We start from the raw sequence: 57,671 nt of genomic DNA, 5'->3' as shown, positions 1-57,671 counted from the left end.
TTGCAAGCTGCTTCATCTTACCAAACAGACCTTTTTTAGGCAACTGCAGCACTTCTGTCGTACATTCCGTGGCAGACACTCCCAGTTCTTCACACGCGCGAGCCGTAGCTTCTTCCAAAGTATTCGCCGTAGCAATTGCTTCCCGTACCATATTTGACCTCCTCATAAAGAGATTTTTTGACTATTCTGTTACATCAAGTCTTTGTCGGTAACTTCTACGTACTCTTCGCCGTACTTCTCCGCATCCCGCCTTCTCGCTTCAGCCAGACGTTTCCGATTCAGCTCTTTTTCACTAAGAAGCATTTTCTCGGTATCCGGATCAAGAGGTTCGTTAGGATCAACTTTTATCTTTTTACGCTGAGCACGCTCCAGTTTTTTCTTTTCTGCTTCTGCTTGCATTTTCTCTTCAAATTCTTTTTTGTATTTTTCAGGGCTATAGATTTTATAAAGTATAACAGTCTGAACACCGGACAGAATATTCGACAAAATCCAGTAAAAACCTACTCCAACCGGAACAGAAAATGCAATCCATACCGAGAATAGAGGCATCACATACATCATAATCTTCATGGCGCCCATACCGGAAGCCTGCTGATTGGCGGCAGGGTTCATCTTCATGGAAACCATGGAAACGAGGAACGCCGTTACACCGGAAAGGATGGGAATCAGCAAAAACCAGTTCCATGCCCATGTGGGAACCACGCTCAAGTCAATACCAAACAAACTGTAATCAAAATTTTGAATTTTACTGACCACATCTGCTGCCAAACCATTGACTAAAGCTGGATCATTAATATGGGTCAGAATATCCAATTCAGGACGTCCCGTGTTAGAGATACCACTCGCGGCTAGTAATTCTGTCGCTTTAGCAATGGCATCGGAACCAATGTGCAGGATATGGGTCAAAGGACGATAAATAACGTCAATCAAACCAAACAAAATGATAAACGGAAGGAGCATGGGAAGACATCCGCTCATAGGATTGTACCCATGAGTTTCGTAGAGCTTCATCATCTCTTCCTGCTGCTTTTCCTTATTCTTTTCGTATTTTTTCTGAATTTCCTGAATTTTCGGCTGGAACACCGACATTTTTGCCGTCGCTTTTTGTTGTTTGACAGACAGTGGGAACATCAGTGCCTTTACCAAAATGGTAAATAGTATCAAAACGATTCCGTAATTTTGAATCACAGAATACAACAGCCACATAATCCATCCCAGTGGTACGCCGATGATATTCGTCAACCAGTTCATGAATACTGTTTCCCTTCTTTTTATGTTCTTTTATATGAGGCTGCAAAAGCCTATTTATCTTTTCTATGGGTAAACAATGAAAATGTTTCCGGCACAGGGTCAATCCCTCCTTTGAATAAGGGATTGCACCTCAAAATTCTCTTGACCATCAGATAGCTTCCCTTTACGGCTCCAAACCGTTCAACGGCCTGTATCGCATAAGATGAACAGGTAGGGTAGTACCGACAGCACGGCCCCTTCCATTTAGAAAGATACTTTTGATAAAAATATATAAGCTTCAGCAAATTTTTTTTCATTTTTGCATGTTTTTTAGGCAGCCCTTTAATGCCGCCGCAACTTGATAGGATTTTGCCTTTAAAATTCTGTCTCTGGCAACCATGACATAATCACAGTTATTTTGAAGTTTTGGCAAAACAGAAATAAAAGCCACCCGTAAAATTCTTCTGGCGCGGTTTCTCTGTACCGCATTTCCCAATTTTTTCGAAGTTGTTATTCCATAACGAATTCCAGCAGATCGGTTTTTTATCTTATAAAATATAAAATAGGGAGTTGCTTTACTTTTTCCTTGATAATAAGCCCGCTTAAATTCCTTATTTAACGTAAGTGTCCGGGGAGATTTTTCGTCATTCATTCAAACCCTGCCATAAAAAGAAAAACAAGTGGAACTGCACGCAGCTTGCGCGGGCAGTTCCGTCTTCAAAAATCAAGTACAATAAAATTAACTGGATTATAAATTAGTGGCTGAGTCTGGCTCTGCCTTTTGCACGTCTTCTCGCCAAAACTTTACGGCCGTTTGAGGTGCTCATTCTTTTCCGAAAACCATGCACTTTTTTTCTCTGAAGTTTTTTGGGCTGGTATGTTCTTTTCATCCTTATACCTCCTTTTGAACAAACAGTAACAGTTTTGCCTTTTCTCTGCCGTTAGATGAAGTCATCACTCAATAATCAGCGCCGCAGATTGAAAACCAACGGCAAACAAAATACAGAGAAATAAGCGAAAACCCTCAATATAGTAGTATAAAGGATAAAAGGCTTTATTGTCAACTCTTTTTTAAAATTTTGCTAAAAATAGACGATATTGAAAAAAATATTTTTTCACCACTTAATGTGGAAAACTTGCGGAAAAGTTTTATCTGTGTTATAATTGTTTTCAAAAGGTTTGTCCCTTTTTCTTTTTTTCACTGTTGTTTTCATTATTTCAACTGTATATTTCTCATTTATTTTTTGTATAATATCGAGTTTTTTAATTTTTTGCACTTTTCTTCCCTTCACAGCTTTCAACAGGGAAGTTTTTGATCATTTTGGAGAGGAGTTTCAACATGCAATCATTTTCCGAGGTGTTGAATCTTGTGAAGAGTTACTTTCAGGAGAAGGTAAAAAATAATGATTTAACGGAGACAGCATATAAATGCTGGATTGAAAATATTGAGCCTGTTCGTTTAGAAAACAATACAGCAGTGTTGTTTGTCCCTCATTCTTTCCAGCGCAAAATTTTGATGGAACAGTATCAGTCCCGCATCGAGGAAGGTTTTGAGGCTGTACTTGGATTTAAAGTCAATATTGAAATACTGACAGATACCGATATTCAGGTCGAGGCTCCTATCGAGCCTATTGCTCCTGTTCCAACAAAAGAACCTGCTGTCGACATGCCCTTGGAGGCTTCTGCGTCTTCGATTTCAGTATCAGACAAGGAAATAAAGGAAGAATTTCTTACCGGTGAATATGAATATACTTTTGACAATTTTATTGTCGGCAGCAAAAATGAATTTGCCTATACCGCCTGCAAATCGGTAGCGATAAATCCCAATTCCAATGTAAAACCATACAATCCTCTCTTTATTTATGGACCAAGCGGTTTGGGCAAAACTCATCTTCTCATGGCTATCAAATACGAAGTTAAAAAGCAGAATCCGAATATGAATATCATCTACACCAATAGTGAAACCTTTACAAATGACTTAGTTTACGCCTTGGGAAAGAAAACAATTAAAGAATTTCATCAGAAATACCGCCACGCGGATTTCTTTTTGATCGACGATATTCAATTTTTGTCGGGAAAAGACCGTTCTCAAGAAGAATTTTTCCATACCTTCAACGACCTATATCAGTACGGAAAACAAATTGTTATCACGTCCGACCGACCGCCAAAGGATATTAATATTATCGAAGACCGCTTAAAATCCAGATTTGAATGGGGCCTTCTAGCGGATATTTCGCCTCCAGACCTGGAAACCAGAATTGCTATTATTAAAAGAAAAGCAGAGCTTTTGCAGATTGACATTCCAGACGACATCGTCAACTACATTGCCACCAAACTCAAAAGCAATATCCGTCAGCTGGAGGGTGCGGTGAAAAAAATGAAGGTGTATCGCCTTCTCACCGGGTCTGAACCCAATTTGAGTGTGGCGCAGAATGTTATTAACGAGATTCTAAACGATAATCAACCCCTTCCCATCACAGTAGAAAAAATTATTGAAGAAGTGGGACGAACTTATAATGTTTCTCCGGAAGATATTCGTTCTAATAAGCGCAGCGGTCCCATTTCAATGGCCCGGCAAGTGGCAATTTACATTGTCCGCGAGATTACCCAAACATCAATGAAACAAATTGGCCAAGAATTCGGTAATCGGGATCACACCACCATTGTCTACACCCTTAAAAAAGTGCAGGAATTGATGAAAAATAATCCCCATGACAAGGGAATTATCGAAGATCTTATCAAAAACATCAGAGATAAGTAATTTCCACTTTTTCTTTTCACATTACAAGGTGGAAAAAATGTGAAGAATAGCATCTAAGAGTTTTTCTATTTTTTCTCCACTTCTTCGTTCTTTTTTCTTCACCGATTTTGACTTTTTATTTTTCAAACAATTTTTATTCACTCTTTTAAAGGTCTTTCCATAATCGGAAATAGGATAAATACTAAAGAAAAAGCCCTTTGTACCGCCTTTGAGCAGTATTATCCACTTTTACCCTACCCCTACTATTACTACTATATATTTATTATATTATTTATTATATAGATCTATCGTTCAAATTCCCTTATTATTTAGCCTGCAAGTTCAGCACATAAAACCTGCAAACGCTGTGTGCCTGATTACTGATTGTATAAAACAAGTCATGGAGGTATCATATGAAATTTACTTGTGATAAGGTAACGCTCTGTGAAGCGGTCAACAACGTCTCACCAGCTGTTTCCGGCAAATCAACAATGATGGCTTTGGAATGTGTCCTTCTCAAATGCCATGACAACATCCTTTCAGTAATTGGATACAACCTGGAATTGGGCATTACCAAGGATATTGAGGTTCAAACCTTCCAAGATGGAGAAGTAATTTTAAATGCACGGCTTTTTTCCGATATCATCAATAAGATGCCAAATGTAGATCTTACATTAACTACAGATGATAAATTGCTCACTATCATCAAAGGCGGTGGGGCCCAGTTTACCATACTCGGAATGAGCGCTGACGAATATCCAGAAATTCCTCCAGTCTCTCAAGATCACGCCTTTTCTATTGATGGAAACGTGCTGCGGAGCATGATCTCTCAAACGCTTTTTGCCGTTTCTCAGGACAGTGCCACTCCGGTACTTACGGGAACTTTATTTGAAGTAAAAGATGGAATTCTCTATCTGGTTTCTGTGGACGGGTGCCGCTTGGCGGTGAGGAAAGAAAATGTTGAGTGCAGGGACAGTATTCGTTTTATCGTCCCAGGTAAAACCCTGTCAGAAGTGCTGAAACTAACCGGAAAGTATTTAAGCGATGAAGATGAACTCCCCATCCAGCTCAATATCGGAAGCAAGCATATTATCTTTGAATGCAAGGGTTATCGTGTAATTTCCCGGCTGCTGGAAGGAGAATTCATTGATTATAACGCGGCAATTCCCAAGGAATCTAAAACAAATCTTGTGGTATCTACCCGGGAATTTCTAGAAAGCATCAATCGTGCCTCCATTATTATCAACGATAAGGTGAAAAACCCCATAAAAGCGGTTTTTGAAAATAACAGCGTGAATGTTTCCTGTGAAACCTCCATGGGTAAAGTCAGCGATACTTTTGCATTGGAAATGACAGGGGAAAGAGTAAAAATCGGATTTAACAATAAATATATGACGGATGCGCTAAAGGCCAGCGAGTTAGATCAGGTGAGAATAGAAATCAATAGCGCATTTTCGCCCATCAAGCTTCTTCCTATGGAGGGAGATCACTTCATATTCCTGGTCATGCCTATGAGGCTCAAAGATGAGAACTGAAGAAATTAAAATTTCTACCGCTTTTATTAAACTGGATCAGTTTTTGAAATTCTGCGGACTAGCCGAAACAGGGGGACATGCCAAGGAAATTGTTGCCGAGGGCGTTGTTTCCGTCAACGGGGAAGTCTGTATGCAAAGAGGAAAAAAATTGGTTCCGGGGGACGTAGTAACCGTGGATGATTACCGTATCGTCGTAAAATAAATTTCCACACCCTGCCTCCGATGACAAAACAAAGGAGGCAGCGTTTTTTATGAGAATTGATCGGATGGAGCTCAGCAATTATAGAAACATCGAGACGGCGCTGATGTATCCGCATCCAAACGTAAATGTCATCTATGGAAAAAATGCGCAGGGAAAGACCAATTTGTTGGAATCTATCTGGCTTTGCAGCGGAAATAAAAGCTTTCGCGGCGCAAAAGAAAGTCAGATAATTCAATTTGATAAACCTGTTTTTCAAATCCAACTGGATTTTTCCGATAGGGAACGGTTACAGCATATCAGTTATATAGCTGGGGAAAAGAGAAAGGTTTTATTAAATGGGGTGCCCCTTAAAACTCTTTCAGAACTGTCTGGAGAATTTTACTGCGTTGTGTTTAATCCGGATGATTTGGATATTGTCAAGGATGGTCCATCCTGTCGCCGCTTGTTTCTTGATACTGCCATCAGTCAGATCAAACCTATTTATGGGAAATATTTGAGTCAATACGAAAGTATTTTGGAACAGCGGAATGTACTGCTTAAGGAGATCCGAAAGCAGAGTTATCCTGAAGACATGCTGGAAATCTGGGATGTGCAGCTATCAAAGCTGGGGACAATTCTATCAATTTTACGGAAGGATTATCTGGAAAAGATAAAAGCTGTTGGGCGGAAAATTTATTCTGGTTTCAGCAGCGGCAATGAACAAATTGGGATGGAATATCGGTCTACAATTTTTCCAGAAAGTACTGAACTGAAGATATATTCCGATGAGTTGATAGAAAAATACCGCAGAATGCTGGAAGAAACCCGGGAGGATGACATTCGGTTGCGGTCAACTACCAAAGGCATCCATCGGGACGATTTTGAAATTGAGATAGATGGGATGTCTGCTAAGCAATTTGGTTCCCAAGGACAGCAGCGGAGTTGTGCCATCACCCTGAAGCTTTCGGAGGCGGCTTTGCTCAAGAATATCACTGGAGAAGACCCGGTGGTGCTGCTGGATGATGTAATGAGCGAACTGGATCAGCAGAGACAGCACTATATTCTCAACAAAGTAAAGGAATTTCAAGTGTTTATTACCTGTTGTGATCTCTTGAGCACCCTCCAATTGGAGGAGGGCAAGATTTTTTACGTGGAAGACGGAAAGTTTATCGAAAAGAGTAAAGACGAATTGTAACGGAGGAATTATGTATTTACATGTTGGAAACGATGTAGTAGTCCACCACCCTGATGTCATCGGAATTTTTGACTTGGAAAACACCTCGGTATCCAAATACACCAAGGAATATCTCCGAATGAAACAACAGGATAACCGGGTCATCGATGTAACCCAGGATATTCCGAAATCATTTGTAATAACCTGTGATAAAAAGGGGCAGGAAAAAGTATATCTCTCGCTGTTGGCGCCTCGAACTCTCAAAAAGCGCTGGGAAGAAATTGAATAGACCACTTCGTGTGAATAGATAAGACCGAAAGAAAATGGAGGATCGGATCGTGAACAATACACCTCTCAATGAGAACTATGATGAAAGTCAAATTCAGGTGCTGGAAGGACTGGAGGCCGTCAGGAAAAGGCCGGGTATGTACATCGGTTCCACAGGGCCTAACGGACTGCACCACTTGGTCTACGAAATTGTCGACAATGCCATCGACGAGGCGCTGGCGGGTTACTGTACTGAAATCGTAGTAGATATTCTGGAAGGGGATATTATCCGGGTCGTGGACAACGGCCGGGGTATTCCCACAGGCATCCATCCCAAAGAGGGTATTTCTGCGGCGACAGTGGTTTATACCATTCTCCACGCGGGAGGCAAATTTGGCGGCGGCGGATATAAGGTATCCGGCGGATTGCACGGCGTCGGCGCGTCAGTGGTTAACGCGTTGAGCGAGAGCCTCGATTTGACTGTTGAAAACGGCGAGCATATTTTTTTCCAGCATTTTGAGCGCGGTCACTACAAAGAAGAGCTCAAAATTATCGGGGATACCAAGAAAACTGGGACGACTGTGGTATTCAAACCTGATCCGGAGATTTTTAAGGACACCACCTATGATTATGATACTCTGCTGACCAGGCTTCGGGAGCAGGCTTTCCTGAATGCGGGAATCAAAATAATTCTCACCGATTACAGAGATCCGGAAAATATCGTGGAGGAGATCCTTCACTATGAAGGTGGAATCAAGAGTTTTGTTGAGCATCTCAACAAAACGAAAAATCCTATCCACGAAGAGCCCATCTTTCTCAGTAAAGAGGAAAATGGAGCTATGGCGGAAGTGGCCCTCCAATATAACGACAGCTATTACGAAGTGATCAAATCCTTTGCAAACAATATTCACACTACGGAGGGCGGTACCCATGAGACCGGATTCAAAAACGCTCTTACCCGTGTGTTTAACGACTATGGTAGAAGGCATAAGCTGTTAAAGGACAGCGACCAAAACTTAAGCGGCGACGACGTGAGGGAAGGTCTGACTGCTATTGTCAGCGTCAAGCTCACAGACTGTGAGTTTGAGGGGCAGACCAAAGGAAAATTAGGCAATACTGAGGCCCGGCCATTGGTTGATGGTTTGGTCTTTGAAGGGCTGAATACCTACTTTGAAGAAAACCCTTCAATTGCCAAAGCAATCTTTGAAAAGTCCATCAATGCCCAGCGAGCTAGGGAAGCGGCTCGAAAAGCCCGGGATCTGACGAGAAGAAAATCAGTACTGGAATCCGGAGGGTTGCCCGGTAAACTTGCGGACTGCACCTCCAGGGACAATACCATGACCGAAATCTACATCGTCGAGGGTGACTCGGCAGGCGGTTCGGCAAAATCCGGCCGTGACCGCTCCTTCCAGGCTATTCTTCCCTTGTGGGGCAAGATGCTCAACGTGGAAAAGGCCCGCCTCGACAAGGTCTACGGCAACGAAAAGCTTATGCCGGTGGTGACAGCTTTGGGCTGCGGCATCGGGGAGGATTTAGACCTCAAAAAAATCCGGTACGGCAAGGTCATTATCATGGCCGATGCCGACGTGGACGGCGCCCACATTCGCACGCTGCTGCTCACCTTCTTTTTCCGCTATATGCGGCCTTTGGTGGAGCAGGGACACATCTATTTTGCCCAGCCGCCGCTCTTCAAGGTGTTCCGCGGCAAAAAGATCCGCTACGCCTTTACCGAGGAGGAACGGGACGAATACAGCCGGGAGCTGGCCGGGGAAAACAACGCGAAGGTAGAGGTTCAGCGGTACAAAGGCCTCGGTGAGATGAACCCGGAGCAGCTTTGGGAGACGACCATGGACCCCGCCAACCGGACCCTCATCAAGGTGGAGCTGGAGGACGCTGTCAAGGCGGACGAAACCTTTACCATCCTTATGGGCGACAAAGTGGAGCCCCGCCGGGAATTCATTGAGAAGAACGCCAAATACGTCAAAAACCTGGACGTATAATAAGACAGCTTGAAAGATCGGAGTACGACTATGTCTCAACAAAACGGAAAATTACAGGAAGATATGGTTTCAGAAGAGGTAGAAACCAAGGCCTCGGAAGTATCGACTGAAGAAAAAACGGCGGCAGAAGCTCTGGAATCAAATGATGGAGAAGCTGTCAGAGAAGAAAAAGTGGTGACGGCTCAAGGGCTGGACGCCGAGCAGTACGATGTTTCAAAACCTTGGATCGACGGAGAGAAGGTGGAGGAAGAGGATGAACTCCACGGCATTGAGATCAAATACGATCTAGCGGGAGAAGAGGTCAAAAAAGCGCTGAAGGTTTTCCAGAAAAAGACGATTTTCAAGAAAAACCTAATTTACACAGCGGTTTTGGTTATCCTGTTCATTCTTTATCTGCAAATGCTGTTCAAGGACCCCACTAGCATGGTGGCAAAAATCTTGGCGCCCCTCTGTGTGGTGGTCATCGCTTTTATCTGGTATCTGCCGGCACGGCACATCAAAGCGACCGCCCAGGCGGTGGAACTGAATAACGATACCTTTCGAATCGAGATTTGCAGTGAGGGGATTCTCTTAAACGAAAAAAATGGACAGTATTTGATTTCCTACAACAAGCCCACCACCAAATGTATCGAACTGAAGGATATTTTTGTCATCTGCGTCAGCCAGAAGCAGGTTTTTGCTATCCCGAAACGCTGTGTTCCCGCCAATCAGTTGGACGAGGTGAAACGGCTCCTTAAAGAAGGGCTGCGGGACAAATACGAAGTCATTGACCAGTAAAAGTGGTTTTCCTGTGAAAAATACGGACATTGACAGGGATGTCCTCTGATTAGGAGGAAAAAGTTTTGGCAAACGATGAATTAAATCTGGACGGAACCAAGATCATAGCCGTCGATATCGACAAGGAGATGCGGAAATCCTATCTCGATTACTCCATGTCGGTGATCGTCAGGCGCGCGCTGCCGGACGTCCGGGACGGACTGAAACCAGTTCACCGCCGTATTTTATATACCATGTACGAAAACGGTTTGACACCGGAAAAAGCCTACAGAAAATCCGTTGACACCGTCGGTTCGGTGCTGGCGAAATACCATCCTCACGGCGACGCGGCGGTTTACGACGCCATGGTGCGATTGGCACAGGATTTTTCCATGCGGTATCCACTGGTGGATGGGCAGGGAAACTTCGGCTCCATCGACGGTGACCCGCCTGCCGCCTACCGTTACACCGAGGCGAAAATGAGCAAGATGTCGGTAAATATGCTCAGCGATATCGAAAAAGAGACGGTGGATTGGCAGCCGAACTTTGATGACCGCATCCCTGAACCGACGGTATTGCCGTCCCGTTTCCCGAACCTTCTGGTCAACGGTTCCACCGGTATTGCCGTCGGTATGGCGACAAATATTCCTCCACACAACCTTGGGGAAGTGGTAGATGCGATCCTGGCCTTGATTAAAAATCCTGATCTGACTTTTGAAGAGATCATGGAATACATCAAAGGGCCGGATTTCCCCACAGGCGGTATTATTATGGGCCGCAGCGGCATCCGTTCTGCTTATTCCACCGGACGGGGAAAGATTACGTTACGGGCCCGGGCGGAAATTGAGGAGGACGAACGGGGCAGAAGCAGCATCGTCGTCACCGAGATTCCCTATATGATCAACAAGACCCGCATCATCGAGGGAATCGCGAACCTCATTAAAGAAAAGCGCATCGACGGCATTTCCTACATCCGGGACGAATCCGACCGGACGGGTATGCGGATCGTTTTCGAACTGAAGCGGGACGCCAACCCCCAGGTAGTGCTGAACCAACTCTATCGGTTCTCTTCTCTGCAGGAGACGGTGGGCGTCATTATGATTGCGCTGGTTAACAAGCAGCCGAAGGTACTGACCCTGAAAGAAATGCTCCACCACTACATCGAGTTCCAGGGGCAGGTCATTACCCGGCGGACCCAGTACGATCTAAAAAAGGCCCAGGAAAGGGCCCATATTTTAGAGGGCCTCAAAATTGCCCTCGACTTTATCGATGAGGTTATTGCCATTTTGCGGTCTTGTAAGACGATACCGGAAGGCAAGCAGGCGCTTATTGACCGGTTTAATCTCACTGACGTACAGGCAAGCGCCATCGTCGCAATGCGGCTGGGACAGCTCACCGGATTGGAGCGCTCCAAAATCGAGGAAGAACTCAATGGTCTCTTGGAAAAAATCAAAGAGTACGAGGCAATTCTTGGGGATTACAGCCTTGTTATGGAGATCCTCGAAAAAGAATTGATGGAAATCCGCGCCAAATACGGTGACGAGCGCCGTACCGAGATCCAGGTAGTCAGCGGTGACGTGGACATCGAGGATCTGATTCCTGAAGAGGATTGCGTCATCACCCTGACTCATTTTGGGTACATCAAGCGGCAGCCCAGCGATTCCTATAAAATCCAGAAACGGGGAGGCCGGGGTATTTCGGGTATGAAGCAGCGGGACGAGGACTTTGTAGAAGAGCTGTTTATTGCCTCCAGCCACGACAACATCCTGTTTTTGACCAACAAGGGAAGGATGTTCAAGCTGAAATGCTACGAGATTCCAGAGGGAAGCCGTGTTTCCCGCGGAACCAACATCATCAACCTTTTGGCGCTGGAGCCGGAGGAAAAGGTCACCTCTCTCCTGCGGGTAGAGGATTTTGACCCGGATAAATTTATCGTTATGGTCACCCGGAAGGGCATCATCAAGCGGACCCGGCTGGACGCCTATAAAAATATCCGCAAGAGCGGCTTGATTGCCATCGGCTTAAACGACGATGACGAGCTTGCCTGGGTGCGGCTGACAAACGGGGTCTGTGAACTTTTGATTGCCACGAGAAACGGCATGGCCATCCGGTTTGACGAAAACGACGTCCGCCCTATGTCCAGAACTGCGACCGGCGTCAAGGCTATCCGGCTGAAAGACGGGGATGAAGTGGTCGGCATGGCGCGAGTCCGGGAAGGTGCTACCGTTATGACTGTCACCGATAAGGGGCAGGGCCGCCGCACACCGGTGGAGGATTATCCGCTTCAGAGCCGGCACGGCATGGGAAAAATCAACTACAAGGTAAACGACGTGAAAGGCCATGTATGCGGCATCAAGGTGGTGGACGACGAGGACGATCTGATTATGATCTCCAATGAGGGCGTCATCATCCGCATCGCGGTCAAGGATGTCAATGTGATGTCTCGTTACGCTTCCGGTGTCCGTGTTATGCGGCTGGGTGAAAGCGATAGTGTCGTCACCTTTGCCCGAGCAGAGCATGTGGACGAGGAAACCGAAGCGGTAGAAGCTCCGGATGAAGAGGATGAACTGAACGGAACTGAATCTGAAGAGATGAAAACTGGAGAATCTGTGGAAGAGACCTCGCAAGAATAATAGAACAGGTGGCCCTCTTTACGGAGGAGAGGGATTTGTTTGCTATTTTTAATTCACCAGGATGTTTTTTCTCCTGAAACGCTTTCACAAAAAATATTTTCTGCTGAAACAGGCGCTGTTTATTAAAACAGCGCCTGTTTTTTGTCGTAAAACCCAGTGTCCCGAATATACTGTAATATTGAATTTTACCGAAATGAGACGGAAATCCGGTTTTTCGAACATGAAACGGGCGCAGCAAACTGAAAAAATGAATGAAATTGGGTTTCGGTCCAAACAATTGACGGAGGACGGATATGCATAAAGAATTAATACGAAAATTATTTTCCTGCCTATTAGGAACTATGTTTACCCTGGGATGTTGTTTTTTATTCGAGGCAAAAACCATCCCCACTCAGGGGGCGACTGAGGAAGGAATTCCGCTGCCAATTATTATGTACCACAATGTCCGCAATGAAGGAAACAAAGGATTGGGCGACTATGTGATTACAGATCAGCAGTTGGAAAAAGACCTTGCTTTTCTCAAGGAAAAAGGGTATAATGCAGTCGTAGGTCAAGATCTTGTGGACTATGTGCAGGGCCTCAAAGAACTGCCGGAAAAGCCGGTGTTTCTCACCTTTGACGACGGTTATGAGAGCTTTATCGCCACGGTGTATCCGCTCTTGCAAAAATACGGGATGAAAGCCACGGTAAATATCATAGGGGAATACACCGACCTTTATTCTCAAAGCGTGCCGAAGCATCTGGATTATGCTCACCTGAATTGGTCGGAAGTAGGGGAGTTATATGCTTCGCCTTTGGTGGAGATAGGAAATCACACTTACGATCTCCATGAAGTGAAAGGGGAAGACGGCCGCAAAGGAGCAAATATTAAGAAAGGTGAAGCCTTTGAGGACTATAAAAAAGTTCTTACGGATGATGTGACGAAGCTTCAGGAAAAAATGAGGGAGCACCTTTATCAATCAGCGCGGGTTTTTGCCTATCCTTACGGATTTTACAGTCAAGAGAGCGAAAAAATCCTAAAAGGTCTTGGTTTTGATGTGACGCTGACCTGCGAAGAGGGAATAAACCTCATCACAAAAGACAATGAATGTCTATATGGGCTCAAACGATATAACCGCCCTTACCGCGCCGAAACCGAAGCATTTTTTAAAAACATCGGTATGGAATAATCAATAGTTTGCCATATGGATATGGCAGCAATAACTTAAAGGAGCAGGATTTGGAAAATCTCAGCAATATTTCAACTATACGGGAGATTATGGATCGGTTTGGGTTCCAGTTTTCAAAGTCGCTGGGGCAGAATTTTCTCATTAATCCCGGTATCTGCCCCAAAATCGCCGAAATGGGGGGAGCAGCGGTGGAAACCGGCGTGCTGGAAATCGGCACCGGATTTGGCGTCCTCACCCATGAACTGGCTAAACGGGCCAAAAAAGTGGTGGCTGTTGAGCTTGATTCCCGGCTGCTCCCGGTTTTGGATTACACTCTGTCGGAACATAAAAACGTAAAGGTCATCAACCAGGATATCTTGAAAGTAGACCTCCATAAGCTGATAGAAGAAGAGTTTCAGGGAATGGATGTTTACGTTTGCGCAAATCTCCCGTATTACATTACATCTCCGGTGATTATGGCGCTTTTAGAGCAAAGCCTTCCGATTAAAGCGGTGACGGTGATGGTACAGAAAGAAGCAGCGGTACGGCTGTGCGCCAATCTTCCCTCCCGGGATTGCGGTGCAGTGACGGTGGCAGTGCGGTACTACAGTGAGCCCAGACAGCTTTTTACGGTGAGCCGAGGGAGCTTTATGCCGGCTCCCAACGTAGATTCCGCCGTCATCCGGCTCGATGTGAAGAAGGACAAGCCTTTGAGCGGTGATGCGGAACGTCGGCTTTTCGCCGTGGTGAAGGGCGCTTTTTCTCAAAGAAGGAAAATGCTGTGCAATACGATTTCCTCGTCTTTAAGTGTTTCCAAGGAACAGGTGTCAAAGGCGCTGAAAGACGCAGATATAAAAGAAACGGCACGGGCGGAAGAATTGAGTCTCGACGACTTTATTCAGTTTTCCAACTGTCTCTATCAAACGACGGAAGAAGGGTTCTGACAATGAACGAAATGATCTGCAAAGGTGCTTCAAACGATTACGACGATATTATTGATTTTGGAAATCTGGTGTTTCGGCTGGATTTTAAATCGCTACTCCCGAAATTGTATGACGGTCATCCAGAAAAGGCACAGTGCCACCATTTGGCTAAAGAAGGCGGAAAAATCAAAGCGATGGTGGGTAATTTCCCATTATCGCTCCAAGCGGCAGGCAAGTCTTTAAAAGCATACGGTATCGGAACAGTATCGGTGCATCCCTACAGCCGGGGAAAAGGTTATATGAAAATACTGATGAAAAATGCCGTAGAGGAAGCGAAACAAAACGGTGGGGATTTTATGGTACTTTCCGGCCAGCGGCAGCGGTATGAACATTTTGGATTTACCCGCTGCGGAGTCCAACTGCAATTTGACTATAATCAAAGTAATAAAAGGCATCTGAAAGATTATTCAGCGAAGGGTATTGAGCTTATTTCGCTGAAAGAAAAACCGGAATATGTAAAGCCTTGTCTGGACATTTATCGGCAGCAGGGAGTGTTTGCCGGACGGACAACAGAGGATTTTGTAGAAGTGGCGTCGAGCTGGGACGCGATTCCCTATGGGATTTTCGCGAAAGGTGAGCTTATCGGCTACTGCTGCTTCATTCCGGCAAGTGGAACGGTGGAGGAAATAGTTCTTTCTGACGCTGCTAAGACAGTGCCGGTGGTGTTGAAGCTGCTGGAACTGGTGGAAAACGACCTGGTTGTCTTAATGGCGCCAAGCCAGGCAGACTGCATCCGGGAGATGTACGGCACCTGTGAGCGTTCTCAAATTCTCAACAATGCCTGTATCAATGTTTTGAATTACCCCAACGTCATCGAAGCATTTCTGACGCTCAAAGGCCAGATTGAGGGAATCATCGACGGGAGTTATGTGATCGATGTTCATGAAGTGGGACGTTATCAAATCAAGGTGGAGAACGGAGTGGTGACTGTCTGTGAAACATCGGAACAATGGGATTTGTCGCTTGACCATATCGCGATGATGTGCCGGCTGTTCGATCCTATGACAGCGTATCTGCCGGGGGCGGAGATGTCGGCAGTCGAAAAAAGCTGGTTTCCCATTCCGGTCTATTTTCCTCATATGGACAATGTATAATACTTTAAATATGCGAAACAATAGGAAAAGCAGAGCATTGGCGCAAGGATGGCCGATGCTCCCCTGTTTTTCTTTGCGTTCTGCATAAAAAAGAGGAGAAAAGAGTGCCTTTTGCCGTAAAAACAGTGAGATTTCCATGTTTTTGCAAAAAATAGTTGACAAACTTTGACTCCTGTGATAAAATAAAATCCGTTCCTTGTGAAAAGGAATCAAAATGTAGATGGCGGTATAGCTCAGTTGGCTAGAGCATTCGGTTCATACCCGAAAGGTCGTGGGTTCAAATCCAACTGCCGCTACCATACGGCCCGTTGGTCAAGCGGTTAAGACACCGCCCTTTCACGGCGGTATCACGAGTTCGATTCTCGTACGGGTCACCACAAAACGGTTTCATCAACTGATGAAACCGTTTTTTGCTGTCTTTTTTTGTAAATAGAAATTTTATCCCAAAAAATCCCATAATTATGCAAACAAAAAAGAAAAATTCTGCTATAATAATCACATAGGCAAACTGAAAAGTAAAACACGGTTTTTTGATGGGTTGGAATAATCAATTTTGCCGAATAGAATTACGAATTCGAGTAGGGAGAGTGTGCAATGGATAAATTCGAGACCTTCCGGGAGCAGTATCCGGAATTCGTCTATAAAGACTTTTCGGTTGAGGAAAGCGAAAAGAAAATAAAGGTACAGTATCATTTTTTTATAACCGGACTTTCTGAATTCCATCCAGAGTGGGTATTTCCCAAAGAAGAAAGGCAGAATATTTCAGCCGAGAATCCGGTAGTGCAAAACCTTCTTTTTTCTATCGGACTAGTAGAACTCATCAGTTACTGGAAAATTACCTGTTCGCCCCGGGTGATAGTGAAAGCGGGAAAACTTTCACAGGAGCAGGTCTGCTGGTGGAAAAAACAGTATTATAACGGACTGGGGGAGTTTTTCTACAAAAATGGCGTCGAGACGGATTTAGAATCGTTTATGACCATTGTATCGGAAGGAAAAGCATATTTGAAGGCGGAGGGCCCACGCCAGCTGGAGGGGAGCCTCATTCCCATTGGCGGAGGAAAGGATTCCATTGTGACGCTGGAGCTGCTCAAAGGGGAAAGGGAAAAAAATCGCTGTTACATCATCAACCCCCGCGGAGCGACGATCAAAAGCGCTGAGACAGCGGGATATGATAAGAATCAAATCGTTTCAGTTTCCCGGACGCTGGACCACAATATGTTGGAACTGAACAAGCAGGGCTTCTTAAACGGACACACTCCTTTTTCGGCGCTGGTGGCGTTTTCTTCCGTGCTGTCAGCTTATATGACCGGGCGGAAATATGTGGTTTTATCCAACGAATCCAGCGCCAACGAAAGCACGGTCGCTGGAACCGACGTGAACCATCAGTATTCCAAAAGCTTTCAGTTTGAACAGGATTTTCATAATTACGAGGCCAAATACATTGGAAGCGGCGTGTATTATTTCAGTTTATTGCGCCCTTGGAGCGAATTTCAGATCGCAGAATATTTTTCTCGACTCAAGGCATACCATTCCATTTTCCGCAGCTGCAACGCTGGGAGCAAACAGGACATTTGGTGCGGCAGCTGTTCCAAGTGCCTTTTTGTCTTTTTGATTTTATCACCATTTTTGACGGAAGAGGAGCTTTGCAGCATCTTTGGACGGAATCTTTTAGAGGACGAAAATATGCTGCCCATTCTCGATCAGCTCATCGGAGTAGAGGCGGAAAAGCCCTTTGAATGTGTGGGGAGCCGGGAAGAAATCAACGTGGCTCTTTCTATGACCGTTGGACGGCAGCTAAAAGAAGGCAGAAAGCTGCCGCTGCTGCTTGCTCACTACATAGAGACCGGACTATATGGGCATTATAAAGACAGATTAAACCCTTATGAAGGTTATTATAACGAGGAAAATTTGGTGCCCAACCGGTTCGGGACGCTTTTAAAACAGGCGCTCAATGAGGAGGAATTGCGATGATGAAGGAGATTTACCAGCAGTTAAAGGGCAAAAAAATATTGATTTTGGGTTTTGGCCGAGAAGGGAAGGCCGCTTACCGCTTTATTCGCAAGGAATTGCCTCAGCAGGTATTGACCATTGCCGACCGGCGCGAAATCGACACCCGGGGGGTGGAACGCGCTATTGTCATCATGGGGCAGAAATATCAGGAGGATTTGCACAAGTACGACTTGATTCTCAAGAGTCCGGGTATTGTGCTGGAAGACCAAAGCCCGGATGTGATTAAACGGGTCACTTCCCAGACAGAGCTGTTTTTGTGCGCCTTCTCGAATCAGGTTATCGGCATCACTGGGACTAAGGGAAAGAGTACCACAGCGACGCTGACCTATCATATTTTGAAAGCAGCCCATCCAAACTGTCTGCTCATGGGGAACATCGGCATCCCAGCCTTTGACCTCTGCGACCAAATCAATGAGGACACTCTGATCGTCTACGAACTTTCCTGCCACCAGCTGGAATACATCCACGTTTCCCCCCATGTGGCGGTGCTGCTGAACCTCTTTGAAGAGCATTTAGATCATTATGGAACCTATGAGAACTATATTTACGCCAAGGAGAATATTTGCCGTTATCAAAAGGCAAACGACGTGTTTATCTGCGACATGCTTCACGCAGACGATGTAACTCCGCTGGCGCCGAAGCTTATCACTATATCGTCAGATAATCGGGAGGCCGCCCTTTTTGTGAAAGACGGGGTCATCCGCTACGAAGGGCATGAACTGATGGTACAGCCAGAGGACAGCAAACTGGTCGGAAAGCACAATTTATATAACATTGGGGTCGCTTATGCAATCTGCCATCTGTACGGGGTTTCCGATGAGCAGTTTATGGGGGCTCTCAAGACCTATGAACCGCTGCCCCATCGCCTTCAAAATGTGGGCACTTATGACGGTATCACCTTTTACGACGATTCTATCTCTACCATTGGGGAGACGACCATTCAAGGGATGAAGAGCCTGCCAAATGTTGGGACAATTTTGTTGGGCGGCATGGACAGGGGCGTGGATTACACAGAACTTGCCCAGTACCTGCTCATCTCAAAGGTGAAGAACATCATTTTGATGCCGGACACCGATAAGCGGATTCAGCAGCTTTTGTCGGTGTTCTCTAAGGGCACTTTCAACGAGAAAAACATTTTGCTGGCGGATACTTTAAAAGATGCGGTGACCTTGGCTAAGAAGGTGACTGACAAAGGAGAGATCTGCCTTTTATCGCCGGCTGCAGCCAGCTATGGCTTTTTTAAAAACTTCGAGGAACGGGGAGAATACTTTCAGAGATACGTCAAAGGGGAGGAATAAAATAGGAAAGTGCGGCGGTGTTTACCGGCGCACTTTTTTGTCGGGAACAAAAAATATTTTCTGCATAGGGCAGAGCAATAACACCCATACTAAAGACAAGCTATAGAAAGGCAGGTTGGCAGCATCTTGACAGGAAGTAAAAAAAACAGTACAATATAAGGGACTATTTGTTCGGATTTTGATCGGAATCAGATTGATCAATGAAGCGAAAAGCCCCTGGCAGCTCATGAGAAGCGAATACGGACGGGTTTTAGGGTTCGTTTCCACTGTCCTACGGCGCTGCTTCGAAAATTACATAGCAAAACGGGTTTGAATGAAGCCTGAAGGGAAGCCGATGAGCGGCCAATTCCCTTTGGGCTTGGATGTCCTGCCATGAAATGGCCGTAAGAGGACTTTTCTTCTCATTTCCTTCCTCTGTTTTGCAATTATGAAAAAGGAAGGTAGTAATGTGACCAACAATAATCAAAACAATGACACAAAAATTATCGACGCAACTCTATCCACTGGAGCGGCTCCTGCGGGAGGCGCCAAAAAGTCCCGATCCTCCGGTTCCCGCCGGTATAACAAAGGCGCGAAAGCTTCCAGCAAGCCGAAAACGGCAGAAGAAGCGGCTAAAAAGGAACTGACTGCGGATAACAAGCCGAAAGCGCCTAATAAGGGCGGTAAAAAACAGACACCTAAGAACGAAAAAAAACAACCGGCTACAAAGGCTGACAACAAAGAGAATAAACGGAATCCTAACGAGAAGTCCGGCAGTCGCCGCCCAAGAGGAGGCTCCAAATCCAAAAAGCCAGCTTTGAAAATCATTCCCTTGGGAGGTCTCCATGAAATTGGGAAAAATATGACCGCCTATGAATACGGCGATGATATTTTTATTGTCGACTGTGGTATGGCGTTTCCCGACGCCGACATGTTGGGCGTGGATATCGTCATCCCCGATTTCACTTATTTAGAGAAAAACGTGGAAAAAATCCGCGGCGTAGTCATTACTCACGGACACGAGGACCATATCGGTTCCATCCCTTATTTTCTAAAGAAAATCAATGTACCTATTTACGGCGGGAGGCTCGCCTTGGGACTCATTGAGGGAAAACTAAAGGAGCACGGCCTGTTGGGTAAAGCGAAGCTCAATCCAGTAACTCCGGGCAGTATTGTCAAGATGGGCTGTATGTCTGTGGAATTTATTCACGTCAATCACTCCATCCCGGATGCCATGGCGGTAGCCATTACCACTCCGGTTGGCGTTGTCGTCCAGACTGGAGACTTTAAAATTGACTACACTCCTATTGAGGGCGGTATGATCGACATCGCCCGGTTTGCAGAACTGGGTAAAAAAGGCGTTCTCTGCCTGTTGTCTGACTCTACCAACGCCGAACGTCCTGGCTTCGCCGAAAGTGAGCGCAATGTAGGATACGCTTTTGAGAACCTCTTTCATCAGGCGGGCAACAAGCGGATTATTATCGCGTCCTTCGCCTCCAATATTCACCGCATCCAGCAGATCATTGACAATGCGGCGAGAAGCGGAAGAAAAGTGGCGGTATCCGGGCGGAGCATGGTCAACGTAGTGGCGAAAGCCATCGAGCTGGGGTATTTGAATGTCCCGAAGGACATCATGATCGATATCGATAATATTGGGCGCTATCCCAAGAACAAACTGGTGCTTGTCACTACCGGAAGCCAGGGCGAGCCCATGTCGGCTCTGTCCCGGATGGCTGCGGGAGATCACCGCAAGGTGAGCGTCACCAGCGAAGACTTTATTATCATTTCCGCACACCCGATTCCCGGAAATGAAAAGCACGTCACCCGCGTTATCAACGATTTGATGCGATTGGGCGCCGAAGTCATCTATAAATCCATGTACGACGTACATGTGTCCGGCCACGCCTGTCAGGCGGAGCTCAAAATGATGCTGTCCATCGTCAAGCCTAAGTTTTTCATCCCCGTCCACGGCGAGTACAAACATTTAAAACAGCACATGTCGCTGGCGCAGGAGTTGGGGATTGCCCCTGACCATATGCTCATCAGCGACCTGGGGCAGGTCATTGAGCTGGACGGCGAAAACATGAAGGTCAACGGCTCCGTCGAAGCGGGTCACGTTTTCGTGGACGGTTACGGCGTCGGAGACGTGGGTTCTATCGTCCTCCGGGATAGGAAACATTTGGCACAGGATGGACTTATTATCGTCGTCGTCACCATTGAAAGCGAGTCCGGCACTGTTGTGGCTGGCCCAGACATCGTTTCCCGAGGATTTGTGTATGTACGGGAATCTGAACAGCTAATGGAGGATGCGCGGCACTTGGTGCGAAAGGCGCTGGACGACTGCCAGGAACGCAACGTTCGGGAGTGGAGTGCATTGAAGGTAGTGGTCAAAGACCAGCTTTCGTCCTTTATTTATAAAAAGACGAAACGGGATCCGATGATCCTTCCTATTATTATGGAAATATAACATTAAGAATAGATATAATATATTTTTACTATAAGTATAATATATATCTCGTTTATGCGGATTATTTTATCGGAAAGGCCAGGGCTTTGCTATGAAAGACAAAAAGAGTTGGGGCATCAGAGGGTATCTATTTCTCTTGATGGCCGTTACCCTTGTTCTTACAGGGGCTCTTTGGATGATCAACCCCATCCTGTTTTTTATCGTATTGCCGTTGGTGTTGGCGATAGACGGCTTAGTGGTTTGGCAGGTACACAACGTTTATCAAAAAGTCTATAAAATGATGGATGGTGTTGTAGGCCAGCTGGACACCAGCCAGCGAAACTATCTGCATAATTTTCCCCTCCCGGTCGTCATCGCCACAGAGGGGCGGGAAATTATCTGGTATAGCCCGTCCTTCAGTGAAAAAATTCTTCTAAAAGACGACTTGTATGGAACAGACGTGGATTTGATAACCACAGAACCTCTGCTTGACTTCTGTACTGCAGAAGGCAAACTCATTTCTTATGAAAACCGCTGGTATCGAGTTTTGGGAGTTGAGAAAGAGGAAAATGACGTCAAGCTCTATACCCTCTATTTTCTGGACGTCACCCAAGTCCAACAGGAGGCGACTCTTTACCGGCTGACACGGCCTTCGGTCATGCTTATCATGCTGGACAATTACGGTGAAATCATGCAACAGGCCAAGGAAAGTGAAAAATCGAGAATTTTAGGGGAAATCGACACAACGCTGGAAGAATTTATCAGCAATATGACCAGCAGTTTTATTAAGCGGTATGACGGGGATAAATTTTTGGTGGTTGCCGAGGAACAGCATCTGGAGAAAATGATCGAGACTCGATTCGGCATTCTGGATGAAATCCGCAAGATTCAAACGGCGGGTAATTTGCCGGTTACCCTTTCCATCGGCATCGGCAGAGGCGAAGAAACTCTATCCCAGAGTGAAGTTTCCGCGCGGCAGGCCCTAGACATGGCCCTGGGGCGCGGCGGAGACCAAGCAGTCATTAAAAATAAAACCCTTTACGAGTTTTACGGCGGCGTTTCAAAAGGGGTGGAAAAACGGACCAAGGTCAAAACCCGCATTGTGGCCAATGCTCTCTCGGAGCTGATTGCGACGGCGGACCGGGTGCTGGTCATGGGACATAAATTCGGGGATCTGGATTGCGTCGGGGCGGCTGTGGGCATGGCTTACGCCATCCGCAGCATCGGGAAAAATGCCGACGTGGTAATCGACAGAAACAAGAATTTGGCGAAAATTCTCATCGACATGCTGAGCCAGCAAGAGTGCTCCGACATGTTCATCGATCCGGCGGAGGCCCAGTTCCGAATTACCCCCAACACCCTGCTCATCATCTGTGACACTCACACCGAGAACCTTTTAGAATCGGAAGAGGTATACCGCCGCTGCAAAACGGTAGTAGTCATCGATCATCACCGCAAAATGGTAAACCACATTGAAAACGCGGTGATTTTTTATCACGAACCCTACGCTTCCTCCGCATCCGAGATGGTGGCGGAGTTGATTCAGTACATGGGGGATAACTGCCGGATTAATTCGGTGGTCGCTCAGGCGCTTTTGTCTGGAATTATGCTGGACACCCGCAATTTCGTTCTAAAAACCGGCGTCCGCACTTTTGAGGCGGCGGCCTATCTCAAGCGCATCGGCGCGGACACTGTCATTGTGCGGAAACTGTTCGCCAGCACCATGGACTCTTACCAGCGGAAGACCCGCATCGTGGCGGCCGCCCAGATTTATAAGGGATGCGCCGTGGCGGAGAGCGATTATTCGTCCGATGATATGCGAGTGGTTGCGCCTCAGGCCGCGGATGAGCTTTTGGGAATTGACGGGGTGGACGGTTCCTTCGTCCTGTATGAGATCGATGGGGTCATCAACATTTCCGCCCGGTCGATGGGTGCTATCAACGTTCAGGTGATTATGGAAAAACTGGGCGGCGGCGGCCATCATACCATGGCGGGCGCTCAAATCAAAGGCCTGGAAATAGAAAAAGTAAAACAGATGCTGTTAGAGAGCATCGATCAGTATTTTCAAGAGAAATCGTAAGACAAAGGAGTAATGGACATGAAAGTAATTCTGTTGCAGGATGTCAAGGGCAGCGGCAAAAAAGGCGATCTTGTCAATGTGGCCGACGGATACGCGAGAAATTTTTTGTTGGCCAAGGGACTGGCTATGGAAGCAACCGCAGGCGCCATCAACAATAAAAAAACCCAGGATGCGGCAAAGGCACATCACGCACAGATGGAGCTGGATAACGCCAAAGCGGAGAAGGAGCGGCTGGACGGTCAAACCGTCCACGTGACCGCCAAGGCCGGAAACGGCGGCAAACTCTTTGGTGCGGTGACTGCTAAAGAAATCGCGTCGTCTTTGAAGCAGGAATATAAATTGGAAGTGGATAAGAAAAAAATCACCTTGTCCAGTGAAATCAAGGCCTTCGGCACCTTCAGCTTCGATGTAAAGTTACATAACGGGGTTGTTGCGGCTATGAAGGTCCAAGTTTCCGAACAGTAATTCAAAGCGTCCTTAACCCATAAGGACGCTTTATTTTCCTAAAAAGCGACGGACAAAAGGGGTGCCCACCATGGATCAAAGCTTAAACGAATACGGTCAAAACCTCCCCTATAACCTGGAGGCAGAGCAGTCAATACTGGGAAGCGTTCTCATCGACCCGGAGCTGCTAACCGAAATCATGAATAAGATCATGTCGCCGGCGGTGTTTTACACCTCTCAGCATCAGGAAATTTATTCCCTGATGATTAAGATGTTCAGTGAATCCAAACCAATCGACTTTGTCACTTTTTTAGACGAGGCGAAACGGGCGGATATTTTCGACAGCGATCAAAACGCCAAAACTTATCTGCTTCATTTGATGGAGCTGGTGCCTACAACGGCAAACTTGGGTCATTACTGCGACATTGTGGTAGAGAAATTTTACCTGCGTAACCTTTTGTCTGCGGCGACCGATATCGCGTCCTCCGTTCGGGAAGGGGAGGGCTCGGCCACTCAGCTTCTCGACTCTGCGGAGCAGAAGATTTACGACATTCGGCAAGGACGGCAGGTTTCAGAGCTCAAGCCCATCAGCGAAGTGATCATCGGGGTGTACGACGAAATTTACCAGATGCACGCCAAGCACGATACCCGCTTTACTGGACTTCCCACCGGTTTCACCGGTTTAGACGTGTTGATTTCGGGCCTCAATAAGTCCGATCTTATTTTGGTTGCGGGGCGCCCCGGTATGGGTAAATCCGCTTTTGCGCTGAATATTGCTGCGAATGTGGGACTTAAGACGGGAACCGACGTGGCGGTTTTTTCACTGGAAATGTCCAACCCCCAGCTGGTCTCTCGTATGCTCTGCTCCGATTCAATGATTGTCAGTGACAAGCTGCGCACTGGTCATCTTGAGGCGGAGGAGTGGTCCCGGCTGGCGGTTTCTGCCCAAAAGCTCAGCGGCACTTCGATTTATTTGGACGACACCGCGGGTATGACGGTGGCCCAGATGAAGGCCAAGCTTCGGCGGCTGAAAAACCTGGGACTTGTCATCATCGACTATTTGCAGCTAATGACCACCGGGTCCCGCATCGACAACCGGGTACAGGAAATCTCTCAGATTACGAGGGGTCTCAAGGTGATGGCAAAGGAATTGAATGTTCCGGTTATCTGCCTGTCCCAGCTATCACGGTCGGTAGAACAGCGGCAGGGTCACAGACCCATGCTTTCGGACCTTCGAGAGTCCGGTTCTATCGAGCAGGATGCCGACATCGTTTTGTTTTTGTTCCGTGAGGAATATTATGCGGAGGAAGAGGACGACTCCAATAAAAACACTGCAACCTGCATCGTCGCCAAAAACCGGCACGGTTCCACCGGAGACGTGACCATCGGTTGGCAGGGTGAGTACACCAGGTTCAGCAATGTGGAGCTGTATCGTGATGAGCAATAACAAAAAGTGCTTAGAAGATAAGTTTTTGACGGAACATTTGCAGGGAAAGCGGGTCGTCGTCGGTTTTTCCGGCGGCGCGGACTCGGTTTCCCTGCTTTATCGTCTTGTGGAACTCCGGGAGGATTTGAGCCTTACGTTGGAGGCGGTTCACTTAAACCACTGCCTTCGGGGGGAAGAAAGTTTAAGGGACGAGAACTTTGTACGGGATTTCTGCCAACAATATGGGGTTTCGCTCCAGGTAAAACAGGTTGATGTGGCAAAATTGGCAGCCGAGACCGGCCTCTCCGTCGAAACCTGCGGCCGGGAAGAGCGGTATCGGTTTTTTGAAGAGGCCGCGGGGACGGACGGCATGATAGCCACCGCCCACACCCTCTCCGACAACATGGAGACAGTGGTTTTTCACATGATTCGGGGGACAGCGCTCAAGGGCCTCTGCGGCATACCAGCTGCGCGGGGCAATATTGTCCGGCCGCTTTTACAGTGTACGCGGGAGAGCGTGGAGGATTATTGCCGGCGGAAAGAGCTTTCGTTTGTAACCGACAGCAGCAATTTGTCCACTGACTATCTGCGGAATAAAATCCGCGCTGAAATTATCCCCAAGTTTTTTGAAATCAATCCATCAGCGGACCGAAGCTTTGCCAGAATGGTAACGGCGTTGCAAATGGACGAGGAATATCTGGACAGAATTGTCCGTGGCCTGTGGGATCAGATGCAGGGGGATGGCTTTTTATGGCTGGAACCTATTGCCGGGAAGCCGGCTGTGATTTTATCTCGGATTGCCGCCAAAATTTTAGAGTATTTTGGCTTCCCACTGGAGTATCAAAATGTCGACAGAGTCGCCGGATTGCTCCACACCGGGGAGGGCCGCCAGGAAATGGGGCGGAATGTTTACCTGAGGGCAAAAGAGAGCAGACTATTTCTCGAGGAGGCTGCGCGGGAAACTGCATTTTTTCGGCTAGAAACAGAACTTCCGAAAGCGGGAGGAACGTCCAAAATCACTGTCGCATACACTGAAGTTTCAGGGAATTTTTCGGTTTGTCGGAACAGAACACTGAAATTACAGGTTTTGGGCCGGGAAGACGCAGCACATTTGGAAAAAATTTATAAAAACTTATTAATTTTTGCCCTGGATTATGATACAATAATTGGTAAGTTGGTTTTCAGGCAGAAGTTGAGCGGCGACCGGCTCAAAACCCCGAAAAGCAATGGCACCAAAACGGTCAAGAAGTTTTTCAACGAAAAAAAAGTGCCTGTAGCCGACCGACGGAGGGCCTTAGTCGTCTGCGATGACGCAGAGATTCTCGCTGTGGAGTTTCTGGGAGTAGGTAAACGGGCGGCTGTGACAGAGGATACCAAGCGGGTGCTGCTGATAACTGAAATGCGGTAGTGTCCCGCCGGAATACACGAAGGAGACAAACCATGGAAAATGCAATCCAACAGGTACTGCTCACCGAAGAGCAGATTGCAGACAAAGTAAAGGAACTGGGTTCCCAGATCAGCCGGGATTACGCCGGAAAAAACCTGATGATGGTCAGCGTACTCAAGGGATCTGTCGTTTTTATGGCGGATCTGATGCGGGCGATTACCGTGCCCTGCCAAATTGATTTTATGTGCGTGTCCAGTTATGGTTCTGGTACTGAAAGCAGTGGCGTCGTCAAGATTATCAAGGACCTGGACATAAACCTCCACGGCTTGGATCTTCTTATTGTGGAGGACATTTTAGACAGCGGAAAAACCCTTCACTATATCACTAAAATGCTTTCCGACAGGGGGACGGCGTCTATCCGGATCGCGACCCTGCTGGATAAACCGGAGCGCAGGGCGGCTCCTTTGACCCCGGATTACTGCTGTTTTACTGTGCCCGATGAATTTGTTGTGGGCTACGGCCTCGACTATGATGAAAAGTTCAGAAACTTGCCGTATATCGGCGTTTTAAAGCCAGAAGTCTATACGAAATGATAAACTATTCGTATTTATATAAAAATAATATACCGAAAGGAGTGGTTTGATTGCAGAAAAAACGAGGCGGATCCATCGTTTTAATGATTGCAGTCATCGCTGTTTTGCTGATCGGTTCTTCTTATATCATGCGGATGATGATGCCCCAACAAAAACAGTACACATATTCTGAAATCTTATATTACTTTGAGGATCAAAAGGTAAAAAAATACGATTTGGATTTAGGCAGCGGCGAACTGACCATGACGGTCAACGAAAACGGCACCGATAAGCAAATCGTTTACCTGGTGCCCAGCCCCCAGTTCTTTGTCCAGACGGTTCAGCCATATATTGAAGCCTATAACGACGAGCACCCCGATGCCAAAATGAACTACGACTGGCAGCGAGCCACGGATAACAGCTGGCTTTGGAGCATGGTGCCTTACCTGGTGCTGATCATCGGCATGGGCGCGCTGTGGTTTTTCATGTTTAAGCAGGCCAACGGCGGGGGCAAGATGAGTCAGTTCGGAAAAGCCAACATGAAAAATCCCGTCCAGATGGGTAAAAAGACCACCTTCGCCGAAGTGGCGGGAGCGGACGAAGAAAAAGAAGAACTGGCGGAAATCGTCGAGTTTTTGAAATATCCCAAAAAGTTTAACGAGCTGGGTGCGAGAATTCCAAAGGGCGTGCTGCTCATCGGCCCTCCTGGCACCGGTAAAACCCTGTTGGCCCGGGCTGTGGCAGGAGAAGCGGGCGTACCGTTTTTCTCTATCTCTGGTTCCGACTTTGTCGAGATGTTCGTTGGCGTCGGCGCTTCCCGTGTGCGGGACTTGTTTGAACAGGCGAAGAAAAATGCCCCGTCGATTATCTTTATCGACGAGATCGACGCCGTCGGTCGACAGCGCGGCGCGGGCTTGGGCGGCGGCCACGACGAAAGAGAGCAGACCTTAAACCAGCTGCTGGTGGAAATGGACGGCTTTGGCTCCAACGAGGGCATTATCGTCATCGCGGCCACCAATAGGCGGGATATTCTCGACCCGGCGCTGCTCCGCCCGGGGCGTTTTGATCGGCAGATCGTGGTCAATTACCCCGACGTGAAAGGCCGTGAAGAAATCCTCAAGGTCCATTCGAGAAACAAGCCCTTGGGCTTTGACGTGGACCTTTCGGTTATCGCCAAGACGACTGCCGGATTCACCGGCGCGGACTTGGAAAACCTGATGAACGAGGCGGCACTGCTGGCGGCTCGGAAGGGCAAAAAGGCCATCACCGAGCAGGACATCGAGGAGGCGACCATCAAGGTGGTTGCGGGCCCCGAAAAGCGCTCCAAGGTGATCTCCGACCGGGAAAAACGCCTGACAGCCTTCCACGAGGCTGGCCACGCGGTGACTACTTTTTACAGTGAGACCCAAGATCCAGTCCATGAGGTTTCCATCATTCCCCGCGGCATGGCGGGGGGGTATACCCTTTCCTTGCCGGAACACGACAAAAGCTATATGCAGCGCAAGGAAATGAAAGAGGAAATCGTCACCCTGCTGGCCGGCCGTGTGGCTGAAAAACTGGTGCTGGACGATATCTCTACCGGCGCTTCCAACGATATTGAACGAGCGACCAAGATTGCCAGGAGCATGGTTACCCGTTACGGGTTTAGCGAGAAGCTTGGCCCCATTGTCTACGGGCAGGATGAGAGCGAAGTGTTCCTGGGCAGGGACTTCAACCATACCAGAAACTACTCAGAGAATGTTGCGGCCGAAATCGACAGCGAAATCCGGGAAATCATCGATACCGGGTATCAGCAGGCAGAGGATATTTTGAATGCCCATATGGCAGAACTTCACAAAGTGGCCCATTACCTCATCGAGAATGAAAAAATCGACGCAGCTACCTTTGATAAGCTGATGAAGGGTGAACTGGATTACACGCCGAAGAATCCGCTGGACGACGAGCCGAAACCGGAACATTTGGATGGCACTATTTCCTCCAGTCCGGAACCAAGCGGAATATAAAAACACAGGAAAAAAAGAGGCTCAGACTTCTGAGCCTCTTTTTTGGCAAAGTTATGGCTGGGGCGGCACTTCCGAACCGGTTACCGGCGTGCGGGGACGGAACAGGTTTTCAAAGAAGTTAGGCCGCTGAGCTTCGCCCCGATGGAAGTATCGGACACCATCGATATGGATGGCGCGGATACGGTAATAATCGTAGGTGGCGATGGGGCGGCAGTTGGCATTCATGTCATGGGCGGCAATCCAGATGTTGTCTGGATTTGGTTCCCCGCGTATGGATGTGACGATAACCGTGTGACCGAATTCCTCGCCGTTTAAATCCATTTGAATGACATCGCCGGGCTGGACTTCCTCTAAGGGAACCTCGTGGCCGAAGGGGCCGGGGCCTTTGTTGGTAGTGAGAAAATTGTAGAGATAGACGACCCCCGTCCAGGCGGGCGCACGGTCGTCGATGCTCAGATAATACCAGCCGTAAGTAGGTGTGAAATTCATGACTCCGTTGGCGGCGTAGAGCGCTTGGGAGACAAAGTTTGTGCAGTCTCCACCGATTTGGTCAAAGGAATAGTAATTGGGGTTTCGCCGGTATGCCCAATAGTTGGCATAGGCGACCGCTTGATCCCGGTAGTACGGGACCTCCACTAAATCATATGAAGTTGCCATAGGCTTCCTCGCTTTCCGATACAGGGTAAGATAGTCCTGACAGGGCATTATATGCAGTCCGGCGGAAAAGCGTTTGTAAAAATAGGGTTTCAATAAAGAAGGTGTGTATCCTGGACGGAAAAGAACTGCTCCAGAAAAACCGTGAGCTCATTTCCTATTTGTTTTTCGGCGTGCTGACAACGCTGGTCAACTACGTTTCGTATCTCTTGTTTGCCCCGCTGTTTGGAACCACGACGGTGCCAACGGTGATCGCATGGATTTTGTCGGTGATATTTGCCTATGTGACCAATCGGATTTTTGTTTTCCGGTCTAAGGTTCGGGGATGGAAGGCGTTATCCTTTGAAATGGTTTCGTTTTTTGGGGCTCGGGCACTGTCCGGCGTGCTGGACGTGGGATTCATGTGGCTATTTGCTGATTATCTGGGCTTCAACGACAAGTGGATGAAGCTTGTTTCCAATGTATTTGTCATTATTTTCAATTATGCGGCCAGCAAGCTAGTGATTTTTCGAAAAAAGGAGAATGGGGCTATAAAATAACTGCTGCTGCCATCATGCGGCGAATTTTACGATAAATGGGGTCTAAATCGGACAGGGGCAGGGGATTTTCACCTTTACCTATTTCGATCGTAAATCCCGGCCGGCGGAATTCTTTGATAAACCAATCCTTGAGGCCGCCGTGGGAGTAAAGACCCGCGTTTTCCACCAGCTCGTAGCCGCTGAGTTTGGATAGGGTCTGAGCAATTTCCTCTCCCAATGGGACGGGGATACTATCATATTCGTAAAAAATTTCTTCTCCTTGGGAATGAAAGGCATATAGTCTGCTGATATTATGTTTGCGGACATATTTTACGATGGCTCTGCTTTCCGGTTCTGAAAGAGCGCGTTTTCCACCGTACCGTCTAGGTGAAGGACTGCAGAAGCCCGCCTCTCGTTCCAGCTTCTGGAGGATAGGGAAGCCTGCGTCAAAGTTGTGGTTTAAGTCTACGCCGCGGGCGTTGGCCTGCCAGGTCAGGTCGCTCTTATTCATGATTTTTTTGACGCAGTTTTTACGCCACCTAGCGCTTTCGGGGCCGTTTAAGGCGATCTCGACACCGTCCGGGTTGAGGGCGGGGACAATTACAAGCCCCCGCTTTTGGAGAGCGAGGGAAAAGTCGATTTCCTCCAAAGGACCTCCCGACTGGACAGAGGAAAGCAAGTCGTCCAAAAACAGGAGCAACAGCGAGGCGGTGAGCCACTCCTGACCGTGGGTGCCCCCGACGAAGATAGCGGCTTCTTTTTCCACGTTTCCAACCGAAAGAGCGTAAATGTCCCGTTTGAGGACACTTTTCCCAATGGAGTGCAGATGAAGCTGCGGGTAGGTTTCACACATTTTTGCAATTGTTCGTAACATTTGGTCATAACTGGGCAGAAAATCGTGTTTCACATGGTTTCCTCCTTGTGGTTTGATAGAATTTGGTTTATGAAAGGAAGTAATAAAATGGAAAATAAAAGTTTTACCGAGACAAAGGTTTCTTCGGAAGTTATTTTTGAAGGGCATATCGTAAAATTGGAACGGGATGTGGTGACTCTTCCCAACGGCAAGGAAACCACCCGGGAAGTCATCCGTCATAAAGGAGCGGCCTGCGTTGTTCCGCTGATGGACGATTATAAGGTCGTGGTCGTACGACAGTTCCGTTACCCCTTCGGTAAGGTGTTGACAGAAATACCTGCAGGCAAGATGGACGAAGGGGAAGAACCGCATGAGTGCGCTTTGCGTGAACTCAAAGAAGAAACCGGCATTATTCCCGAAAAGCTGGTTTACATTGGAGATCTTTACCCTTCTCCGGCCTACGATGATGAAGTGATTCATATGTACATTGCCATGGACCTCAAATTTGTCGAGCCCAAGTTGGATGCCGACGAGTTTCTTGAGGTTGTACAGATGCCTTATCAGGATTTAAAGCGAGATGTGATTATCGGCGAAATCTGCGATGCCAAAACGCAGGCAGCTTTCCTGAAAACAGATTATATGCTGTTCCACCAAAAGAAGAAATAGCGAAGAAGCGTTACTGTTGTACATTTTCTATTTCAATAACGGGCTGCGGCTTTTAGAGCATAAAATTATCCACATTTTTTTGAAAACATTGTGGATAACTGAGTAAGTCATAAAGCGGATTTAAAATTGGACACTGAGTGTGAAGAACGGTTTGATGGATGTATGGTTTGCATGTCTGTATCCATAAAGAATTATATGGCAAAAAAAAGTAAAAAATAATCAAAAGAATGTTTTTAGAAAAAAGAATGCCTATAATGGATAAATCGTTATCAAATAGGGTACACTTCCTAAAAAACAGGAGGTGGATGTTCAATGCAGGTAAGAGATGTAATGACTCCGTCAGTCGTCACAGTGTCAAGGGAAGATTCTGCGGAGACGGCGGCAAAAATTATGGGAAGGCACGGTATCGGTGCTGTACCCGTAGTGAGCGGCGAAGAGATTTGTGGGATTTTGACCGACCGTGATATTGTACTGCGCTGCATTTCTAACGGAAAGGATCCTAAAAACTGCAAGGCAGAGGAAATCATGACGTCATCGGTTGTTAAGGTGAGTCCCGATGCCCCGGTGGATCAGCTGGCAAAGGAAATGTGTCGTAATCAAATAAGACGGGTGCCGGTGGTGCAGGAGGGGCATCTGATTGGCATGGCCTCCCTCTGTGATTTGTCGAGGAATGCCTGCGACCGAGATGCTGTCCAGGCGTTGTTCGATATTTCGATGCCGTAGATTTTTAGCAGACGCAAAAAGCGAAAACGGAGGACCCGTTTTCGCTTTTTAATGGTACAGCAGGATTGATTTAAGAATCTGTTTGCAGACAATGATTATGAGGGCATCTGATCCTTATTTCATGATTTATTTACATTTTGTTGTTTTTGGGCTTTTTATTTTATGATATATTATATATTAACGCCGTTTTAATGTAAGAATTTACATAGAAGCGAATATGATTTTTTCGCAAAAGGAGATCGATTATTGTGAAGATGCAGGTACTCTATACAGAGAAAAAAGAAGGGAAACAGGGAAATCCAGAAATAGTGGCAGAGCAGATCAGCCGGGACTTTAAATGCAAAGGAGACCGGATCCCCCCCGCGTATCCCTGTGAGAAGGAAAGACTGGTCATTATTATTTTTGAGAGCTACGGGTCCCTCGATAAGAAGCTGATTGCTTTCTGTGAGGATTTAGACAAGACCAGAGCGGAAAATGTAGCCCTTATTTCTCTCAATAAAGACGGTTCTTCTGATACAGGTGAGCTGAAAGCTATCTTTGACAAACATGGTGTAACCATTTCTGGTGTATTAGGCTTAGAGGTCAAAAAAGGTCTGTTTGGTGCTTCTAAAGTCACCGATGAACAGTGCAAAAAAGCAGTCAAATTTGCTGAAGATCAAGTTAATGCGCTATTTGATACAGCGTTGTAATATTTGTATCAGCAAAAAGCCAAGCGTTCCACAGGACGGTTGGCTTTTTTCATTTTAAAAAGTGAAGGCTATACCGCAGATGATTCAAAAAATAAAAACGGACAGCAACAGCTGTCCGTTTTTTAAAGGAATTTAGATTAGTTGTTAATCAGCTTGTCGCTTTCGTCGTTCCAGCTGTAAAGTTTGCGGATTTCTTCGCCTACTTTCTCAGCAGGATGCTCGGAGCCTAGTTTCCGCATCATCTTGAAGTGGACCTGGCCGCCTGCGTCGGACATGTCGAGGAGGAAGTCCTTGGCAAAGGTGCCGTCTTGGATATCGGAGAGGACTTTCTTCATAGCTTTTTTTGTTTCTTCGGTGATGATTTTAGGGCCGGTAATGTAATCGCCGTATTCAGCGGTGTTAGAGATAGAGTAGCGCATTCCAGCGAAGCCAGACTGGTAAATAAGGTCGACGATGAGCTTCATTTCGTGAATGCACTCAAAATAAGCGTTTCTAGGGTCGTAGCCTGCTTCCACTAGAGTCTCGAAGCCAGCCTGCATGAGAGCAACAACGCCGCCGCAGAGGACTGCCTGCTCACCGAACAAGTCGGTTTCAGTCTCGGTGCGGAAGGTGGTTTCCAAAACGCCGGCTCTTGCGCCGCCGATGCCGGCAGCGTAGGCTAAAGCCATGTCCTGAGCGTGGCCGGTGGCATCCTGATGAACGGCGACCAGGCAGGGAACGCCTTTGCCTTCCTGATATTCGCTTCTGACAGTGTGGCCGGGGCCCTTGGGAGCGATCATAGTGACATCAACATCTTTTGGGGCCTTGATAAGGCCATAATGGATGTTAAAGCCGTGGGCAAACATCAACATATCGCCAGACTTGAGGTTGGGCTCGATGTCTTCTTTATACATTTTTGCCTGTTTCTCATCGTTGATGAGGATCATGATGATATCAGCTTTTTTAGCGGCTTCGGCGGCAGTATAGACCTTCATGCCCTGGGCTTCCGCTTTGGCCCAGGATTTTGAGCCTTCGTAGAGGCCGATGATAACATCTACACCGCTTTCGTGCAGGTTCAGCGCATGGGCGTGGCCCTGGCTGCCATAGCCGATAATTGCAACAGTTTTACCCTTGAGCAAATCCAAGTTGCAGTCTTTTGCGTAAAAAATCTTTGCCATAAAAAATGTCCTCCTTAAATTTTCCCTTTCGTCGGGTTAATCTATCGTCAGTTGCTCATTGCCCTTTTCAAGGGCAATGGTTCCCGTGCGAATCACTTCTTTTAAGCCGTATGGACGGCAGAGATCCAAAAGGTTTTCCAGCCGGTCGGTAGTATCGCAGCATTCCAAGGTAATCGAGTTGCGGGTAATGTCGGCGATTTTGGCACCGGCGATTTTTGCAAGCTCGGCGATTTCACCGCGGGTCTGGTTGGTGGAATTCACCTTGATAAGCATAAGCTCCCGGCTAACAATCTCGTCGGGGGTGAAATCTTTCAGCTTGATAACGTCAATGAGTTTGTTGAGCTGCTTGTTGATCTGCTCCACCACGTTTTCCTTGTCGTCTACGACTATGGTGATGCAGGATACGTCGGGCTGGGCTGTGGTGCCGACCGCCAGGCTTTCAATGTTAAAGCCCCGGCGGGCAAATAGGCCGGAAACCCTGGACAGGACGCCGGGATGGTTTTCCACTAAAACGGAAATGGTATGTTTCATCGTGAGCGCCTCCTTTTACAATGTGGATTCCAGCGGATCCACCGTGACTTCCAGCAAAAATTGGCCTTCCGCATTTAAAAGCGCGTCGATGGCTTCGTCGATTTCCCCGTCGGAGTCGATGCGCATGGCGGGGATGCGGTATGCTTCCGCCAGCTTAACAAAATCAGGACTTCCGTCCAGAAAGACGGCCGCCAGATTGTTCTCGTACTGTTTTGCCTGGAGTTCCCGGACCATGCCGAGTCGGTTGTTACACATTACAATGATTTTGACAGGAATCTGGTGCTGGCATAGGGTGGCAAGCTCCATAAAAGACATCTGAAAGGAGCCGTCTCCACAAATAGCGATAACCTCCCGGTCAGGGGAAGCGAGTTTGGCGCCCATGGCCGCGGGGAGCGAATATCCCATGGTTCCCATGCCGCCAGAGGTAAGAAACCGCCCGTCTTTGATAGCAAAGCCGTTAGCGGCCCAAATTTGGTTTTGTCCTACATCAGCCACTAAAACGCTGTTTTGAGCAGCTTTTTCCGAGAGCTTATGAACAAATAATTTGGGATTTACAGCGTTTATACGATCGGATAAGTCACATTCAGCGGTGACACGGACTTCGTTTAGATCATCGATCCAGCGACCAAAGTCAGCTTCCTGCATTTCGTTGCCCAGCTGCTTGAGAATTAGTTTAACGTCGCCCACGACGGGAATTGTGGCCTCAACGTTCTTTCCAATTTCGGCGGGATCAATGTCGATATGGATGACAGTTTTCTTGCTGGAAATGCTGTCCGGATTGGGCACAGAGCGGTCTCCTACCCGGGAACCCACTAGAATCAGCACGTCGGCGTGTCCGATGGCATAATTGGCGGGTTTAACACCGTGCATGCCGATCATACCGTAGTCCAAGGGATAGTCAGGGGGGACGGCACCAATACCCATCATGGTATGTACGATAGGAAGCCGGGTCTTTTTCGAAAAGCTAAGAAGTTCATCTGTCGCCTTAGCGCCGAAGACGCCGCCGCCGGCGCAGATGAGGGGGCGCTTTGCCTTGCGGATCACTTCCGCAGCTTTGCGGATCTGTCCCACGTGGCCTTTGGTGCTGGGTTTATAGGAGCGGATGCTCACGTCTTTGGGATAGGAAAAATCAATCAGTTCCTTTTGGACATCCACAGGAATATCAATGAGGACGGGGCCGGGCCGGCCGGTGCCCGCAATATAGAACGCTTCTTTAAAAATGCGCCCAATTTGGGAAGGGTCCTTGACGAGGTAGCTGTGCTTGATGAAGGGTTCAACAGCGCCGGTAATGTCCACTTCCTGGAAAACGTCACGTCCCAGCAGTTCGGACGAAACCTGTCCAGTGATGATGACAAGGGGTATAGAATCCATGTACGCTGTGGAAATGCCTGTAATCAGATTGGTGGCACCAGGGCCGGAGGTTACGACACAGACGCCGGGTTTCCCGGTCATTCGGGCGTAACCATTGGCTGCGTGCCCCGCATTTTGCTCAGTGCGGACCAGGATATGGCGAATATCCGACTGGCTGAGGGCATCATAAAAGGGACAGATAGCAGCTCCTGGATAACCGAAGACGACCTGTACGCCCTCCCGCTCCAGACATTCAACGATTGCTTGACTCACGCTAATCACGTCTAAAACACCTCCTTATGTTTTATAATGGCAACGTTTTCCGGGAAAAAACACATGATTTCCCGAAAGATTACCTATCATTATATAGCTTATTCGGCCTATTCGTCAAGACAGAAATTGTTTTTTTGCGAATTTACTTATTTAAATTAGTAAAGTAAACAAGTAACACCCTGTTTCCGTATCTGAAGTTGTATAAAAAATAGGGTGTTAGTGGAATCATGTTTATTTTTTGTTACGGAAAATAAAATAAATTTTTTCGATTCCAAAAAAATATTTGTGAAAAAATCCGTTTTTTAATACTCTAAAAACCCAAAGAACAAATATTTTTTTCAAGGCAATATCCAATTTGTTTTCTACAGAATGTTGAAAACTATGTGGAAATGGTGGAATAATTATTTGGTTTCATGGGAATCATGGTGGAAAAGTAAAGATTTTTTCCACGAATCTCCGTCGAATAGTGTCGGAATTTCCCACACAGGAAACTGTCACATTCCTATTTTTACGGCATTTCCGTCAGTTTTTTAATGTGGAAAAAACGTCTTTACTTTTTTGTGAAACTTTGCTATGATGGTAATCGTCTTCCTTAGGGATTCAGTGGAATTGCAAAAACTTTGCAAAATCCCTGCTTGGTGGTTGACAAATGGATTTGTTTTGTAATATAATTATCGTTGTGGCATTATGAGGTGTCGAAATGAGAATTGATTTAAGGCAGCTCTTTGACATTGTCGGAGAACGCAAAACGTTTGATCTTTCCCTGGACTTTTCCGATGAGGAATACAATGGGGAACACCCTTTTCAGATGCCGGTGAAAGTTTCCGGGCAAATTGAAAACAAAGCTCAAGTGGTAAGGCTTTTTTTCAGTGTGAAATTTGTACTGAACCTTCACTGTGACCGCTGTATGGGAGAATTTGAACGGGCGTATGATTTTTCTTTTCAGCATGTGTTGGTGAGAAAACTCAATACCGATAATGACGAGTATGTTGTTTGCGAGGACAGCCAGCTGGATCTTGACGAGCTGGTGCGCGCCGACTTATTTCTGGAACTTCCCAGCAAAGTGCTTTGCACAGAAGACTGTAAAGGGCTCTGTGGGCAGTGCGGCAGGAATTTGAATTTTGACAGCTGCGAATGCGAAAAAAAATCAATTGACCCGAGGCTTGAAGTTTTGGGAAAATTGCTGGAATAGGAACTACATCGTTCCTGATTGCTCAATGTTAAGGAGGTGCTAAACATGGCAGTACCAAAGAGAAAAGTATCGAAAGCCAGAAGAGACAAAAGACGCTCCAACGTTTGGAAGCTCGACATGCCTGCTTTCTCCAAATGCACACAGTGCGGCGAACTGAAAGCACCGCATAAAGTTTGCGGAAACTGCGGCTATTACAAAGGCGTAGAGGTCATCAAAAAAGAAGCGTAAGCTTTGACCTGCAGATGGTTTTTGATTTAAATAGTGCATATGCTGCCCGATAAGCTTTCGCTTTATCGGGCGATTTTTTTCTGGATGTATGGGAGAGACTAGTAATAAACTAGGAAAGGGTGCAGAAGCCTTCGGGCGCACGGTGGGGAATTCTATGAGCGTTGTCATTTCAGGTATTGAGAAACACAGTCCGGCGGCCAAGGCGGACATTCATCCGGGAGACCGGCTGATCTCCATTAATGGAAATCAGATCATTGATGTGCTGGACTATCGATTTTACATGATGGAGAAAAAGCTCAAGCTAGAGCTCAGTAGCGGCGGCCGGGAAAAGACTGTTGTGATCCGCAAGAAGGACGAGTACGACGATTTGGGGCTTTTGTTTGACACCTATTTGATGGACAAGCAGCGTTCCTGCCGGAACCAATGCGTTTTCTGCTTTATCGACCAGATGCCTCCCGGTATGCGGGAGACCCTTTATTTCAAAGACGACGACGCGAGGATGTCTTTTCTCTATGGGAATTACATCACTTTGACCAATCTCTCAGAGCACGACATTGAGCGAACCATTAAAATGAAAATTTCCCCCATCAACGTCTCAGTGCACACGACAAATCCCGAACTGCGATGTAAAATGATGCACAACCGGTTCGCCGGAGATGCTTTAAAGACACTGTGGCGGTTTGCTGAGGCGGGGATTTCTCTCAACACTCAGCTGGTGCTCTGTCCCGGCCTCAACGATGGGCCGGAGCTGATTCAGAGCTTCAACGACCTAAAGACGCTGGGGAAAAGTCTCCTGACGGTGTCTTGTGTGCCGGTGGGCCTGACGAAATTCCGGGACGGGCTGTTTCCTTTGCGGCCTTACACCAGGGAGGAGGCGGGGAAGACAATCGACCTCATCGACCGGTTTGGAGACGAGCAGTTTGAAAAGACCGGCGATAGGCTTTTCTACGCGGCCGACGAATTTTACATTAAGGCCGAGCGGTCCATTCCCGACGCCACGTTCTACGGGGATTTCAATCAGCTGGAAAATGGCGTCGGCGTCATCGCCCTTCAGCGGCAGCAATTTGTGGAAGCCATGGAGGAGTTTGAGGCAGACGGCAGAGAACGCAACCTGACAGTGGCTACAGGTGTAGCCGCGGCCCCCTTTATCCAGAAATTGGTTGACGAGGCCCGGAAAAAATGGCATAATCTAAATTGTAAGGTGATTGCGGTGGAAAACCGCTTTTTTGGAGAAAATATTACTGTCGCGGGTCTGATCACCGGAAAAGACCTGATGGAACAGGTTAAAGGCGAAGCCGTTGGAGACAGAATTCTGATTCCCACGGAAATGCTCCGGTATCAGGGGGATTTGTTTCTCGACGACGTTTCCATTGAAGAAGCGGAAGAAGCCTTGGGGCTGCCTCTTGTACCTGTGGAGGCCGATGGCTATGAAGTGCTGAGAAATCTCCTCGGCGAAGAGTGTTGAGGGGAATGGGATAGATAAGGAAGGGCATTTTTACTTGCCCTTATGGAAAGGATACGGATTTTTAATATGGCAAAACCAATTGTCGCCATTGTAGGGCGGCCCAACGTGGGGAAATCCACTTTGTTCAATAAACTCATCGGCCAGCGGCTATCTATTGTGGAGGATACGCCCGGCGTGACCAGAGATCGGATTTACGCCCAGTGCGAATGGCTGAATCACGAATTCATGCTGGTGGACACCGGTGGTATCGAGCCTTATTCCGAAGACGTTATTTTGTCCCAGATGCGGCGGCAGGCAGAAGTAGCCATCGAGAGCGCCAGCGTCATTATACTAGTGACCGACGTGCGATCCGGTGTGACCGCAACCGACCAGGAAGTGGCAACCATGCTATTAAAGAGCGGAAAGCCCATCATTCTCTGTGTCAACAAGGTAGACAGCATTGGCGATACTCCGGCGGAAGTCTATGAGTTTTACAATTTGGGGTTGGGCGATCCCATACCGGTTTCTTCCACACACGGACACGGCACCGGCGACTTGCTGGACGAGGTTTTAAAACATCTGCCCGAAGGGGAGGAAGAGGACTACGGCGACGACGTCATCAAGGTGGCGGTCATCGGCAAGCCCAATGTTGGAAAATCCTCCCTCATCAACAAAATTGCCGGGGAAGAGCGGGTCATTGTCTCCAACATCGCCGGCACCACCCGTGACGCAGTGGACACGGTGGTGGAAAACGAAAGCGGTAAGTTTGTCTTTATCGACACTGCGGGGATCAGGAGAAAATCCAAGGTTTTTGAAAACATCGAGCGTTACAGCGTACTTCGCGCCTATATGGCGGTGGACCGGGCCGATGTCTGTGTCATTGTCATCGACGCGACTGAAGGCTTTACTGAACAGGACAGCAAGGTGGCAGGCTACGCCCATGAGCAGGGCAAGGGCTGTATCGTCGCCGTCAACAAGTGGGACGCTGTGGAAGACAAGACCGACAAGACCATGAAGGAGTTTTCTGACAAACTCAGAGTGGATTTCAGCTTCATGTCCTATGTGCCGTTTTTGTTTATTTCTGCATTGACGGGACAAAGGGTGAATAAACTATATGAGATGATCAAGGAAGTGGCAGAGAAAAACGCCATCCGGGTGACTACTGGTTCCTTAAACGACCTGCTGGCCTACGCTACTGCACGGGTGCAGCCTCCGTCTGATAAGGGACGGCGGCTAAAGATTTACTACATTACTCAGGCGTCTACCAAGCCACCTACATTCGTGGCGTTTGTCAACCGGAAGGAACTTTTCCACTTTTCCTATCAGCGGTATCTGGAAAACCAGATCCGGGAGACCTTTGATTTGCAGGGAACACCCATCCGCTTTATCGTCAGGGAGCGGGACAGAAACGATACCTAATTTGGAGAATACGAGACAGAAAGGATCATCGTTATGGTACTTTTTCGGCTGATACTGTCGGTTGTTCTGGCGGGGGTGCTGGCCTACTTGGTGGGGAGCATCAATTTTGCCATCATTGTATCCAAGCTGTTCGCCCAAAAGGATATCCGCGACTATGGCAGCGGCAACGCCGGTATGACAAACGTTTTGAGGACTTTTGGAAAGCTGCCGGCCGTCATCACGACTGTGGGCGATTTCTGCAAGGGAATCATCGCCGTGTTGCTAGGACATCTGATTATCCATTACGTCGGCGGGGCAACGGACGTGTTCTATGCCGACTATCTGATGGCGCTTTTGGCACTTTTGGGCCATTGTTTCCCAGTTTTCTACGGATTTAAGGGCGGTAAGGGTATATTGGTGTCGGCGGGCATCATTCTTATTTTGGATCCCATTGTCTTTTTAGTGGTGCTGGCGGTATTCGGAATTGTCGTAGCAATCAGCAAGATTGTTTCGCTGGCGTCTATCAGTGCAGCGGTGGTCTTTCCTATCGCTACACTTGTGCAAGGTCTAATTATCCGGTCCGACGTGGTCTGGTTCGACACTCTGTCGGCCCTTCTTATCGGCGGAATCGTGGTTTTTATGCACCGTTCCAATATTAAACGGCTGTTAAACGGCACTGAAAATAAGTTTGGAAAGAAAAAACAATGACAATCCGTGCGGTGGGGAATTCCCTGCCGCATCTTTGTCTTTTGGAAGGAGAGCCGCAGAGAGCGGCAGGAGGAAAGAGTATGGCAAAGATTACCATTATGGGAACTGGAGGCTTCGGTGTTGCGTTGGCGGTCATGAGCCACCGGTTTGGTCACACAGTCACCTTGTGGGGAAAGTTTCCCGAGGAAATTAATCAAATACGCAGCTGGGGGGAGCATAAAAAACTGTTGCCTGGGGTGGCTGTCCACAGCGGTATCCATTTAACCAGCGATTTGGAAGAAGGAAGGGGCGCCGATGTGGTGATTCTAGCAGTGCCGTCCTTCGCCATCCGGGAGACAGCTAGAGCAGCCCAAAGCATATTGGGGGAGAATACGGTGGTAGCGAGCGTGGCGAAAGGCCTGGAAAGCGGCAGCCAAAAACGTTTGTCCCAGGTCATCGAGGAAGAAATATCTGACCATTCCATCGTCATTTTGTCCGGTCCGTCCCACGCGGAGGAAATCGCACGGGGGGTTCCGACCACAATCGTGGCGGCATCCAAATGCCGGGAAAGCGCTGAGTACATTCAGGACACTCTCAGCAACAAAACGCTGCGCATCTATGTCAGCGATGACGTAATTGGCGTGGAATTGGGCGGGGCGCTCAAAAACATTATCGCAGTCTGTGCCGGAATCTGCGACGGGCTACAGCTGGGGGATAACGCCAAAGCGGCGCTGATGACCAGGGGCATCGCTGAGATCGCTCGTCTGGGAACCACTATGGGAGCGGACGCAGAGACTTTTTCCGGCCTTGCCGGCATCGGGGATCTGATCGTCACCTGTACCAGTATGCATTCTAGAAACCACCGGACCGGCATCCTCATTGGACAGGGGCTGACACCAGACGAGGCTATCGAAAGGGTGGGAATGACGGTAGAGGGCTGCATCGCCACCAAATCTGCCTATGAATTGGCTCGGGAGAAGCATGTTTCCATGCCAATTGTAGAGCAACTTTATGATGTATTGTATCGAAATAAGGACATTAAGCAGGCCATCTCGGATTTGATGGGGCGGCCCAAACGGCATGAAAACGAAAAAATTTGGCTCCAAGGTGGAAACGAACCGGCATAATCAAAAATTAGAACTGGGCAGCATAAAAGCTGTCCGGTTCTTTCCTTTTTCTAAAGAAATTTGTCATTCAACCTCTTTTCTTTCTATTCCGGTTCCAGTATAATAAAATTGGTTTTACCAAAATATGGGGAAAGGAGGGGGCAATATAAAAATTTATCAGCCGGTGGCAGTGGTTGGTTTCAGTTTTGGCGGCGCACTGCTCATTATGTCCCTTCTCCCTTTTGGTTACACTGTATTTGCCATTATACTGGCGGGGATGGTTTTCGCCGGGTTTCTTATTTTTTGTTTACTTCGTGGTTTTAACCTTAACCGGGCAGTTATGTGCGTCGCGTTATTTATGGTGCTTATAGGAGCGTTGGTCAATACGGCACAAAGAGTTTATTGGGCCCATGAATCGGCTAAGTTTCCTATGACTTCCGTAAAAGTGACGGGAACGGTAGAAGAGACTTTTTCCAGCAACGGACAAACCCGGAGCTATCTCGTAAAAACCGAAAAAATCGGCGTCGGGGGGATGTCACAAAAAATGAAGATTTTGCTGTACGGAACCGCTGATGCCGATTTCCACGTGGGGGAACGAATTGCCTGCAGCGTCACCGGTTTTCGCAATATACCCAGCCGCTCACAATTAGGAAGAGGAGCCCAGGTGACAGGATGGATGGCGGCAGGAACTCAGATGCTTCTCACAGAGGCGCCTCCCGACGAGCAATGGATGGAAGATTTGGTCTTCCGCCTCAAGGTCAATATTAAGCGGGCGGTGCCTTCTCCCTACGACTCGATTTTGATCGCCATGCTGCTGGGGGATTCCAGCCAAATGGATGCGGGGCTCTATGACAGTTTTAATTTGACGGGGATTTCTCATATTTTATGTGTTTCCGGCCTACATATCACCCTGATCGGCGCATTGATTACCGGGCTGTTTCAGCTTGTCTTTGGAAAACGGTTTTTTTCCGACATTATGGGCCTTTCGGCAATGATTTTTTTCGTTATCCTGACGGGCGGAAAGGTATCAGCAGTCAGGGCTCTTGTTATGGCAGCGACTTTGATGCTCACCCGGCATATTGTACGGGATTACAGCCCCATCAACACCTTGGGTGGCGTGGTTTTATTTTTTTGTATATTAGATCCATCCATTGTCTATCACGGAGGATTTCTAATGTCCGTCGTTTCGGTATGTGCCCTTTGTGCAGTGTCTCCCTGTTGGACCAAGGCGGTGCTACAAAAATTTTGCATCCAAAACGGATTGCTTCAGTATTTCGTGTCAATCCTCTGCTCATCAAGTGCAGTGGCAGTTTTTCTGATTCCTATAATGATGCTGTTCAACGGATACACTTCACTGCTGTCGCCCATTGCGAACCTTCTCGTTTTGCCTATGGTACCCTGCGTCATGATTCTGGGAGCGGTCTCCGCCATCGCGGGCGGGGCAGTCGGCGCATTTACTGGTCAGATGGGCGGTGTGTTGCTGAAAGTTATGGTTTCCTTTACCGAGATGCTTGGAAAAGCACCTTTTGCCATCCTTCCGTTAAACCTTCCCTATGTGTCCATCTGGCTTTTTGGCACTGCTCTGCTGATTCTCATATTGATGGCTGCGAAAAGGCTTCGAAAAAACAAAAAATGGATTGCGGGGGTCAGCGTGGCGCTTCTGACAATTGGAATGGCGACTCACTTTATTAGCAGTCACAATACACTCCAGATTACAGCCCTCAAAAGCGGTGGTTCTGGCAGCATCGTCGTGTCCCAAAACGGGAAGGCACTCGTTATTGGATGCGGCGGCGCAGTGGCGCAGAAAACGGTGTATTACATGCGCTCTATCGGAATTTATGACTTTGAGATGCTCGTTATACCCCAAAACAAAGCCCGGTATGCAGGCGGTGTTGCAAGACTTGTGAAGCTTTCGGAACCGGTGGTGATTTTGGCACCAGAAGAGGGGAACTATCTTTCCGCCGCTTATGATTTGCCCCACAGCAATTTAATGACATTATCCGCCTCCAATTGGGAGGTGCTGGACGGAATTTCACTGAAAGTGGGAGAAGGGGAAACGCCTCGAATGGTTCTCAGTGGCAACGGACAGGAATTTTTTATCGACGCAGACGGAGCGCTTGGTGTTTTGCAGGACGGTAAGGAATGGCTTTTGGAAAGAGGACAAAAAGGCGACACATTGGAGCCAAAATATGATATAATAACAGCAGAGTCCATTGAAAAGTTGGAACAGGCTAATTTTGAGTCAGTGGACCGGGGAGAAACCGTGGTGGTGCGGGTAGCCAAAAATGGGAAGATGACTATAAGGGGGAAATAAAATGCCGTTTTTGTCCGATATTGAGCTGGGAAAGTGCATTCGTGAAAATCAAATCGAGCCGGTGTATTTCCTCTACGGAAAGGAGACCTTTCTATCGCAGGGGTATCTCAAAAAACTCATTGGCAAGGCAGTCCCGAAGGGGACAGAAAGTTTTAATCTTCAGCTGTTTGACGGGGCAGCATTGGATATGGTATCCCTCCGTGTAGAAACAGAGGCCCTTCCGCTGATGGCCCAGAGAAAATGCGTCGTTTTAAAAAATCCTAATATTGAAAAGCTGACCAAAGCGGATTTTGAAGAATTGATGGAGATGGTGCAGGATCCGAATCCTACGACAGTGTTTATTATCTTTGTTAACGCCTATGACTTAAATCCCAAGAAGAGCGCCAAGGTACGCAAGTTGGGAGAAGCGGCGGCCAAAAGTGGCGTGACGGTGGATTTTTGTCCCAAAACGGGGAGTGAACTTATAAAGATAATCAAACAGCGGGCCGCTAAAGCAGGCTCCACCATTGAATCGCCGGCAGCTTCCTATCTCGTCGAGCGATGCGGCACTTCCTTAGAACAACTGACAGTAGAAATTGACAAGCTAACAGCCTACAGGCCACAGACTGAAATCACGAAAAAGGATATTGAGACCGTAGCGGGAATCAGCTTGGAGGCATCCGTGTTCGATTTGTCCAAGGCGATGATGCAAAATAACTTTAATAGGGCGTTTGCCATTTTGGATGAGCTGTTTTTATGCCGGCAGGAGCCGTTGGCAATTCTGGCGGTGCTCAACATGACATTTGTTGATCTGTACCGGGCGAAAACGGCAACCCTTGCTTCTAAATCGGTGCAGGATGTCTGCGAAATATTTGCCTATAAGGGGAAAGAATTTAGGATGCGCAACGCTTTTCGGGACGTACCTCGGTACTCAGTGAAAACACTGAGGAGCTGCCTGGAGATTTTGGCTGAAGCGGACATTGGACTCAAAACCAGCCGGACAGATGGTCGCATAGCGGTCGAAAAGGTCCTCTCTTCTATCTTACAGGTAATAAATGTACAGCGGTCGTGATGAAAAGGCGGGAACAGATTGATTATATGCAAACAGCCGGTGATCGTCGAAGGAAAGTATGATAAAATCAAGCTTTCTGCTCTGATTGACGGGACGATTATCGAGACAAACGGCTTTACGATATTTAAGGATAAGGACAAATTGGAGATGCTGCGGGTATTGGCCCAAAAAACGGGTCTTATCATTCTCACGGATTCCGACGCGGCAGGATTCAAGATCCGTAATTATATTCGCTCCGCTATTCCGGAGGGGGAGCTTATCCACGTCTACATCCCCGACGTTTATGGAAAAGAGCGACGCAAAGCAGCGCCCTCCAAAGAGGGGAAGTTGGGAGTGGAGGGAATCGATTTACAGACCCTCCGCCAGTGTTTTGAAAAAGCGGGAGTGACGGCGGAAAAGACAAATGGCCGCAGAGAAGAAATAACCAAAGCGGATCTGTTTTTATGGGGACTGTCGGGAACTGATGGAGCTTGCGCTAAGCGGCAGGAGCTTTTGCAGAAGCTTAATTTCCCCGAGAGGATGAGTACAAAGGCATTGCTCCCAGTATTAAACACTCTTTTTTCAAAAGAAGAGTTCTTGGAAGTGCTCCAGACAATAGAGTAATCCTATAGGAGGGAACCCAGTGGTCTTTTCCAGTATTACCTTTTTGTACATTTTTCTTCCGATCACCCTTTTGGTATATTATTTAGTTCCGGCAAAGGCGAAAAACTGGGTGCTATTTGTATCCGGGCTCGTCTTTTACGCCTGGGGAGAGCCGGTTTATGTTTTTATTATGATTTTGTCCACCCTGATTGATTATACAGCGGGGCGACTGATGGACTTCTGGAATGATGACGAAAAAAGAAGGAAAATTTTGCTGATTTGTTCTGTTGCCATGAATTTGGGGTTGCTGGCAGTTTTTAAATACAGTTCATTTATTATCGACAACATAAACGCTTTGTTTCACGGTGGGATACCGGATCCGCAGCTTCCACTTCCCATCGGTATTTCCTTCTTCACTTTTCAGAGTATGTCGTACACCATTGACCTTTACCGGCGGCAAATCAAGGTACAGAAAAATTTTATTAATTTTGGTGCTTACGTTACCATGTTTCCACAGATTGTGGCTGGGCCCATCGTGCGGTATCAGGATGTGTCTAAGGAACTGGAGAGCCGGAGCATCACGGTGGGGGAGACGGCGGATGGTATTGGATTGTTCACAAGGGGCCTGGCAAAAAAGCTCTTGCTGGCCAACAACATCGGGCTTTTGTGGGCTCAGGTCAGGGAAATGCCTATTGATGCTGTTCCTGCCGCCACAGCGTGGCTCGGAATTTTAGCGTTTGCTTTCCAGATATACTTCGATTTTTCCGGGTATTCTGATATGGCTTGTGGGATAGGCAAAATGCTGGGCTTCCATTTCCCCCAAAATTTCAATCTGCCTTATACTGCCAAATCCATCACTGATTTTTGGCGCAGGTGGCACATTACTTTGAGCACCTGGTTTAAAGAATACCTTTACATACCACTGGGTGGAAACCGGAGTGGAACGGTAAGAACCATTCGTAATCTTTTAATTGTATGGGTGCTGACTGGCTTTTGGCATGGAGCCAGTTGGAATTTTGTATGTTGGGGGCTGTACTTTGGGGTGCTCCTGGTCTTGGAGAGATTTGTATACGGAAAAATCTTAAACAAACTTCCCTCTTTTGTGCGGCAGCTTTATACTTTTGTGCTGGTGGTATTCAGCTGGGTACTCTTTGAGATGGAGACCCTGGGAGATGTAGGGAGATACCTCCAGGCTATGTTTGGAGGAGCGGGTTTTGCCGATAGCCGGTCGATATATCTTTTGCGCTCATATTTTTTATTGTTTCTCCTTTGTATCTTTGCTTCGGGCAGCTGGGGTAAAAAGGTTTACAGCCAGTTTTCAAATCGCTGGCCCGCAAGGGCGCAGGCCTTGCTTCCTGTTTCTGTCATTTTGCTGATGGCAGTGTGCACTGCCTATTTGGTCAACGCAACCTACAATTCATTTTTATATTTTAGGTTTTAAGGGAGGCTGAGGATGAAATATCAAAAGATAACCATTGTTCTGTTTTTCTTCCTGCTGGCTCTCATTCCGCTGCTGATATTTCTGCTGCCGAAACAGGAGTTTTCTCAGGAGGAAAACCGGTATTTAGCGGATTTTCCGGAGCTATCGCTGGAAGCGATCACGAATAAAAGTTTTATGGATGAGGTCGATGTGTATGCGGCTGACCATTTTCCCCTGCGTACGTCCTGGATTGGAATGAAAACCCATCTTGAGCATCTTTCCGGGCTAAAAGAAATAAACGGCATTTTTGTTTTAAAGGACCGCCTTATTGAAAAGGTAGACCAAATTGATTCGGAAAACATCCGAAAATCTGTCAAAGAGATGAACACTTTTGCGAAGCGGTTCGAAGGCTCCACTTCTCTGATGCTGATTCCCACAGCGGCGGAAATTTATAGGGATATGCTTCCTAACGGTGCGCCGGGAGTCGTGCAAAAAGAGCAGATCGACAGGATTTACGGACAGACGAAGCAGATTGCTACCATCGACGCCTATTCTTCGCTGATGTCCAATGCCCAAAAGCTGACTTTTTACCGTTCCGACCATCATTGGACTTCTTTTGGCGCTTACCTGGGTTACAGTGCAGCATCGAAGCAGCTGGGATATACGCCGATACCAGCGGAACGGTTTAACGTGGAGCATGCAAGCCATCAGTTCCGCGGTTCCCTTTACAACAAAATCATTTACGATCGGATAGAACCGGATAGTGTTGACCTGTACACTTATGGAAACGGTTCCCATGTCCGAAAAGTGGATATTTTTGATGGAAAAGAGTGGACAGAAGCAGACGATATCTATTTTCGGGAATATTTAGAGCAGAAAGACCAGTATTCGGTTTTTTTAGGAAAGAATCAGCCTATTGTTACTATCCATACCGATGCCGAAAACGATAGCAAACTGCTGATATTCAAAGACTCCTACAGCCACTCGTTGGTGCCTTTTTTGGCGCTGCATTACAGTAAAATAACCTTGGTTGACCTGCGATATCTTACCAAATCCTTTGAGAACTGGATTGATTTGGGCGATTACCAACAAGTGCTTTTTTGTTATAATTTTAAAGATTTCGCCATTGACAACGATGTACAGAAAGTGAATATTCCAAAATAAAAACCAGCTGGAGTTTTCCGGCTGGTTTGCCATTTATGCAAAAAGGGAGGGGTAATACGTAGAAGACAAAAAGAGTTTTAGAAATTTTACTTTGCCATGATAAAGTTCTTGACAGAATGCCTTTACAGAGATAAAATAATAAGAGTGAGAATAGGTTGTTTTCTGTGCAATATTCTCACCTTTTGACACATTGTTGCTGTGGGTCAAAATTGTTTTTTATAGTTTGCTTTCTTTAAACCAAATCTTATGCGGTTAAATCCATTAAATATGGGTTTATATGGCATCGGCCTTTTAAAAAGCAAATTGTAAAAATAGTTGCAATTCGCATGCGGATTGCCTATGCCTGTTTTGTCAGGCAATTTGCGGTTATTTCATACCCGCAATGATACTATTTTTTGAAACTTGAAAATAAAATTAGAAGAAGGAGGAAATGTGAAAGAATGAACGATATCGGCAGTATAATTCTCTACTGCTGTATTACTTTTGTGGTTACTGCAATCATAGTTGGTCTTATTTTCTTTAAAATAGGAATTGCATATAGGAAGAAAGTTGCTGAAACTGAAATTGGCAATGCCGAAGAACAGGCACTTAAGATCATTAACGATGCCCATAAGAACGCAAAAGCTAAGGAAAAAGAAATCGTAGTAGAGGCGAAAGAAGAAATTCACAGGATGCGTGCTGAGGCAGATAAGGACATTAAAGACAGACGCAGCGAAGTGACCCGGCAGGAAAGGAGAATCCAGCAGAAGGAGGAGACTCTTGACCGGAAAATAGACAACTTGGAGAAAAAAGAGGAAATTATCCAGCAAAAACATCAAGCGGCGGAGGAGCAGCTGGCGGAGGCGGAGAAAATTAAAAAGAGCCAGATCGACCAGTTGGAACGCATTTCCGGATTGACCGCTTCTCAGGCAAAAGACCAGTTATTGGATGCCTTGGAAAGCGAATTGGCACATGAGAAAGCTTTGAAAATTTCAAATTACGAGCAACAGTTGAAAGACGAAGCCGAAGATAAAGCCAGAGACCTTTTATCCCTTGCCATTTCCAGATGTTCGGCAGATCACGTCAGCGAAGCTACTGTCTCGGTGGTTAACCTGCCCAACGATGAGATGAAGGGGCGCATTATTGGTCGTGAGGGCCGCAATATCAGGGCCTTGGAAACCCTGACAGGAGTTGACCTCATTATCGACGATACCCCGGAGGCAATAACCCTTTCCTGTTTTGATCCCGTTAGAAGGGAAATCGCAAGGCTCTCTCTTGAGAAACTGATTTCGGATGGAAGAATCCATCCCGCTAGAATTGAAGAAACTGTGGAAAAGTCAAAGCGGGAAGTAGAGCAGAAGATTAAAGCTGAAGGCGAACGCGCCATGATGGAAACCAATGTTCACGGTTTGCACCACGAACTGGTAAAACTCCTGGGCCGTTTAAGATACAGGACTTCATATGGGCAGAACGTGCTTAACCACTCGATTGAAGTGGCACATCTGGCCGGTATTATGGCGGCTGAGCTAGGCGTTGATGTGACTATGGCCAAACGCGCGGGCTTACTCCACGATATCGGCAAGGCGCTGAATCACGAGATTGAGGGCTCTCATGTCCAGATTGGTGTTGACGTATGCCGCAAGTATAAAGAAAATTCTCAAATTCTTCACGCCATTGAAGCTCATCACGGCGATGTGGAAACCAAAACCGTCATCGCTGCTTTGGTTCAGGCGGCAGACGCTGTTTCGGCCGCACGGCCCGGCGCCAGAAGGGAGAACCTGGAAAACTACATTAAGCGGCTTGAGAAACTGGAGGAAATTGCCAGTTCCTTTGACGGCGTGGAAAAATGTTATGCGATCCAGGCTGGCCGCGAGATCAGAATTATCGTCAAACCAGAAGTGGTTAAGGACGATGATATGGTACTTATTGCAAGAGAAATTGCAAATCGGGTGGAAAACGAGCTGGAATATCCCGGACAGATTAAAATTAATCTATTGCGGGAGAGCAGAGCGATCGATTTCGCAAAATAAATTATAATGTTGGGCGACGTCCCGCATGAAAAAAGGGGCAGAGGATACTCTGCCCCTTTTTTATAGAAATTTTAAGAATGACTGTTCGGAGGTAGATGATGTATACCAGGCTTGTCAGTGCAGGACTTTTTGGCATGAACGCTTATCTTGTGGATGTAGAAATCGACCTGATGCGAGGAATGCCGTCCTTTGATATCGTTGGCCTGCCCGACGCTGCGGTAAAAGAAAGCCGAGATCGGGTGCGAGCCGCCTTGAAAAATTGCGGGTACGAAGTGCCTGTCAAAAAGATAACGGTTAACTTGGCCCCAGCAGATCTGAAAAAGGCAGGCCCTATGTATGATTTACCCATTTTCTTGGCGCTTTTAGCCGCCAGCGGCCAAACCGAGGCGGATTTTACCGGAAGCATGTTCATCGGCGAGGTGGCGCTGGATGGAACGGTTCGCCGGGTGCAGGGCGTCCTGCCTATGGTCATCGAAGCAAAGGAAGCAGGACTTAAACGAGTTTTTGTACCCGCGGAAAACGGCCGGGAAGGAAGCGTTGTACAGGGAATTGAGGTGTATCCGGTCCACAGGGTACAGGATGTGGTGGATTTTTTGGAAGACCTTCGACCTCTTTCTCCCGCTGAACCGATGTGCTTTGCTCCGTCGAGCTGCGTGTCAGATGCAGATATGGCGGATGTAATGGGGCAGGAGTTTGCCAAACGGGCGCTGGAAATTGCGGCGGCCGGCGGACACAACGCTTTACTAATTGGACCGCCCGGCTCTGGCAAAAGCATGCTGGCCAAACGGATTCCTTCGATCTTGCCGGACATGACTTTTGCAGAAGCCATAGAAACGACGAAAATCCATTCCATTGCGGGGTTTTTGACGGAAGAGGAGCCGCTTGTGACTGTGCGGCCTTTTCGGGCGCCTCATCACACTGTATCTCCGGCGGGGCTGTCCGGCGGCGGGGCGATTCCCAGGCCCGGCGAAATTTCTTTGGCTCATAACGGGGTTCTTTTTCTGGACGAGCTCCCAGAATTTTCACGCCCGGCCATGGAAATTCTGCGGCAACCCATCGAAGAGGGGACGGTGACTATCTCCAGAGTTAACGGAACGCTGTCCTATCCCTGCAATATGATGGTAATTGCGGCGATGAACCCCTGTCCCTGCGGTTATTTCGGGCATCCAACCCGAGCTTGTAATTGCTCGCCATTTAAAGTATCCCAGTATCTTAATAAGGTCAGCGGCCCGCTGTTGGATCGGTTGGATCTTCATATCGAAGTAGCGCCGGTGGAATTTCAGCACCTGTCAGCGGGAAAGAAAGCGGAACCCTCTTCTTCTATTAAAAAGAGGGTAGATGAAGCGAGAAAAATTCAAAGAAAGCGATATGAGGGGACGTCGATTCTTTGCAACGCAAATTTAACGCCCCACATGCTGCGGGAATTTTGCCAGGTGAGCGAACAGGGAATGAAGGCCTTAAAAAACGCATTTGAAAAAATGGGGATGAGCGCTAGAGGCTACGACCGGATTTTGAAGGTTGCGAGAACCATTGCGGATCTGGATGGATGCGATAGGATTGAGCTTACACACATTTCAGAGGCGCTGCAATACCGCAGCCTCGACAGGAAATACTGGCAGCACAATAATTAAGGAGTATTTCTGCTTTTTACCTGAAAAGGTGCAAATCCGGCAAATAAAAAACCGCTCCCAATCTGGGAGCGGTTTGATCTTATGATCTGCTGAGACGGTCCAGCCATACGCTTGCAATATCCAATGCCTGGTACAGCCCTTGTTTTTCCGCCTTCTTTAATATAAGCTTATCGGGCGGTAAGGTCAGATCTGTAGACATCATCTGAAGCGAAATGTTCTCTGAAAGCGGAAGGTCCTCGAACGCTTTTTGGGAGTGAATCTGCATCATAACCACGTAGGGGGCGTTCATATCCCCATAGTAAATAGTTTTTCCGCTGCGAACGAGGGGACGTCCTTTATATAAAAAGAAAAGTTCATTATTAGGCATCTATTTTCCTCCTTGATTTTGATATTATAATATGTTAACATAAAAGAAACCTTGTGTAAAGGCAGAAAATGTTAATTTTTACAGAATCAGAATTTTTAGTGGAAAGCTCTTGACAATATTTGTGGAATCATGTATAATTTTACCTGTTGCTGAACATATCGTCAAAGCGTTCAGCTGATTTCAGGAATGCGGCACCCGTCTCACAACATGCCACGATTCCAGGATGATTTGGCCCGCTAGCTCAGTTGGTTAGAGCGCTAGCCTGTCACGCTAGAGGTCGTGGGTTCGAGCCCCATGCGGGTCGCCATTTTGTCCCTCTTTTCTTTGACTGGGGGTCCTGGGCGGTATGCCTCTGTAGCTCAGTCGGTAGAGCAGGGGACTGAAAATCCCCGTGTCGTTGGTTCGATTCCGACCGGAGGCACCATATATGCGGATTTAGCTCATCTGGTAGAGCGCCACCTTGCCAAGGTGGAGGTAGCGAGTTCGAGCCTCGTAATCCGCTCCATTATCCTATTCAAACGCCCAGAAATAGGTTATACTCAAGGGCTTGTCCCTTAACCGCAGGTTCGTGCTGACCCTGCGGTTTTCTTTTGTTCAAATTAAATGTGGATAAATAAAATTGAACTTTTTTGTTTTTTATACGTTTCATAAATACGGAAGGATAATTCCCTTTAATTTCTTCTTTACTTTTTAGGACTCACGTGCTATACTCATAACTGCGGCAAGTTGTTCCGATAATAGCTGCGGCGGAGACGTTCCGGCCTTACTTCTGACAGCGGGGTACCCCCTGTGTCAAAAAGAAAGGCATCTGTTGCATCGAATTTGCAACTTTGTGGAAAGTCACCATAAAAGATAACGTTTTGAACAAAAATCGCGTTTATTTCGTTTTTTTTCAAAAACCCTCTTTACAACCGCAATCTTATTTGCTATAATCGGAGCAGAACCTAGTATCTGGGAATATGTTTATGGATGAAATTTCCCCAACAATTTCAGAAGTAAAGGTTTTCTGGAAAACGGTTGTCACAAAAATCCGTGGCTTTGATGTTTGTGGCTTCAAGTTGCAGACATAATTACCTCGGGGCGTTTGACAAATACATTATTTTGGAGGATGAAAACACATGAAAAAGATTTTGGCGCTTGCTTTGGCTGCGACCACTGCGTTTTCCATGTTTGGCTCTAGCCTTTCCGCTTCTGCCATTGACTACATGGATGAAACTGCGTTTTTGAACGACTACAACGCTACTTCTGTTACCATCTCTGCTAACAAAATTACTGTTAGCCAGCCTGTTGCAGACAAAGACGGTAACGTTGCAGAAACCAAAACCTACGAGATCACCGAGAGACAGGATCTGTTGAACTTTGCTCAGCACATCGTTTTGGGTGACACTCCTTCCGGTGCTCCCCAGAGCTACGAAGCTTGGAAAGCTTGGTCTGGACAGGGCGCTGCTGATAACAGATATGGCATGATCTACATGTATGACTACGCTTTGGATAAAAACGTAGAGAACGATGATGCTTATGAGTCTGCTTTGAACGATTTCAAAGATTACGTTAATCAGTTGAAGAACCCTCAGACAAACGGCAGCTACTCTATCGAAAGACTGTTTAGCTACTGGAAAGAAGCTTACCGCACCTCTCCTGAGGTCAACGTACTCAGCGGTGGTACTTCCAATGTTCGTTGGTCTGCCATCAATGATGCAAAACTGAACTCTAACAATGTTCGTCAGTACATGACCTACGACAGCAACAAAAACCCGATTCCTGACATGACTCAGTTTGATCCTCAGGATGCTGCTGACTACAATGTGTATCCTTTGATTACTGCTGTTTACAACCTGGGCAGAAACGAGTCTGTTATCAACAGCTCTGCGACTTCCAGAATTGTTTACATTAACAAAGAGTACACCAGAGTTATCGACGAAGTTTCCTTTGCTGACACCACCAACGCTATGGACGACTACTATGAACTCCTTTCTCAGATCAATGAGTATGAAGAAAGCGACTACACCGCTTCTGCTTGGAGAGACGTTCAGTCCTATGTTGAAAAAGCTGAAGCTGCTGCTGAGAAAGCAGTAACTGTCAACGACTGGGAAAAAGCTCTGAAGTATCTGAAAAATGCTGACGCTGTTAGCGCGAAAGCTGTAGATTACTCTGCTATGCAGACTGCTTTGATGTCCCTGTATGCTGATGCAAACGGCAAGACCAAAGTTTCCTACATTGAAAAAGCACCCCCACAGGGCAATGGTTATGTAGGCGTCGGCGGCAACTACCTGTATCAGAAATCCGACTTTAAAGTAAGAAATGGCTACTCTGATGAGTGGAACAATTTCGCAGTTGATACCTTTAAATCCAACTCCAGCAGCAACCCTGTTGTTGACGAGTACTCCGCTTATTCTTGGGCTTCTAAACTGTACTACGATGCTAGAAACAGCAACGGCAACGTAAAACAGAGCCAGCTCGACAAAGCTTTGGAAGACTTGAATGAAGCTGTTGACGCTTTGACTGCTACTAACTCTGTTGACGAGTGGCGCATTGTTAAACTGCAGGGCCTCGTTGACAAAGCAGCTGGCTTCCAGGAGTCTGACTTCAACACCTCTTCCAGAAAATGGACCACTTTTGTAAATGCTCTGGATTCTGCTGAAAAGACCCTTGCTAAAGCTAATCCTTCCTCTTCTGAACTCGATCGCGTAACCAACAGTTTGGATACTGCTTTGACCGACATTAAGAGCTCCGCTAAATCTGTTCCTTCTGCTACTAAAGATGAACTGAAAGACACCATCAAAGAAGCTGACAAACTGATTGCTAATGTTTCTACTCAGACTGGTGCTCAGGTTGCCGCTTTGAGAGAAGCTTCTGACGATGCTGCTGATGTTTATTCCAGAATCGGTATCTCCGGCAAAGACAAAGCAGTTATCTCCGAAGTTGAAGGTGCTATTGCTGACCTGAAAGAAGCTATCGTAAACTTTAACAATCCTCAGGGTTGGAACAAAGTTGATGGCAAATGGTACTATGGCGAAGGCGCTGAAAACTACAAAGGCGACTGGTACAAAATTGGTGCTACTTGGTTCATGTTCAATGACGACGGTTCTCTGAAAGTCAGCGAATGGTTCCAGAGAGACGGCAAATGGTACTGGGCTAACGAAAACGGCGGTCTGGCAGTTGGCTGGGCTAAAGTTGACGGCAAATGGTACTTCTTCAAAGGCAACAATGCTATGAAGACTGGCTGGGAAAAAGTTGACAACAACTGGTACTACCTCTCCTCTTCTGGAGCTATGGTAACTGGTTGGAACTGGATCAACGGTAAATGCTACTACTTCTACAACAGTGGTGCGATGGCTGCAAATACCACCATCGGCGGCTACAAAGTAGATGCAAATGGCGCTTGGATTGCTTAATCGTTTAGATTAGTAGTTAAAAGAGACCTCCTTGGAGGTCTCTTTTTTTATGTAAAGGAAATATATAAGTATGATATGGGATTGCCTTAAATGCCCCTAAATTGCATAAATACATTAATAAATATTCAAGAAAAGCGTTTGGCGGAAAAAAATTGCACGATAATATGCGAAGTTTTGCCTTGGCTATGTGGTTGGAAGCAAAAGTTACAGAGGAGCTATCTTAGCTGTGTATATCAGTAGAGCTACCGTCAAAAATTGAAATTTAAATATATAAATAGTATTTAAACAATGAAAAATACAATGAGTACAGTAGCAGAGTGGTGCTTTATGGGAAACGGCACAGATAAAATAAAGAACAAATTGCAGAATACCATATAAATTTGCTGATAAACTCCTAATGGGTAAAGTCAACTTTGGTCACAAGGCGCTAAACAATCGTACAAAAGTATAATTTAGTTAAATAGAGGCAACCAAGACAAATCTATTTTAAAGGTAAAATTAAAATTCTAATATATTTGTAAGGCATAAAAGATATTACGAAAACATAAGTTAAAAGTGTCAAAGTAGACTGAAAAAAGATAAAATTGAAACATAAACCATAAAGAATGCTGAAAAGGGAAGAAAGAGGGAGAACGGTGTTGACAAAGGGGGAAGGGTGTGGTAATATAGACAAGCTGTCACTTGAAGGCCAGGAAGAAGCGGCGGAGAGGATAGCGGCAAGCTCTCGGTTCTGCAAAACATTTCTAAAAAAGTGCAGAAACCCTCTTGACATAGGGGAAGAGAGATGATATAATAGAAAGGCTTCGGAAGAGGGCATGTCCGGCGGAGGCGGGGGATGCAAAGGGAAGAGGCGCCTAAAGGGAAGGGACTGAACCGGCCGAGA

The 57,671-nt window shown here is 47.0% G+C and carries 50 protein-coding genes and 5 tRNA genes (1 of these 55 running past the window's edge); 43 read left to right on the top strand and 12 right to left on the bottom strand.

What is annotated here, in order from left to right; all coding sequences use genetic code 11:
* The 6 genes from jag to H8710_RS09895 all read right to left on the bottom strand — a co-directional run.
* Nucleotides 1-151: the beginning of an RNA-binding cell elongation regulator Jag/EloR gene (gene jag / locus H8710_RS09920; protein ID WP_249295377.1), read on the bottom strand. It extends 830 nt beyond the left edge of the window; only the first 151 of its 981 coding nucleotides appear in the window; it begins with the start codon at nucleotides 149-151; its stop codon lies beyond the left edge, outside the window.
* Nucleotides 152-189: 38 nt separating this feature from the next.
* A complete protein-coding gene (locus tag H8710_RS09915) occupies nucleotides 190-1,251 on the bottom strand; it encodes a YidC/Oxa1 family membrane protein insertase (RefSeq protein ID WP_249295376.1) in 1,062 nt (353 codons plus the stop codon).
* Nucleotides 1,252-1,301: 50 nt separating this feature from the next.
* On the bottom strand, nucleotides 1,302-1,547 hold the full coding sequence (gene yidD, locus H8710_RS09910; RefSeq protein ID WP_249295375.1) for a membrane protein insertion efficiency factor YidD: 246 nt from the start codon (nucleotides 1,545-1,547) through the stop codon (nucleotides 1,302-1,304).
* Nucleotides 1,544-1,882 carry a ribonuclease P protein component gene (rnpA, locus tag H8710_RS09905; protein WP_249295374.1) on the bottom strand — a complete coding sequence of 113 codons (339 nt, stop codon included), beginning with the start codon at nucleotides 1,880-1,882 and terminating at the stop codon, nucleotides 1,544-1,546. Before rnpA ends, yidD begins: the two co-directional genes overlap by 4 nt.
* 103 nt (nucleotides 1,883-1,985) lie before the next feature.
* On the bottom strand, nucleotides 1,986-2,120 hold the full coding sequence (gene rpmH / locus H8710_RS09900) for a 50S ribosomal protein L34 (RefSeq protein ID WP_249295373.1): 135 nt from the start codon (nucleotides 2,118-2,120) through the stop codon (nucleotides 1,986-1,988).
* A gap of 225 nt (nucleotides 2,121-2,345) precedes the next feature.
* A complete protein-coding gene (locus tag H8710_RS09895; RefSeq protein WP_249295372.1) occupies nucleotides 2,346-2,507 on the bottom strand; it encodes a hypothetical protein in 162 nt (53 codons plus the stop codon).
* Nucleotides 2,508-2,569: 62 nt separating this feature from the next.
* Here H8710_RS09895 and dnaA point away from each other — a divergent pair, with 62 nt between their 5' ends.
* The 22 genes from dnaA to ftsH all read left to right on the top strand — a co-directional run bounded on the left by dnaA (nucleotide 2,570) and on the right by ftsH (nucleotide 29,386).
* Complete coding sequence (gene dnaA, locus H8710_RS09890; RefSeq protein ID WP_249295371.1) at nucleotides 2,570-3,991, top strand: chromosomal replication initiator protein DnaA; 1,422 nt, start codon at nucleotides 2,570-2,572, stop codon at nucleotides 3,989-3,991.
* Between the two features lie 392 nt (nucleotides 3,992-4,383).
* Nucleotides 4,384-5,505, top strand: coding sequence for a DNA polymerase III subunit beta (gene dnaN, locus H8710_RS09885; RefSeq protein WP_249295370.1), 1,122 nt, complete (start codon nucleotides 4,384-4,386; stop codon nucleotides 5,503-5,505).
* On the top strand, nucleotides 5,495-5,707 hold the full coding sequence (locus H8710_RS09880; protein WP_249295369.1) for an RNA-binding S4 domain-containing protein: 213 nt from the start codon (nucleotides 5,495-5,497) through the stop codon (nucleotides 5,705-5,707). The genes dnaN and H8710_RS09880 overlap by 11 nt, the downstream gene beginning before the upstream one ends.
* 49 nt (nucleotides 5,708-5,756) lie before the next feature.
* Nucleotides 5,757-6,881, top strand: a complete 1,125-nt coding sequence (gene recF, locus H8710_RS09875; protein WP_249295368.1) for a DNA replication/repair protein RecF — start codon at nucleotides 5,757-5,759, stop codon at nucleotides 6,879-6,881.
* A 10-nt stretch (nucleotides 6,882-6,891) separates the two neighbouring features.
* On the top strand, nucleotides 6,892-7,149 hold the full coding sequence (remB, locus tag H8710_RS09870; RefSeq protein WP_249295367.1) for an extracellular matrix regulator RemB: 258 nt from the start codon (nucleotides 6,892-6,894) through the stop codon (nucleotides 7,147-7,149).
* Between the two features lie 34 nt (nucleotides 7,150-7,183).
* Nucleotides 7,184-9,127 carry a DNA topoisomerase (ATP-hydrolyzing) subunit B gene (gyrB, locus tag H8710_RS09865; RefSeq protein WP_430413312.1) on the top strand — a complete coding sequence of 648 codons (1,944 nt, stop codon included), beginning with the start codon at nucleotides 7,184-7,186 and terminating at the stop codon, nucleotides 9,125-9,127.
* Between the two features lie 30 nt (nucleotides 9,128-9,157).
* Nucleotides 9,158-9,904, top strand: coding sequence for a YcxB family protein (locus H8710_RS09860; RefSeq protein ID WP_249295365.1), 747 nt, complete (start codon nucleotides 9,158-9,160; stop codon nucleotides 9,902-9,904).
* Nucleotides 9,905-9,969: 65 nt separating this feature from the next.
* Nucleotides 9,970-12,516 (top strand): DNA gyrase subunit A, encoded by a 2,547-nt coding sequence (gene gyrA, locus H8710_RS09855; RefSeq protein WP_283242858.1) that lies wholly within the window; start codon nucleotides 9,970-9,972, stop codon nucleotides 12,514-12,516.
* A gap of 293 nt (nucleotides 12,517-12,809) precedes the next feature.
* Entirely contained in the window at nucleotides 12,810-13,685 is an 876-nt protein-coding gene (locus tag H8710_RS09850; protein WP_249295364.1) for a polysaccharide deacetylase family protein, read from the top strand.
* Nucleotides 13,686-13,735: 50 nt separating this feature from the next.
* Nucleotides 13,736-14,608: a 16S rRNA (adenine(1518)-N(6)/adenine(1519)-N(6))-dimethyltransferase RsmA gene (gene rsmA, locus H8710_RS09845; protein WP_249295363.1), complete on the top strand. Its 873-nt coding sequence runs from the start codon at nucleotides 13,736-13,738 to the stop codon at nucleotides 14,606-14,608.
* Between the two features lie 2 nt (nucleotides 14,609-14,610).
* The gene (locus H8710_RS09840; RefSeq protein ID WP_249295362.1) at nucleotides 14,611-15,741 is read left to right on the top strand and encodes a GNAT family N-acetyltransferase; all 1,131 of its coding nucleotides are present in this window, start codon (nucleotides 14,611-14,613) and stop codon (nucleotides 15,739-15,741) included.
* A 222-nt stretch (nucleotides 15,742-15,963) separates the two neighbouring features.
* Nucleotides 15,964-16,040, top strand: a tRNA-Met gene (locus tag H8710_RS09835).
* 3 nt (nucleotides 16,041-16,043) lie between these two features.
* Nucleotides 16,044-16,118 (top strand) — tRNA-Glu (locus H8710_RS09830).
* Between the two features lie 217 nt (nucleotides 16,119-16,335).
* The gene (locus H8710_RS09825; protein WP_249295361.1) at nucleotides 16,336-17,712 is read left to right on the top strand and encodes a MurL-like N-terminal domain-containing; all 1,377 of its coding nucleotides are present in this window, start codon (nucleotides 16,336-16,338) and stop codon (nucleotides 17,710-17,712) included.
* Nucleotides 17,709-19,049: a UDP-N-acetylmuramoyl-L-alanine--D-glutamate ligase gene (gene murD / locus H8710_RS09820; protein ID WP_249295360.1), complete on the top strand. Its 1,341-nt coding sequence runs from the start codon at nucleotides 17,709-17,711 to the stop codon at nucleotides 19,047-19,049. The genes H8710_RS09825 and murD overlap by 4 nt, the downstream gene beginning before the upstream one ends.
* Nucleotides 19,050-19,497: 448 nt before the next feature.
* On the top strand, nucleotides 19,498-21,495 hold the full coding sequence (locus H8710_RS09815) for a ribonuclease J (protein ID WP_430413311.1): 1,998 nt from the start codon (nucleotides 19,498-19,500) through the stop codon (nucleotides 21,493-21,495).
* A gap of 91 nt (nucleotides 21,496-21,586) precedes the next feature.
* Nucleotides 21,587-23,554 (top strand): DHH family phosphoesterase, encoded by a 1,968-nt coding sequence (locus H8710_RS09810; RefSeq protein WP_249295358.1) that lies wholly within the window; start codon nucleotides 21,587-21,589, stop codon nucleotides 23,552-23,554.
* 18 nt (nucleotides 23,555-23,572) lie between these two features.
* Complete coding sequence (rplI, locus tag H8710_RS09805; RefSeq protein ID WP_249295357.1) at nucleotides 23,573-24,019, top strand: 50S ribosomal protein L9; 447 nt, start codon at nucleotides 23,573-23,575, stop codon at nucleotides 24,017-24,019.
* 70 nt (nucleotides 24,020-24,089) lie between these two features.
* Entirely contained in the window at nucleotides 24,090-25,445 is a 1,356-nt protein-coding gene (gene dnaB, locus H8710_RS09800; protein WP_249295356.1) for a replicative DNA helicase, read from the top strand.
* Nucleotides 25,435-26,832 (top strand): tRNA lysidine(34) synthetase TilS, encoded by a 1,398-nt coding sequence (gene tilS / locus H8710_RS09795; RefSeq protein ID WP_249295355.1) that lies wholly within the window; start codon nucleotides 25,435-25,437, stop codon nucleotides 26,830-26,832. The genes dnaB and tilS overlap by 11 nt, the downstream gene beginning before the upstream one ends.
* Nucleotides 26,833-26,864: 32 nt before the next feature.
* Nucleotides 26,865-27,404: a hypoxanthine phosphoribosyltransferase gene (hpt, locus tag H8710_RS09790; protein WP_249295354.1), complete on the top strand. Its 540-nt coding sequence runs from the start codon at nucleotides 26,865-26,867 to the stop codon at nucleotides 27,402-27,404.
* 83 nt (nucleotides 27,405-27,487) lie between these two features.
* Nucleotides 27,488-29,386 (top strand): ATP-dependent zinc metalloprotease FtsH, encoded by a 1,899-nt coding sequence (gene ftsH / locus H8710_RS09785; RefSeq protein WP_283242866.1) that lies wholly within the window; start codon nucleotides 27,488-27,490, stop codon nucleotides 29,384-29,386.
* A gap of 51 nt (nucleotides 29,387-29,437) precedes the next feature.
* Here ftsH and H8710_RS09780 read toward each other — a convergent pair whose 3' ends face one another.
* Nucleotides 29,438-30,043, bottom strand: coding sequence for an amidase domain-containing protein (locus H8710_RS09780; protein ID WP_249295353.1), 606 nt, complete (start codon nucleotides 30,041-30,043; stop codon nucleotides 29,438-29,440).
* Nucleotides 30,044-30,144: 101 nt separating this feature from the next.
* On the opposite strand from H8710_RS09780, the gene H8710_RS09775 reads away from it, so the two are divergent.
* The gene (locus H8710_RS09775) at nucleotides 30,145-30,579 is read left to right on the top strand and encodes a GtrA family protein (protein WP_249295352.1); all 435 of its coding nucleotides are present in this window, start codon (nucleotides 30,145-30,147) and stop codon (nucleotides 30,577-30,579) included.
* On the opposite strand, the gene H8710_RS09770 is transcribed toward H8710_RS09775, so the two are convergent.
* The gene (locus H8710_RS09770; RefSeq protein ID WP_249295351.1) at nucleotides 30,569-31,465 is read right to left on the bottom strand and encodes a M14 family zinc carboxypeptidase; all 897 of its coding nucleotides are present in this window, start codon (nucleotides 31,463-31,465) and stop codon (nucleotides 30,569-30,571) included. The two genes, H8710_RS09775 and H8710_RS09770, sit on opposite strands and share 11 nt — an antisense overlap.
* Before the next feature lie 54 nt (nucleotides 31,466-31,519).
* Between H8710_RS09770 and H8710_RS09765 the strand changes: the two genes are divergently transcribed.
* The 3 genes from H8710_RS09765 to H8710_RS09755 all read left to right on the top strand — a co-directional run bounded on the left by H8710_RS09765 (nucleotide 31,520) and on the right by H8710_RS09755 (nucleotide 33,489).
* The gene (locus tag H8710_RS09765; RefSeq protein WP_249295350.1) at nucleotides 31,520-32,077 is read left to right on the top strand and encodes an NUDIX domain-containing protein; all 558 of its coding nucleotides are present in this window, start codon (nucleotides 31,520-31,522) and stop codon (nucleotides 32,075-32,077) included.
* Nucleotides 32,078-32,389: 312 nt separating this feature from the next.
* A complete protein-coding gene (locus tag H8710_RS09760) occupies nucleotides 32,390-32,800 on the top strand; it encodes a CBS domain-containing protein (RefSeq protein ID WP_249295349.1) in 411 nt (136 codons plus the stop codon).
* Nucleotides 32,801-33,048: 248 nt separating this feature from the next.
* Entirely contained in the window at nucleotides 33,049-33,489 is a 441-nt protein-coding gene (locus H8710_RS09755) for a hypothetical protein (protein WP_249295348.1), read from the top strand.
* A 137-nt stretch (nucleotides 33,490-33,626) separates the two neighbouring features.
* Here H8710_RS09755 and ilvC read toward each other — a convergent pair whose 3' ends face one another.
* Genes ilvC through ilvB form a run of 3 tightly spaced genes read right to left on the bottom strand, consistent with a single transcriptional unit; the run spans nucleotide 33,627 to nucleotide 36,809 of the window.
* Nucleotides 33,627-34,646: a ketol-acid reductoisomerase gene (gene ilvC / locus H8710_RS09750; RefSeq protein ID WP_249295347.1), complete on the bottom strand. Its 1,020-nt coding sequence runs from the start codon at nucleotides 34,644-34,646 to the stop codon at nucleotides 33,627-33,629.
* 36 nt (nucleotides 34,647-34,682) lie between these two features.
* Nucleotides 34,683-35,177 carry an acetolactate synthase small subunit gene (gene ilvN / locus H8710_RS09745; protein ID WP_249295346.1) on the bottom strand — a complete coding sequence of 165 codons (495 nt, stop codon included), beginning with the start codon at nucleotides 35,175-35,177 and terminating at the stop codon, nucleotides 34,683-34,685.
* Nucleotides 35,178-35,192: 15 nt separating this feature from the next.
* Nucleotides 35,193-36,809, bottom strand: coding sequence for a biosynthetic-type acetolactate synthase large subunit (ilvB, locus tag H8710_RS09740; RefSeq protein ID WP_249295345.1), 1,617 nt, complete (start codon nucleotides 36,807-36,809; stop codon nucleotides 35,193-35,195).
* A gap of 691 nt (nucleotides 36,810-37,500) precedes the next feature.
* Here ilvB and H8710_RS09735 point away from each other — a divergent pair.
* From H8710_RS09735 to H8710_RS09675, 13 genes are all read left to right on the top strand, one after another.
* Nucleotides 37,501-37,992, top strand: coding sequence for a YceD family protein (locus H8710_RS09735; RefSeq protein WP_249295344.1), 492 nt, complete (start codon nucleotides 37,501-37,503; stop codon nucleotides 37,990-37,992).
* 45 nt (nucleotides 37,993-38,037) lie between these two features.
* Nucleotides 38,038-38,220 carry a 50S ribosomal protein L32 gene (gene rpmF / locus H8710_RS09730; RefSeq protein ID WP_249295343.1) on the top strand — a complete coding sequence of 61 codons (183 nt, stop codon included), beginning with the start codon at nucleotides 38,038-38,040 and terminating at the stop codon, nucleotides 38,218-38,220.
* 154 nt (nucleotides 38,221-38,374) lie between these two features.
* On the top strand, nucleotides 38,375-39,685 hold the full coding sequence (locus H8710_RS09725) for a DUF512 domain-containing protein (RefSeq protein WP_249295342.1): 1,311 nt from the start codon (nucleotides 38,375-38,377) through the stop codon (nucleotides 39,683-39,685).
* Between the two features lie 66 nt (nucleotides 39,686-39,751).
* Nucleotides 39,752-41,083 (top strand): ribosome biogenesis GTPase Der, encoded by a 1,332-nt coding sequence (gene der / locus H8710_RS09720; RefSeq protein ID WP_249295341.1) that lies wholly within the window; start codon nucleotides 39,752-39,754, stop codon nucleotides 41,081-41,083.
* 33 nt (nucleotides 41,084-41,116) lie between these two features.
* Entirely contained in the window at nucleotides 41,117-41,770 is a 654-nt protein-coding gene (gene plsY / locus H8710_RS09715; protein WP_249295340.1) for a glycerol-3-phosphate 1-O-acyltransferase PlsY, read from the top strand.
* An 80-nt stretch (nucleotides 41,771-41,850) separates the two neighbouring features.
* The gene (locus tag H8710_RS09710; protein WP_249295339.1) at nucleotides 41,851-42,876 is read left to right on the top strand and encodes an NAD(P)H-dependent glycerol-3-phosphate dehydrogenase; all 1,026 of its coding nucleotides are present in this window, start codon (nucleotides 41,851-41,853) and stop codon (nucleotides 42,874-42,876) included.
* Between the two features lie 124 nt (nucleotides 42,877-43,000).
* Entirely contained in the window at nucleotides 43,001-45,169 is a 2,169-nt protein-coding gene (locus tag H8710_RS09705; protein WP_346727107.1) for a ComEC/Rec2 family competence protein, read from the top strand.
* 1 nt (nucleotide 45,170) lies between these two features.
* A complete protein-coding gene (gene holA / locus H8710_RS09700; protein WP_249295338.1) occupies nucleotides 45,171-46,220 on the top strand; it encodes a DNA polymerase III subunit delta in 1,050 nt (349 codons plus the stop codon).
* A gap of 18 nt (nucleotides 46,221-46,238) precedes the next feature.
* Entirely contained in the window at nucleotides 46,239-46,823 is a 585-nt protein-coding gene (locus tag H8710_RS09695) for a ribonuclease M5 (RefSeq protein ID WP_249295337.1), read from the top strand.
* A gap of 109 nt (nucleotides 46,824-46,932) precedes the next feature.
* Nucleotides 46,933-48,243 carry an MBOAT family O-acyltransferase gene (locus tag H8710_RS09690; RefSeq protein ID WP_346727106.1) on the top strand — a complete coding sequence of 437 codons (1,311 nt, stop codon included), beginning with the start codon at nucleotides 46,933-46,935 and terminating at the stop codon, nucleotides 48,241-48,243.
* 12 nt (nucleotides 48,244-48,255) lie between these two features.
* A complete protein-coding gene (locus tag H8710_RS09685; RefSeq protein WP_249295335.1) occupies nucleotides 48,256-49,386 on the top strand; it encodes a DHHW family protein in 1,131 nt (376 codons plus the stop codon).
* Between the two features lie 440 nt (nucleotides 49,387-49,826).
* On the top strand, nucleotides 49,827-51,395 hold the full coding sequence (rny, locus tag H8710_RS09680; RefSeq protein ID WP_249295334.1) for a ribonuclease Y: 1,569 nt from the start codon (nucleotides 49,827-49,829) through the stop codon (nucleotides 51,393-51,395).
* 95 nt (nucleotides 51,396-51,490) lie between these two features.
* Nucleotides 51,491-53,026: a YifB family Mg chelatase-like AAA ATPase gene (locus H8710_RS09675; protein WP_346727105.1), complete on the top strand. Its 1,536-nt coding sequence runs from the start codon at nucleotides 51,491-51,493 to the stop codon at nucleotides 53,024-53,026.
* A gap of 79 nt (nucleotides 53,027-53,105) precedes the next feature.
* On the opposite strand, the gene H8710_RS09670 is transcribed toward H8710_RS09675, so the two are convergent.
* The gene (locus tag H8710_RS09670; RefSeq protein ID WP_249295333.1) at nucleotides 53,106-53,393 is read right to left on the bottom strand and encodes a hypothetical protein; all 288 of its coding nucleotides are present in this window, start codon (nucleotides 53,391-53,393) and stop codon (nucleotides 53,106-53,108) included.
* A 230-nt stretch (nucleotides 53,394-53,623) separates the two neighbouring features.
* Between H8710_RS09670 and H8710_RS09665 the strand changes: the two genes are divergently transcribed.
* The 4 genes from H8710_RS09665 (at nucleotide 53,624) to H8710_RS09650 (ending at nucleotide 56,788) form a co-directional block, all read left to right on the top strand.
* A tRNA-Asp gene (locus tag H8710_RS09665) sits at nucleotides 53,624-53,700 on the top strand.
* A gap of 41 nt (nucleotides 53,701-53,741) precedes the next feature.
* Nucleotides 53,742-53,817 (top strand) — tRNA-Phe (locus tag H8710_RS09660).
* Nucleotides 53,818-53,822: 5 nt separating this feature from the next.
* A tRNA-Gly gene (locus tag H8710_RS09655) sits at nucleotides 53,823-53,898 on the top strand.
* 613 nt (nucleotides 53,899-54,511) lie between these two features.
* Nucleotides 54,512-56,788: a hypothetical protein gene (locus tag H8710_RS09650; RefSeq protein ID WP_249295332.1), complete on the top strand. Its 2,277-nt coding sequence runs from the start codon at nucleotides 54,512-54,514 to the stop codon at nucleotides 56,786-56,788.
* Nucleotides 56,789-57,671 lie beyond the last annotated feature (883 nt).

This window comes from Fumia xinanensis, assembly GCF_014384905.1.
Lineage (GTDB): Bacteria > Bacillota > Clostridia > Oscillospirales > Ruminococcaceae > Fumia > Fumia xinanensis.
Note: the sequence above shows the minus strand (reverse complement) of the source record. Positions and strands in the feature narration are given on the sequence as shown.

Excerpts from the sequence above, each read along its gene's own strand:
- H8710_RS09710 (WP_249295339.1), top strand. The coding sequence starts at position 41,851 with ATGGCAAAGATTACCATTATGGGAACTGGAGGCTTCGGTGTTGCGTTG.
- H8710_RS09675 (WP_346727105.1), top strand. The coding sequence starts at position 51,491 with ATGATGTATACCAGGCTTGTCAGTGCAGGACTTTTTGGCATGAACGCT.
- holA (WP_249295338.1), top strand. The coding sequence starts at position 45,171 with ATGCCGTTTTTGTCCGATATTGAGCTGGGAAAGTGCATTCGTGAAAAT.
- H8710_RS09850 (WP_249295364.1), top strand. The coding sequence starts at position 12,810 with ATGCATAAAGAATTAATACGAAAATTATTTTCCTGCCTATTAGGAACT.
- recF (WP_249295368.1), top strand. The coding sequence starts at position 5,757 with ATGAGAATTGATCGGATGGAGCTCAGCAATTATAGAAACATCGAGACG.
- H8710_RS09915 (WP_249295376.1), bottom strand. The coding sequence starts at position 1,251 with ATGAACTGGTTGACGAATATCATCGGCGTACCACTGGGATGGATTATG.
- dnaN (WP_249295370.1), top strand. The coding sequence starts at position 4,384 with ATGAAATTTACTTGTGATAAGGTAACGCTCTGTGAAGCGGTCAACAAC.
- ilvN (WP_249295346.1), bottom strand. The coding sequence starts at position 35,177 with ATGAAACATACCATTTCCGTTTTAGTGGAAAACCATCCCGGCGTCCTG.
- H8710_RS09725 (WP_249295342.1), top strand. The coding sequence starts at position 38,375 with ATGAGCGTTGTCATTTCAGGTATTGAGAAACACAGTCCGGCGGCCAAG.
- tilS (WP_249295355.1), top strand. The coding sequence starts at position 25,435 with ATGAGCAATAACAAAAAGTGCTTAGAAGATAAGTTTTTGACGGAACAT.
- remB (WP_249295367.1), top strand. The coding sequence starts at position 6,892 with ATGTATTTACATGTTGGAAACGATGTAGTAGTCCACCACCCTGATGTC.
- H8710_RS09840 (WP_249295362.1), top strand. The coding sequence starts at position 14,611 with ATGAACGAAATGATCTGCAAAGGTGCTTCAAACGATTACGACGATATT.
- dnaB (WP_249295356.1), top strand. The coding sequence starts at position 24,090 with ATGGATCAAAGCTTAAACGAATACGGTCAAAACCTCCCCTATAACCTG.
- rplI (WP_249295357.1), top strand. The coding sequence starts at position 23,573 with ATGAAAGTAATTCTGTTGCAGGATGTCAAGGGCAGCGGCAAAAAAGGC.
- rpmH (WP_249295373.1), bottom strand. The coding sequence starts at position 2,120 with ATGAAAAGAACATACCAGCCCAAAAAACTTCAGAGAAAAAAAGTGCAT.
- H8710_RS09670 (WP_249295333.1), bottom strand. The coding sequence starts at position 53,393 with ATGCCTAATAATGAACTTTTCTTTTTATATAAAGGACGTCCCCTCGTT.
- murD (WP_249295360.1), top strand. The coding sequence starts at position 17,709 with ATGATGAAGGAGATTTACCAGCAGTTAAAGGGCAAAAAAATATTGATT.
- H8710_RS09825 (WP_249295361.1), top strand. The coding sequence starts at position 16,336 with ATGGATAAATTCGAGACCTTCCGGGAGCAGTATCCGGAATTCGTCTAT.
- ilvC (WP_249295347.1), bottom strand. The coding sequence starts at position 34,646 with ATGGCAAAGATTTTTTACGCAAAAGACTGCAACTTGGATTTGCTCAAG.
- H8710_RS09685 (WP_249295335.1), top strand. The coding sequence starts at position 48,256 with ATGAAATATCAAAAGATAACCATTGTTCTGTTTTTCTTCCTGCTGGCT.
- rny (WP_249295334.1), top strand. The coding sequence starts at position 49,827 with ATGAACGATATCGGCAGTATAATTCTCTACTGCTGTATTACTTTTGTG.
- dnaA (WP_249295371.1), top strand. The coding sequence starts at position 2,570 with ATGCAATCATTTTCCGAGGTGTTGAATCTTGTGAAGAGTTACTTTCAG.
- H8710_RS09810 (WP_249295358.1), top strand. The coding sequence starts at position 21,587 with ATGAAAGACAAAAAGAGTTGGGGCATCAGAGGGTATCTATTTCTCTTG.
- der (WP_249295341.1), top strand. The coding sequence starts at position 39,752 with ATGGCAAAACCAATTGTCGCCATTGTAGGGCGGCCCAACGTGGGGAAA.
- hpt (WP_249295354.1), top strand. The coding sequence starts at position 26,865 with ATGGAAAATGCAATCCAACAGGTACTGCTCACCGAAGAGCAGATTGCA.
- rnpA (WP_249295374.1), bottom strand. The coding sequence starts at position 1,882 with ATGAATGACGAAAAATCTCCCCGGACACTTACGTTAAATAAGGAATTT.
- yidD (WP_249295375.1), bottom strand. The coding sequence starts at position 1,547 with ATGAAAAAAAATTTGCTGAAGCTTATATATTTTTATCAAAAGTATCTT.
- H8710_RS09735 (WP_249295344.1), top strand. The coding sequence starts at position 37,501 with ATGAGAATTGATTTAAGGCAGCTCTTTGACATTGTCGGAGAACGCAAA.
- plsY (WP_249295340.1), top strand. The coding sequence starts at position 41,117 with ATGGTACTTTTTCGGCTGATACTGTCGGTTGTTCTGGCGGGGGTGCTG.
- H8710_RS09780 (WP_249295353.1), bottom strand. The coding sequence starts at position 30,043 with ATGGCAACTTCATATGATTTAGTGGAGGTCCCGTACTACCGGGATCAA.
- H8710_RS09765 (WP_249295350.1), top strand. The coding sequence starts at position 31,520 with ATGGAAAATAAAAGTTTTACCGAGACAAAGGTTTCTTCGGAAGTTATT.
- H8710_RS09650 (WP_249295332.1), top strand. The coding sequence starts at position 54,512 with ATGAAAAAGATTTTGGCGCTTGCTTTGGCTGCGACCACTGCGTTTTCC.
- rpmF (WP_249295343.1), top strand. The coding sequence starts at position 38,038 with ATGGCAGTACCAAAGAGAAAAGTATCGAAAGCCAGAAGAGACAAAAGA.
- gyrB (WP_430413312.1), top strand. The coding sequence starts at position 7,184 with ATGGAGGATCGGATCGTGAACAATACACCTCTCAATGAGAACTATGAT.
- H8710_RS09880 (WP_249295369.1), top strand. The coding sequence starts at position 5,495 with ATGAGAACTGAAGAAATTAAAATTTCTACCGCTTTTATTAAACTGGAT.
- H8710_RS09760 (WP_249295349.1), top strand. The coding sequence starts at position 32,390 with ATGCAGGTAAGAGATGTAATGACTCCGTCAGTCGTCACAGTGTCAAGG.
- ftsH (WP_283242866.1), top strand. The coding sequence starts at position 27,488 with ATGATTGCAGTCATCGCTGTTTTGCTGATCGGTTCTTCTTATATCATG.
- H8710_RS09860 (WP_249295365.1), top strand. The coding sequence starts at position 9,158 with ATGTCTCAACAAAACGGAAAATTACAGGAAGATATGGTTTCAGAAGAG.
- H8710_RS09705 (WP_346727107.1), top strand. The coding sequence starts at position 43,001 with ATGGGGAAAGGAGGGGGCAATATAAAAATTTATCAGCCGGTGGCAGTG.